The following is a 55,820-nucleotide window of genomic DNA, read 5'->3' as shown; positions in this document are numbered from 1 at the left end:
GAAAATCTCTCCGGAAACTGTTTAATGAGGCAAAGCTTTCCGCTTTCGAGCGGGAATCTGCGCTGATTTTGGAATCTGCGGGGGAAATTGTCTGGATCGAAGGCTTTGGCGTTTCCGAGCCGTTTCGGATTACAGAAAAAACGGTTTCTGCGGCGAAAATTACAGTGCACAGGCTTTGAAAATACGCAGCATGATGGGCTGCCTCGATGCCGGAAATAAGGAGAAACACGCATGCTTGAACAGATCAGTAAAGTACTCTATTCGCAGGAAGACCTTCAGAACGTCGTAGCGCGTCTTGGAAAACAGATCAGTGAAGATTACCGGGATAAGAATTTACTGATGATCAGTATTTTAAAAGGTTCCGTCGTCTTTATGGCGGATTTGATGCGGGCGGTTACCATTCCGGCGCGAATTGATTTTATGTCCGTTTCCAGTTACGGCTCCGGTGTCAAAACATCGGGTGTCGTCCGAATTTTAAAGGATCTTGACAAGCCGATCGAGGGGTACGATCTTTTGATTGTCGAAGATATTCTCGATAGCGGCATGACGCTTGACTATATTGTCGGAATTCTCAAGGCAAGAAATCCGAGAAGTATTCGAATTTGCACGCTTTTTGACAAACCGGAACGCCGGGTAACGGATATTAAGGCCGACTATGTCGGGCTGCAGGTTCCAGACGAGTTCATCGTGGGATATGGACTGGACTTTGACGAAGTTTATCGAAATCTTCCGTTTATCGGGGTGTTGAAACCGGAAGCCTATGGCGGTTGATTTTCAAAATATAGAACCAAACTGTAAAGGGGGGATTTTCCTTTGGAAAACAATAAAAAGACGATCCGAAATTTACTGATTTACCTCGGAATCCCAATTGCAATTTTAATTATTTCGATGATTATTTTCGGATCCTCAAGATCCAAGGTCCAGGGATATCTTTATTCAGATATTAAGCAGCTTTTTGCAGACCAAAAGGTTGCAGAATATAAACTGGATACCGGCTCAGGCGCTTTGGTGCTCAAGCTCAACGATGAAAAAGGAACGGTTGTAAACTTTACAATCCCGAATCTCGCGCTGTTTTATGATGCAGTGGGCGATGACATCGCGGCTTACAATGCGGCGCATCCGGATCAGATGATGAAAGAGGATGTCCAGCCGCCGCAGGAGACTTCCTGGCTGTTCAGTCTTTTGCCGACGCTGGTGCTCTTTATTATTATCGCGGTTTTCTGGTGGTTCATGTGGCGCAGGCTGAATGCGAGCATGGGAGATCCCGGAAAGCAGATGACCTTTGGGAAAGCCAAAGTCAAGCAAATGAGCGATGAAAAGCGGAAGACTACCTTTGCCGATGTTGCAGGTGCAGACGAGGAAAAAGAAGAGCTCCGCGAAATTGTGGAATTTCTAAAAAATCCGAAAAAATATAATGAACTCGGCGCAAGAATCCCGAAAGGCGTTCTGCTGGTCGGACCTCCGGGTACCGGTAAAACCCTGCTTGCCCGTGCGGTTGCCGGGGAGGCCGGTGTGCCATTTTTCTCCATTTCCGGTTCGGACTTTGTGGAGATGTTCGTCGGTGTTGGTGCGTCCCGTGTCCGGGACCTGTTTGACCAGGCGAAAAAGAATTCCCCCTGCATTATCTTTATCGATGAAATTGACGCAGTTGGACGTCAGCGCGGCGCCGGTCTCGGCGGCGGGCATGATGAGCGCGAACAGACCCTAAACCAGCTGCTGGTAGAAATGGACGGCTTCGGCGCAAACGAAGGCGTCATCATGATTGCGGCGACAAACCGTCCGGATATCCTGGATCCTGCGCTGATGCGTCCGGGTCGTTTTGACCGGCAGGTTACAGTCGGCTATCCCGATATTAAGGGCCGCGAAGAGATTCTGAAAGTGCATGCCAGAGGGAAGCCCCTGGCTCCGGACGTGGTATTGGCGACCATCGCGAAATCGACGGCCGGATTTACCGGCGCAGATTTGGAAAACCTGCTGAACGAAGCAGCGCTTCTTGCAGCCCGGAAAAACCTCAAGGCCGTGACAATGGCGGAAATTGAGGAAGCGACCATCAAGGTTGTTGTCGGCACCGAGAAAAAGAGCCGTGTCATCACGGAACGTGAGAAAACGCTGACCGCTTATCATGAAGCAGGTCATGCGGTAGTCACGTATTATTCGAAGTATCAGGATCCTGTGCATCAGATTTCCATTATTCCGCGCGGAATGGCCGGCGGATATACCATGCAGATTCCTTCAGAGGATCGCTCTTATCGCTCCAAAAAGGAAATGCTGGAAGGCCTCAACGTCATGCTTGGCGGCCGTGTTGCGGAGGCGCTTGTGCTCGATGATGTTTCGACCGGTGCGTCCAATGATATTGAGCGCGCGACCAAAACCGTGCGTTCGATGGTGACGAAATACGGCATGAGCGATAATCTCGGTCCGGTTAAATACGGCATCAGCGACGATGCACCGTTCCTCGGACGGGATATGGGACATGTTCGCGATTATTCGGAAGTAACGGCTGCGGAGATTGATACGGAAATCCGGAATATCATGGCGCATGCGTATGCGAGTGCGGAAAATATTCTCAAGACCCATCTTGACAAACTGCACGAGGTTGCCAAATATCTGTTCCTCAACGAAAAAATGAGCGATGAGGAATTTAGCAAGATGATGGCTGCACAGACGGACGCTGCGGCGGATTCTTCCTTGCCGGAAGGCACGGAATGAGGAAAATGAAGAAATCGTGAAACGGGGAATGTGGGCACATTCCCCATTTCCTTTGCAATGGAGGAGATGGCATGCCCAAAAAGGCGGCAACTTATGGGAATGAAAGCATCTCGATGCTGAAGGGCGCTGACCGCGTTCGGCTTCGGCCGGCGGTTATTTTCGGCTCTGACGGAATCGAAGGGTGCGAGCACTCGATTTTTGAAATTCTCTCAAACTCCATCGACGAGGCGCGAGAGGGGTATGGCCGAAAAATTATTGTCACGCGCTATGCCGATCATTCGGTTGAGGTTGAGGATTTCGGCCGGGGAATTCCGGTCGATTATAACCCGCGTGAACAGCGGAACAACTGGGAACTTGTATTCTGTGAAATGTATGCGGGTGGAAAATACAACAACGAGTCGGACGGCAGCTACGAGTATTCTTTGGGCCTGAATGGACTCGGCCTTTGTGCAACGCAGTATGCGTCGGCTTATATGGATGTCGATATCCGTTCGAACGGCACACATTATACACTGCATTTTGAACATGGCGAGAATGTCGGCGGGCTTTCTCAGGAGCCATATTCCAAAAAGGATACAGGAACCCGGATTCACTGGAAACCGGATCTCGAGGTATTTACGGACATTGCGGTGCCGGCGGAATACTATCTGGATACGATCAAACGGCAGGCAGTTGTCAATGAGGGGATCACGTTTCTCTTCCGTAACGAAGTGAACGGAAAATTTGAGACAACCGAGTTCTGCTATCAGAACGGAATTGCGGATCATGCCGCAGAGCTTGCCGGTGCGGATCCGCTGACGCCGGTTCAGTTTTGGCAAAGCGAAAAGAAAGTGCGCGACCGTGCGGACAAGCCGGAATATAAGACCAAAATCAACGTGGCGGTTGCATTTTCGAACCGGACGCATGCGGCGGAGTACTACCACAATTCCAGCTGGCTTGAGCACGGCGGCGCGCCGGACAAGGCTGTGCGGAATGCGTTTGTCTATCAGATCGATGCGTATTTAAAACAGAACGGGAAATACAATAAAAATGAATCCAAAATCACGTTTGCCGACGTGGAGGATTGCCTGATTATTGTAATTTCTTCGTTTTCCAACCGGACATCTTACGAAAACCAGACCAAAAAAGCAATTACAAATAAGGGAATCCAGGATGCAATGGCGGAAATGCTTCGGCATAATCTGGAGGTCTATTTCATTGAGAACCCGCTCGATGCCGATAAAATCGCCGGACAGGTGCTCATCAATAAGCGCAGCCGTGAGGATGCGGAGCGTACGCGCCTGAATATCAAAAAGAAACTCACAAGCAATATGGACATCACAAGCCGGGTCGCCAAATTTGTCGATTGCCGCAGCCGGGACGTCAGCGAACGCGAGATCTTCATCGTGGAGGGCGATTCTGCGCTAGGTGCGTGCAAACAGGCGCGCGATGCGGATTTCCAGGCGATTATGCCGATTCGCGGAAAAATCCTCAATTGCCTGAAAGCAGACTACGATAAAATTTTCAAGAGCGAAATCATTACGGATCTGATCAAAGTTTTGGGATGCGGGGTAAAGGTTCGCTCGAAGGCCAATAAGAACGTCTCTTCCTTTGATATGAATGCATTGCGCTGGAGCAAGGTGATTCTCTGCACGGATGCGGACGTCGACGGGTTTCAGATCCGCGCGCTGCTTTTGACCATGCTTTACCGTCTGACGCCGGATTTGATTACAGAAGGCAAGGTCTTTATTGCGGAATCACCGCTTTACGAGCTGACCACAAAGGACGAAACGTATTTTGCCTATACGGAGGCAGAAAAAGATGCCTTTATCCGCGAAATTGGCAATCAGAAATTTACGGTACAGCGTTCGAAAGGACTCGGCGAAAACGAACCGGATATGCTCAGCCTGACAACGATGAACCCGGAGACCAGACGGCTGATTCAGGTGCTTCCAGCCGACGCAGAGCGGACCTCTGCGCTGTTTGATCTCTTGCTTGGCGATAATCTTTCCGGTCGAAAAGAACACATTGCGGAAAACGGACATCTTTATCTCGACACCGCAGATGTCTTTTAGCCTCTAATCCGTAGGAAAATTGAGGGAGGAGGACAGGTGTACAGTCTGGCAATTGGACTGTACGCATTTTGAAAATGGCAAAAAAGAAAAAAACGACCGGTCAGCCTGCTTTACAGGCACACGGTGTGATTCGCGGCGCCGGGGAAATTGTCGAACAGCGAATTACCGATACGCTGGAACAGAACTATATGCCCTACGCAATGAGTGTGATTATGAGCCGTGCAATTCCGGAGATTGACGGTTTTAAGCCTTCACACCGGAAACTGCTTTACACTATGTATAAAATGGGGCTTTTAAATTCGGCACGAACCAAAAGCGCCAATATTGTCGGACAAACCATGAAGCTTAATCCGCACGGCGACGCCGCCATTTATGATACGATGGTGCGGCTTAGCCGCGGGTATGAAGCGCTGTTGCACCCATATGTCGATTCAAAAGGTAACTTCGGAAAGTTTTATTCCCGGGATATGGCCTGGGCTGCGTCCCGATACACGGAGGCGCGCCTGGATCGCATCGCCGAAGAGCTTTTCCGGGACATCGATAAAGATACCGTCGATTTTGTCGACAACTACGACAATTCCATGAAAGAGCCGCTGCTATTGCCCGCGACGTTTCCCTCGGTGCTTGTCAATGCCAATACGGGCATTGCAGTTGGCATGGCAAGCTCGATTTGTCCCTTTAATTTGCAGGAAGTCTGCGAGACGACCATTGCGTTGATGCGGGATCCGGAGCATGTGGTGGCGTCCACCTTGCCTGCACCGGATTTCCCCGGCGGCGGTGCGGTCATCCTCGATCCAAAAGGTATGGAGGAAATCTATCGAACCGGGCGCGGCGGAATCCGGATTCGTTCCCAATACACCTATGATAAATCGGCAAACTGCATCGATATTACAGAAATTCCGCCGACAACGACAGCAGAAGCGATCGTCGAAAAGGTGGTTGATCTTGTCAAACAGGGGAAACTGCGTGAAGTTGCCGATATCCGCGACGAAACGGGGCTTTCCGGACTGAAAATTACCATTGACCTCAAGCGCGGCGTGGATCCGGAAAAACTGATCCAACGCCTGTTTAAGATGACGCCGCTTGAGGACACGTTCTCCTGCAATTTCAATGTCCTGATTGCCGGTGTTCCGCGCGTGCTGGGCGTAAAAGAACTTATAGAAGAGTGGACGGCGTTTCGGATTGAATGTGTCCGCCGCCGCACCTATTATGATTTGCAGAAAAAGAAAGAAAAGCTGCATTTGCTTCTCGGCTTGCAGGCCATCTTGCTGGACATCGACAAAGCGGTCGCCATTGTCCGCGGAACTGCGGAAGAGAGCGAAGTGGTTCCGAATCTGATGATCGGATTTGGAATCGATGAGGTCCAGGCAGAATATGTGGCGGAAATTAAACTGCGCCATCTGAACCGAGAATATATATTAAAACGTACTGCAGAAACGGAGCAGCTGAAATCGGATATTGCTGCGCTGGAAGCGACACTTGCGAGCAAAGCGAAAATCAAAGGGATCATCATTGCGGAGCTGCAAAATGTCATCAAAAAGTATGCACAGCCGCGAAAGACGGCCATCCTTTATGCGGAAGATCTTGCCGCAGAAGCGCCGGAAGAGGAAATTCCGGATTATCCGGTCAACTATTTCTTCACAAAAGACGGATACTTTAAGAAAATTACGCCGCAGTCTCTGCGCATGAGCGGGGAACAGAAACTCAAAGATGGCGATGCGGTAGTCCAGCATTTGGAGGCCGGCAACAACTCGGATCTGCTCTTCTTTACGGATCAGTGCCAGGTCTATAAGGCGAAGGGCGCCGATTTTGCCGATTCTAAGGCAAGTGTCCTCGGCGAATATATTCCGGCAAAGCTCGGAATGGATCCGGGCGAAAGCGCCATTTACATGGTGGTTACGACGGATTATACCGGATATATGCTGTTTTCATTTGAAAACGGAAAGGCTGCCAAGGTAGAGCTTTCGGCTTACCAGACGAAAACAAACCGGAAGAAGCTCATCGGCGCTTACAGCGATAAAGCGCCGCTTTGCAGTATTTTGTATCTTGCAGAAGACCTGGAGTGTGTGTGTCAGTCCTCACACGGACGGATTCTGCTGATGCATACCGGCGCCATTTCTGCGAAGTCGACGCGCTCGACGCAGGGCGTAGCGGTGATGATGCTCAAGCGCGGACACCGTCTGGCTTCTGTTACGCCGTATCATGAGGGCGATTTCCATAACCCGAGCCGGTATCGGAAAAAAATCCCAGCAGCAGGCGCGCTGCTTGCCGCGGAAGATGTTGAGGGGGAACAACTCCGGCTTTCTTAAAATCCGGAGAAAAATCATAAGGGAGGACTAAAAATGAAAACCATTCATGCAGAGCTACTTTCCAAAGAGGCATTCCGGAAATACGGGACATTCCAGAATATGCTGGACATTTCTGACACGACGGAGCCTTGGGAGTCGACCGACGGCGGGTTTTATCCGGATCTGGTTCGGATGCAGCTTGGAAACGGCAATTGCGCCTGCGCGTCTGTCAACAAAATTTCCAAAGCAGACGGCGACGTGATCCAGTTTACGGAATATCACGGCTATACTTCCGAAGGCATTCTTCCGCTGGATGGAGACTGCATCATTCATGTCGGCAAAGCAAACGGCCCGGTGACTTCTGAAAAATTGCGCGCATTTTATGTGCCGAAGGGCACCATGGTGGCGCTCAATCCGGGTGTCCTGCACGGAACGCAGATTGCCTGCAAAGAAGACGTGGTACACGTTTTGATTCTGCTTCCGGAGCGTACATACGGAAACGACTGCGAAGTTATCCGGTTTGCGGAAGAAGATCAGGTTCGCGTAACGTTCTAAAAATTGAAGTTGCTTGGGGTTCCAAGTGGCTTTCGTTCCTGCAAAAGGACAAATGCAAAAATCTCCAGCTCGCAGTTTTGCTGCGGCTGGAGATTTTTTACCGGAATCAGGAGAAAAGGGGCAGCGGAAAACATGAGGTGAAAACCAGTTTACGAATCTTTGCTGAGCGGAATATCATAGATTTCGCTGTACGCGTCAACTTTCGCGTCGGAATCCGCAGTACCTGGAATGAGCCCGGTGCATTCCGTGCTGGAAGCAACAGAAAACAGGTTGTCAAACAGTTCTTCTTCATCTTCCGCGTCGTACGGACGAGCTGGTTTTTCGGACAGATGCTCCTTCATGATTAAGCCTCCTTTTTCGGTTTGGACTGTCTCCGGATGCAGCAGCGCTTTTTGCTGATTGCAAAGCAATCCCATACCCTGAAAAAGAGAAATGCTGTGCACGTTTATTGGCCGGAGCAGCCTTTTTTAGGATTTCCCAAAATGGATCGAACCTTTGCGCAAAAATTTGGAAATTTGCCTTTTTGCAAATAAATTGTAAATTTTTCTTGACACATCCGACGGCATGTGTTACTTTATTTATGGTATTAGATTTTATTTCATTGCAGTCGATTTGCACGTCCTGTTTGTACGAGAATGGCTGTAATCTGGTACAATAAAATTGGATAGAGGTTGCGAAACGGATGAGTATGCGCAGGCAAAACGTCAGGCCGGCGTTGCGCAGAAGGGCCTTTTCGCCGAAGCGGCGGTTTTTGCCTGAAAGAAGCCGTACGCTGGACTGCAGGAGAAAATGCTGTAGGCTGTCACAAATTTGTGGAGCGCTATCGTGATAAAAATCGTTTGAAAAGACGTCATGCATGCGGGCATTCTGCGTACATGGCTTTTTTTAATCTAATTTTGCGGGCGCTGTCCGGTATGGCCGGATGATGTCCGCTTTTTGTTTTTTCGATGCGGAATCTGGGCTCTTTTCGAAAAAACAGAAGACTGAAAATTGTTTGGAGGGTCAAAAATGAGACGAATGAGGGGTAAAAAAGTTCTGGTGCTTGCCCTGGTTGTCATGGCGGTTTTTGTGCTGTTTTCGCTGACAGCATCCGCAGAATCTGCTTCGGCAGATGCAGCCGCTGAGGAGTACCAGAGCAACATGTATGCAACCGCCTGGGCATTGGTTCCGCCGCTGGTTGCAATTGTGCTTGCACTGATTACCAAAGAGGTGTATAGCTCGCTGTTTGTGGGAATTCTCACCGGTGCGCTGTTCTATTCCAACTTCGATTTGGAAACCGCGTATGTTCAGATGCTTGACACCGGCTTTATTTCTTCGATTGCAAACAAGGGCCATGTCGGAATTCTGGTATTCCTGATTGTGCTCGGTGCTATCGTAATTCTCATTAACCGCGCAGGCGGTTCTGCCGCTTATGGCGCCTGGGCAGTTCGCAGAATCAAAACGCGCCGTGGCGCGCTGCTTGCGACAACCGGTCTTGGCTGCTTGATTTTTGTAGATGACTATTTTAACTGCCTGACAGTCGGAAGCGTCATGCGTCCGGTTACGGATACGCATAAGATTTCCCGGGCAAAGCTCGCTTACATCATCGATGCAACGGCTGCTCCGGTTTGCATGATTGCGCCGATTTCTTCCTGGGCAGCAGCAGTTGCCGGTGTGGTGAAGGGCGATGAAAACGGTCTGAATCTTTTTATTCAGGCAATTCCGTTTAACCTCTATTCACTTTTGACCATCGGAATGATGATTCTGATTGCCGTTTTAAATATTGATTTTGGACCGATGAAAAAGCATGAAGACAATGCGGCGAACGGTGACCTCTACACAACGCCGGAGCGTCCTTATGCAAACGCAAACGAAGATACGCCTTCTTCCAAAGGAAAAGTGATCGATCTTGTTCTGCCGATTGTCATTTTAATTGTCTTGTGTGTGGCTGGTATGGTCTACACCGGCGGATTTTTCAGCGGTGAAAATTTTGTTGCTGCGTTTGCAAATTGCGACGCACCGCTTGGCCTGTCGCTCGGCTCAGTTCTTGCGCTCATTGCGATTATTGTCTATATGCTCTGCCGCCGGGTACTGACCTTTAAGGATTGCATGAGTTCCATTCCGGCAGGCTTTAAGGCTATGGTTCCTGCAATTCTGATCCTGACTTTTGCCTGGACACTCAGCGGAATGACGAGCCTTTTGGGTGCAGATATTTTTGTCAGCAATGTGTTTGCAAGCAGCGCGAAAGGCTTGCAGTCCTTCCTGCCGGCAATGGTATTCCTTGTGGCTATCGGGCTTTCCTTCGCAACCGGAACTTCCTGGGGCACGTTCGGCATCCTGCTGCCGATTGTTGTCGGTATCAACATGCCTGGCAACCTGCTGATTGTTGCGGTTTCTGCGTGCCTTGCCGGTGCTGTCTGCGGCGACCACTGCTCGCCGATTTCCGACACAACCATCATGGCATCCACCGGTGCGCAGTGCGACCACGTGAACCATGTTTCCACACAGCTTCCGTACGCGCTGTTTGTGGCCGGACTTTCGTTCCTTGGATATATCCTGGCCGGATTTGTCCGCTCTGCCTTTGTGGTTCTGCCGGTTAGCTTCGTGCTTTTGGTTGGCATTTTGTTGCTCATTTGGCGCCATCAAAAGAAAAAACGTGTGGCGGCGTAAAAGCATGCTTCTGGAAAGCGGCTTCCTGCAAGGAGGCCGCTTTTTTACGCGGATATCGTATGCGGTGGATTTATTTTTATGGATATGATATAATCATTTTCACACCAGAGTGTCTGCGCAAAATAAAACTGAAATTAAAACGCGCAGACCAATCATGCAGATAGCGTCCCGCTTTTTGAAAGTCCAAAATATCGGACGTTTTTTGTTGGGATAAAAGCGCTTTGGGACGCATTTCCACAAAGAAGGAGGATCTTTATGATTCGTAACATCAGACCCGAGGATCGCGAAGCATACCTTGCAATGTCTGACGCATTTTATCATTCGGAAGCAGTGCTGCATCCGGTGCCGCTGGAAGTGCAGGCACGTGTGTTCGATGAAGCCGTTTCTTCTGATGTTTATCTGGAGGTTTTTTTCCTCGAAGAAGAAGGCAAAACTGCAGGGTATGCTGTCATTAATAAAAGTTTTTCTTCAGAAATTGGCGGCAGGATTGTTTGGATTGAAGATTTATTCATCAAACCGGAATTCCGTTCGCACGGACTGGGACGTACATTCTTTGCATATTTGGAAGACCGGTTTGCCGGCACGGTAAAACGGTTCCGCCTGGAAGCGGATTTCAGCAATACTCGCGCAATTGCGTTGTACAAACGCCTCGGGTTCGAGGAGCTGCCCTATTTGCAGATGGTAAAGGATCGCCCGTGACAATGGCTGGCAGGCGAATTTAGGCACGATGCCACATTCATGCTGAAAACCGAAGGACTTACCAAACGGAACGGCAAGCCCTTTCTGTTTGTCTGCTTTTGGTGCGCGCGGGCGAAAAGACGGCTGATTCGATTTTGCAGAACCGTGCTGTTGGAGACCGCGGGGGGAAAGCTGGCGCAATCTTGACATCTATCGCCATGGCCCCTATAATAAAAATGCCTTTACCCGAATGGAGTGGTTTTTGTGATAACCCTACAGAACACCTCGCATGACCCGTTTTATAATCAGGCATTTGAGGAATATGTCTTCACACAGTTCCCGGAGGAAGAGGTGTTTTTTCTTTGGCGAAATACGCCGTCTGTTGTGGTTGGGTGTTACCAGAATATTTGCAGGGAAGTCTCTGTACAGGCGCTTCGGAAACAACGGATTCCGGTGATCCGCAGGCCGTCCGGCGGCGGTACGGTATATCATGATCTTGGAAATGTCAATTATACTTATATCACGCGTTCAAAAGGTCTTGTCGATTACGACGCCTGCCTGCAGCCGGTGATTGCAGCGCTCAATGCAATTGGTGTTCCGGCGCAAAAAGGAAGATCCTGCGATATTTGGGTAGATGGCCGGAAAATTTCCGGAAGCGCCCAGCGGATGGCGGGTGGTCGACTTTTGCACCATGGGACGCTTCTGTTTGCATCGGATCTTGCGGTGTTGGATCAGATTACCGTGCACGGTAAAAATGACTGTTTCCAATCGGGCGGTACGCAATCGGCGATCTGTCCGGTGACCAATATTCGGGAACATCTTCGATCCCCGATGACGATTGCGGAATTTCAGGAACGGCTGCTCGGGAAAATGCTTCCGTCAGGAAGCAGAATGTACTTCCTATCGCAGGAGCAGGAACAGGCGGTCTGTCGGCTGCGGGACGAAAAATACCACAGCTGGGAATGGACCTGGGGCAGGACTCCTGCATTCACGTATGAGAAACAGGGCGCCTTTGCTGACGCGCCGATTCGGGTTCGGTATCAGGCAAAAAAAGGAATCGTTTCCGGAGTAGAGATCGAAAGTTCGCAACTTGACTGTAAGAGGGGCAAGTCGCTTTTTGACGGTACTCGGTTAGATCCCGACGCCTTTTATGCCATTTGCGAGACACTCGCAGGCGATTGCGCGGAATCCCTATTTTGCTGTCTTCTCTAGGACACGAAGTGTTATCCACCGCAGACACAAAGTGTCACCCATCGCGGACACGAAGTGTCATTCATCGCGCCGGGGGCATTCTACGTTCAGTGGCATGCTGGACGCGGGAGGAAGCTGGTGGAAATCCGCAGCAGCGTATTTTGCCGACTGAAAAGCACACGGAGTTTTAAGAGGATTGAGCTCTCGCACATACGCACACATAGTGCGTTTCACCACGGACACAAAGTGTTATCCATCGCGGACGCGAAGTGTCCCCCATCGCGCCGGGGGCATTCTACATACAGTGGCATGCTGGACGCGGGAGGAAGTTGGTGGAAATCCGCAGCAGCGTATTTTGCCGACTGAAAAGCACACGGAGTTTTAAGAGGATTGAGCTCTCGCACATACGCACACATAGTGCGTTTCACTACGGACACGAAGTGTCATTCATCGCGCCGGGGGCATTCTACGTTCAGTGGCATGCTGGACGCGGGAGGAAGCTGGTGGAAATCCGCAGCGGCGTATTTGGCCGACTGAAAAGCACACAGAGTTTTAAGAGGATTGAGCCCTCGCACACACGCACACGTAGTGCGTTTCACCACGGACACAAAGTGTTATCCATCGCGGACGCGAAGTGTCCCCCATCGCGCCGGGGGCATTCTACATACAGTGGCATGCTGGACGCGGGAGGAAGCTGGTGGAAATCCGCAGCGGCGTATTTTGCCGACTGAAAAGCACACGGAGTTTTAAGAGGATTGAGCTCTCGCACATACGCACACATAGTGCGTTTCACTACGGACACAAAGTGTCACCCATCGCGGACGCGAAGTGTCATTCATCGCGCCGGGGACATTCTACGTTCAGTGGCATGCTGGACGCGTCAGAAAGCGGAGGCGGTGCGATAGACATTGAACGCATAGACGTGGGTAAATGTTCTGTGCTTCATAAATGATTGCAGTTATGCACGGTTTTGTGCATCGGAAGATCCGAAGCCGTTTTAAGCGGCAGGAAAGGAACGAGAATACATGGAAAAAAATGTAAAAATGCCAAAACTTCGTCCGGACATGCAGGAAGGCGTTCTTTGTGCATGGCTCAAGGAAGAGGGGGACGAGGTGAAAGCCGGCGAACCGCTGTTCGAAATCGAAACGGACAAGGTGGTCAATCAGATTGAATCCACCGAAAGCGGAATTTTGAAAAAACAAGTTTTTGAAGAAGGCGATACGGTACAGGTTGAGACGCCGGTTGCTATTCTGGAAACGAAGTGAGGATTACATGGAAAGAAAACCTGAATGGCTGAAAGTCCGGTACAATCAGGAGGCTGTCCGCGAGGTGGCTGAAATGATGCAGGGGCTCCATCTCCATACGGTGTGCAAAGAGGCGAACTGCCCGAATATGGGGGAATGTTACCGCAAGCACACGGCTACTTTTATGATTTTGGGCAGCATTTGCACGCGTAACTGCCGCTTTTGCAACGTGACAACGGGCCGTCCGCTTCCGCCGGATCCGGAAGAGCCGATGAATGTCGCACAGACTGCGAAAAAACTTGGACTGCGGCATGTGGTGGTAACCTGTTCGACGCGTGACGATCTGCCGGACGGCGGCGCGGAACAGTTTGCCAAAACAGTCCGGGCGATCCGGGAAATTTGCCCGGGTACAACTGTCGAGACACTCATTTCGGATCTGAAAGGGGATCCCCGGTCACTCGATATTGTGATTGATGCACATCCTGAGGTGCTCAACCACAATGTGGAAACGGTTCGGGATCTGCAGGCAGCCGTGCGTCCTCAGGCGCGTTACGAGCGGTCGCTCGAGGTGCTGCGGTATTGCAAGAAAAAGGATCCTACGCTTCTCACGAAGACGGGCTTTATGGTCGGTCTCGGCGAAACCGAAGCGCAGATCAGCGAGTTGATGGACGATATTCTTGCGACAGGCTGCGATATTCTCACCATTGGGCAGTATCTCCAGCCGTCACCAAACCATTATCCGCTGGCGCGCTATGCAACGCCGGAAGATTTTGAGCGGTATCGCGAAATGGCCCTCTCCAAGGGCTTTCGTCACGTAGCCTCTGCGCCGCTTGCGAGAAGTTCCTATAGGGCGTGGGAGGTTCTGGAGGGCGTCCATGATCTATATTGAGTGTAATTCTTCTGACGTTTACTATAACTTTGGCGCGGAATACTATTTTGCGCTGGAAAAGCAGCTTCCGGATACGGTCTTTCTCTTTTGGCGGACCACACCGACTTTGATGGTCGGGAAATACCAGAATGTTCTCGAGGAAGTCAACAAGCCCTATGCCGATGCGCATGGAATTCGCCTTGTGCGGCGTATGAGCGGCGGCGGAACAATCTATACCGATCTCGGCGGATGGCAGTTTACCTTTATCCAGCACGATGGCGAAAAAGAGATTGCATTTCATCAATATATTGCGCCGGTAATAGATGCGCTGCAGGAATGCGGCGTCGAGGCTGCCTGGAGCGGCCGGAATGATCTGACCATCGATGGCCGAAAGTTTTCAGGCAATGCGCAGTACCGGCTGGGTGGATGCACCGTACATCACGGCTCTCTGTTATTCGATACGGATATTGCGCAAATGGTCGCATCGACAACGGTCGACAGCTATAAAATTCTTTCAAAGAGCATTAAGTCTGTCCGCGATCGGGTCACGAATATTGCGGAGCATTTGCCGCAACCGATGGATGCTGAAGCGTTTAAGGAAACGATGGTACGGTATATTTTGGGTGAAAATCCGCAGTTTTATCAGCTTACGCCGGAAGATGACGCGCGGATCCGGACGCTTGCACAGGAACAGTTTGCAAGTTGGGAGCGGATTTTTGGCGCCAATCCGAAATTCAATATCGACCGAACCGGCCGTTTTGCCGGCGGCAAGATGCAATTCCGGATTGACGTGCAAAAGGGCCGGATTCGTTCGGCCGCGGTATACGGGGATTTCTTCTCGACGCTTGACGCAGAAACCATCACTGCGGCGATTATCGGCTGCCGTTATGAACGCGGTGCAGTTCTGGAAGCGTTGCGCGTGCATGGAATTGACGGCGCGGTTTATCGGATTTCCGCAGAGGAAATGGTCAGTGTGATTGTCGATTAACGTATGATAAAAAGTCCTTAGCGCAGCTTTCGTGCTGGACTGTACCCAAGAAAACAGACAGTGAAAAAAAGCACCTCCTGTTGTAGAATAGAAGCTACAACAGGAGGTGCAGTCATGTCGAGAGGAGATGCGAAAGCAGAGGCGCTCAGTGAAGAAGTGTTCCGGCGAAAGGCCGCAGGAGAAACGAATCGAGAGATCGGTGCCCATTTCGGACTGCGCAAGGCACAAGTCAAAGGACTTGTCAATCGCCAAAACCGCAAACAGCGACTGATTGCCAACGGCTATGTTCCGCAGCCGAAAGGCCGGCCGCACAAAGCTTCGATCAGCGAAGAACAAAAGCGAAATAACGAACTGATTGAGCTGCGGATGCAGGTGGAGCTGCTGCGAAATTTTCTGTCTGAAGCTGGGAGGAGGTGAAGCTGAAATACCGGGTGATCGAGCGCTTTTGCGGGAAATATCCGATCGGCTCCATGTGCCGTATGTTTGAAGTCTCCCGCAGCGGCTGCTATGCCTGGCGAAAACGGCAAGGCAAGCCCGCCAAAGATCAGTGGCTTGTCGATCTGATCATCGACTGCCAACAGCGCAGCAAACAGACCTGCGGTTGCCGCCGCGTTCGCCGCTGGCTGGAACGACAGCATGGCAGAAAAGTCAGCATCAAAGCCATTTTGCGCATAATGCGCAAGCTCGATCTGCTCTCACAGGCACGCCGCCGCAAACCGTATCGGAACTATCAGCAGGCCGTTCACAAATATCCAAATCTGCTGCAGCGTGCGTTTGCCCAACCATTCCCCAATCGTTTTTGGGAAACCGATATCACCTATATTCCCGCAGTTAAGGGAATGGTGTATCTGTGTGCCGTACTGGATCTGTGCGGAAAAATGGTGATGGCTTACCGGATCGGCGGTGATATGACCGCTTCGCTGGTGACGGATACCGTTCGGGATGCCTGTAAAAAAGAGAAGGCCGCTGATGGACGAATCCTCCACAGCGACCAAGATTTCAATATACAGACCAAGCATACTTTGATCTAAGCCAAGAATCCCACATTCAGCCGTCGATGTCCAGCCCCGGATGCCCTTATGACAATGCGGCAATGGAAAATTTTTTCGGGACGCTGAAAACAGAGTGCCTGTATCGGAGAAAATTTTCGTGCCGGGCCGAAGTCGAACAGGCGGTGGCGGAGTATGTGCGCTTCTGCAACTATGAGCGGATCAACCTGAAAAACGGCCTCACTCCGTTTGAAATCCGGAGCAAGGCCGTGTAATTTGCCGCTATTCTGCGACTGGGCGCTTTTTTCTTTGTCTGTTCGCTGGGAAACAGTCCATGCTGTAGGCTGAGGATTTTTTGTTTTGTGGCACGAGAAATGGTTTGCGGTTTTAAGAAGTTTCGGCTTTCGCAATACCGCGCGGATATTTAGGAGAGCAGACGGTTTCAAGCAATCTGCCCAGGCGCACAAATTGTAATAAACGGAATGGGGTTCTATACGGATGTTCTATTCCGTTTTTGATCATTTAGGATTGACAAAAATTTTAAAATAAATTATACTATACTCAATAAGCAACTTATGTTGCGCAACTTAAGATTCTTTTGGAGATGATCCGATGCCGCCAAAGTTTCGTTTTACAAGAGAAGAAATGATTTGCGCTGCAGTGGACATCGTGCGGGAAAGCGGTGCCGATGCACTAACTGCGAGAGCGCTGGCAGCAAAACTCGGATGTTCTGCAAAACCGATTTTCGGTTTGTTTCAGAATATGGAAGAGGTTCGCGCCGCAGTGATCGAAGAAGCCAACCGGCTTTATCAGGATCGGCTGAAAAAGGCGGTTGTAGAAAAAGAATACCCGCCGTATAAAGCGACTGGTATGGCGTATATCCGTTTTGCAAAAGAAGAAACAGAACTGTTTAAACTGCTTTATATGCGCGATCGATCCCGGGAAGCGCCCCCTCCAACTGAGGCGGAGGAATTGGACGGGCTGCTCTCGCTGGTTCAAAAGGCGACCGGCCTGAGCAGAGAGGACGCCTTTCGATTTCATTTGGAAACCTGGATTTATGTGCACGGCATTGCGACGATGATTGCGACCGGGTATTTGGACTGGGATCCGGCGTTTGTGAGCGATGCGGTAACAGACTGCTATCTTGGACTAAAATACCGGTTTTGTGGAGAGGAGAAACGGAATGGAAGCGATTGAAGCCAAAAAACTGACCAAACAATACCGCGATGTAACAGCGGTTGATGCGCTGGACTTACATGTCCAAACCGGAGAGCTATTCGCACTGCTCGGCGTAAACGGCGCCGGAAAAACAACGACGATCAAAATGCTTTCCTGTTTAACAAAGCCGACCAGCGGAGATGCATTTTTAAACGGGCACAGTATTGTGTCGGACAGCGCGGCGGTGAAAGAACTGATCGGGGTTTTTCCGCAAGAAACCGCGGTTGCACCCAATTTGACAGTTCGGGAGAACTTGGAACTGATGTGCGGGGTACATGGATTTCCGAAGGCCAAAAAAGAAGAAAAGGTAAGGGAACTTCTCGAACAGTTCGAGCTGTCCGGAATTTCCGGAAAACGGGCCGGAAAGCTTTCCGGCGGATGGCAGCGCCGCCTGAGCATTGCAATGGCGCTGATTGGGGAACCGCAGATCCTTTTTCTCGACGAGCCGACGTTGGGACTTGATGTGCTTGCCCGCAGTGATCTCTGGGACAGCATTCGCAGCTTAAAAGGGAAGATAACCATCATTCTGACCACGCATTATATGGAAGAAGCCGAGGCGCTTTCCGATCGGGTTGGAATTCTCAAAGACGGCCATCTGCTGGCGCTTGATACCGTAGAAGCGCTTAAACAGCAAACAGGAAAGGATCGCTTTGAAGAGGCCTTTGTCGCAATTGTGAAAGGGGAAAAACAATGAAACTCTGGGCTTTTTCCGGACGCACCGCGAAGGAAATTTTGCGTGATCCGCTGAATCTTTGCTTCGGGCTGGGCTTTCCGATTGTGCTGCTCTTGCTGCTTTCAGCGATTCAGGCGAATGTTCCCATAGAGCTTTTTGCAATCGGACAGCTGACTCCGGGCATTACTGTATTTGGTCTGGCGTTTATGACGCTTTTTGCGGCGACGCTGATTGCAAAAGACCGCGAAAGCGCCTTTTTGCAGCGTCTTTATACGACGCCGCTGCGTGCTACTGATTTTATTCTCGGATACATCCTGCCGCTTTTGCCGATTGCGTTTTTACAGAGCGTGGTCTGCTATCTGACCGCTTTGCTCCTAGGGCTTCCTGCATCCTGGAAAATTCTCTATGCGCTTCTGTTTTTGATGCCGGTGTCGGTCTTTTTTGTTGCATTGGGGCTGCTTTGCGGAAGTGTTCTGAATGTGAAACAGGTCGGCGGAATCTGTGGCGCGTTGCTGACGAATCTGACCGCGTGGCTTTCCGGAACCTGGTTCGATTTAAAGTTGGTCGGCGGCGTTTTTGAAAAAATTGCGGGGTATTTGCCGTTTTGGCACGCCGTGGAATTGGAACGCGCCGTCCTAAACGGAAGTTTTGAAGGCATTTTTCCGCATCTGAATTGGGTGCTCGGCTATGCGGCCGGCACTTGCATACTTGCGGTTTGGCTTTTTTTGCGGCAAATGCGGCGAGACTAAACGGAAAGCCGATGTTCCGCGCGCCGGAGGCCGCATCGTGAACGCTCTAAGGCCTGAGCCGGTTTGGCGCGCAGGTGCGGAATGTACGCGCACCAATTTCGGCTTTTTGCACCTGTATGTATCGGTATTTCGGGATAAAAACAGCCGTGCCGGTCTATTCTCCGGCACGGCTTTTCTTTTGACGCTGTGCATGAAAAACGAAATCGCGATTGCTTGTTCCGCTCCGATGCGCATTGTCAAAATCGCGCACCGGATTTGGCAAACGCAGAGTACAGATTCCGTTACGCTTGTTTGTAGTATGGCTCTCTGCCGAGAATTTATACATCAAAATTTTGATCGTTATCGGTATAAAAATTCGTCGCTCTTCATCTGCCTTTTTCCGGACACTGGGTTGACAAACCGGCGCCTTCATGTGAAAATAGATAAGATCCAAAAGGAAGGGGCACAAAGATGGAGACGTTTCCAAAGCTGATTACGCCCGGCTTTTTCGGAAATCATGCGGCGGCCGACGTCCGTCGTATGGAATTTGACAATAAAAACAGCCAGATCTTAGTGACGCATACACCGGTATCGCTGTGTTTTATCGGAGATTCTGTGATGCAGAACTGGGAGCTGGATCTCTATTTTCAGGGATATGGCCTGATGGTCAATCGCGGAATTGAAGGCGACATTGCCGAGCACCTGCTCAAACGCTTTGAGGCGGATGTTTTACAGCTGCATCCTAGGCTGTGCATTGTCATGATCGGCCTGAACGACACCTGGAGCCTGAATGCGGCTGCAGAAAACGGGAAAGAGGCGCTGAAACAGGAAGAAGAGCGAATTTTCCATCTGCTGTCGCAGTCGTATCGCGCGCTGCTTTGCAAAGCAAAGGCAAACGCACAGCCGATTTTGATGGAATCCCTTTTGCCGGTCAGAAGCCGGACGTATCGCCAGATGTTTTTATGCAGAATCAACCGGCTGCTCCAGACGCTTTGTGCGGAATTTCAGATACCGTATCTGGATTATCATACCGCGTTTTCCGAAGCGGACGGTCTGACCCTGCGCCGGGAACTATCCTGGGATGGGGTTCATCCTTACGGCGCCGGATATCAGAAGATGGCGGAGCTGTTAAGGCCGTATTTGGATCGCTTTTTTGCAGAGATGCCGAAAGAGGAAAACGAACGGCTGCATTTGAAGTGAAAAATCCGATTTTTGCACAGTGCTTACGTGCTTTGTAGGTTATGGGTCTGAAAGCGTGTCTGCTTTCACCTGCATCTTTCCGGCAGCGAAAGATGCCGAACATGCTTGCGTATAAAATTGGTTGCTTTTGGGTTGGAGATTCGGCACATTTCGACGATTGAAATCAGAAAAGGAATTTTATGGTATGGAACAGATTGTTGCGGCGTTAGCCGCAGAGTTAAACTTAAAGCCGACGCATGTCGAAAATGTAATTTCGCTGATTGATGCGGGAAATACCATCCCGTTTATTGCCCGGTACCGCAAGGAAATGACCGGTTCTATGGACGATCAGCTTTTACGCGAACTTTCCGAACGGCTTGCATATCTGCGCGGATTGGCTGCGCGAAAAGAAGAGGTGCGCGCAGCGATTGAAGGACAGGGAAAGCTGACAGAGGAACTTGCCGCTGCAATTTTGTCTGCGCAGACGCTTGCAGAGGTCGATGACCTTTACCGGCCCTACCGTCCGAAACGCCGCACAAGAGCTTCGATTGCGCGGGAACGCGGCTTGGAGCCGCTTGCAGAGCTTTTGATGCGGCAGGATCCCAATCTGGATCCGACTTGTGAGGCCAAAACGTTCTGTTCTCCGGAGGTTGAAGATGCAGAGGCAGCGCTTGCAGGCGCACGGGATATTCTTGCAGAAGCGATTTCCGACGACGCAGAGATCCGCAAACGTTTGCGCCGGTTCCTGTTTTCAAGCGGAAGCCTGGTTTCGGCTGCTGCGAAAGAAGAGGACAGCGTCTACCGGTTGTATTATGAATTCCGCGAACGGGTAAACCGACTGCAAAGCCATCAGATTCTGGCGTTAAACCGCGGGGAACGGGAGGGCTTTTTGAAGGTCGAATTGGAGGCTTCAGAACCAGAGGCGATCAAATTGCTGCGGGAGGCCTTTTGCAAGCACAGCGGTCCCTCTACGGAGCAGGTTGCATTGGCCGTTGCAGATAGCTATGAACGGCTCTTATTTCCGTCGCTTGCCCGTGAAATCCGGAATCAGCTTACAGATGCCGCGAACGAACAGGCGATTCATACCTTCGCCTTGAATTTGAAACCGCTTCTGATGCAGCCGCCGGTCAAAAACAAGGTGACGCTGGGACTTGATCCGGCATACCGGACGGGCTGCAAAATTGCGGTGGTCGACGGAACCGGAAAGGTGTTGGATACTGCCGTTGTCTATCCGACGCCGCCGCATAACAAAAAAGAAGAGGCGGCAAAAACGCTCAATCGTTTGATCGAAAAGGACAACGTGCAGGTGATTTCCATCGGAAATGGAACCGCATCCCGGGAATCGGAGCAATTTGTTGCAGATTTGATCCGCGGCACGGATCTAAGCTATATGATTGTCAGCGAGGCAGGGGCATCGGTCTATTCCGCGTCAAAACTTGCTGCTGCAGAGTTTCCGGATTACGATGTCTCTTTGCGCAGTGCAGTTTCGATTGCGCGCCGGTTGCAGGATCCGCTCGCGGAGCTGGTGAAAATTGATCCTAAAAGCATCGGCGTCGGTCAGTATCAGCACGATATGCCGCAAAAGCAGCTTGACGAGGCGCTCAGCGGCGTTGTTGAGGATTGCGTCAATACGGTCGGTGTGGATCTCAATACGGCGTCTGCACCGCTTCTAGGTCGGGTAGCTGGTATTACGGCGGCGGTTGCTAAAAATATTGTGGCTTACCGGGAAGAACATGGCGCGTTTAAGAGCCGGAAAGAGCTTTTGGAAGTTCCAAAACTCGGAAACCGGACGTATGAACAGTGCGCCGGATTTATCCGGGTTCCGGAAAGCAGCACCGTTCTTGATCGAACCGGCGTGCATCCAGAATCCTATGCGGCGGCAGAGAAGCTGCTTTCGCTGTGCGGATATACACTTACAGATGTTGAAAAAAGCCGCATTGAGGCGCTGCGCGACCGGATTTTAAAACGCGGAGAAGCCGCAATCGCAGAGGACTGTGGAGTCGGACTTCCGACACTCCAGGACATTGTTGCAGAACTTTTGAAGCCGGGAAGAGATCCGCGCGACGAACTTCCGCCGCCGCTTCTGCGCTCGGATGTAATGGAAATAGACGATCTGGCACCTGGGATGGAACTGACCGGTACGGTGCGGAATGTCGTCGATTTTGGCGCATTTGTCGATATCGGCGTCCATCAGGATGGACTTGTGCATATTTCCCGGATGGCAGACCGCTTTATACGCCATCCTTCGGAGGTTGTCCGAACAGGTGATCTTGTAAAGGTTTGGGTGGTCGAGGTTCAAAAAGACAAAAACCGAATTTCTCTGACCATGAAACCACCCAAGAAATCAGAATAAAAAAACAGGAGGTACAACAATGGTACAAATTGAAATGGAAAACGGCGGAATCATCAAGCTGGAGCTTTACCCGGAAGCTGCTCCGAAAACTGTTGCGAATTTTCTTAAACTGGTGGGGGAGGGGTTCTATGACGGCCTGATCTTTCATCGGGTTATTTCCGGATTTATGATTCAGGGCGGCGATCCCGAGGGAACCGGCATGGGCGGTTCCAAAGAAAAAATCGTCGGTGAATTTGCAGCAAACGGCCATAAAAACCCGATTTCCCATACACGCGGTGTGATTTCAATGGCGCGTGCGCAGAACTTCAATTCTGCGAGTTCGCAGTTCTTTATCATGCATGCGGACGGCCCATTCCTGGACGGCCAGTATGCTGCGTTCGGAAAAGTTGTCGAGGGAATGGACGTTGTCGACGCGATTGCATCGGTCAAAACCGATATGCGCGACCGGCCTTGGGAAGAGCAAAAGATCAAGTCGATTACGATTGTCGAATAAATATCGGAAAAAATCCGGGTGCAGTGTCCGGCCTTGAACATTGCGCCCGGATTTTTTGTTTGCCTGGTATCGAAAATTTCCCAAATTCGGATTGACAAATTGCGCGGAAAGTGCTACTATAATTTAGCTGCATAAAAACTGAATATCCGGGTGTAGCGCAGTTTGGTAGCGCGCTTGAATGGGGTTCAAGAGGCCGCAGGTTCGACTCCTGTCACTCGGACCAGAAAAAACCGCTTAATTCCTAGAAAAATCTAGGTTTTAGGCGGTTTTTCTTTTGCTTTGAAAACCTTCAAAATGTTCGATTATTTTGAAAAATTTCTCTCTATTACACACCGTATTACACACTAAACTAGCTGCTTTGCAATCCGAATTAGCGAATCAATATCAGTATGCGTATAATGAGCCGTCATCTCAAAACTTTCATGCCCCATTAATTTTTGTTTATCAGTAATTGGAGCGTCTATATCCTTAAGCATGGTGGCGTAAGTGTGGCGGCAACTGTATGGCGGCAGTTTCCGAATTCCCATCTCATTAAGAGCGAAATAATAATATCGTTTTCGAAATTTTTCATCGGAAAATTGTTTGTGCGCGGGAGATTCAAAAATATATTCGCTCTCCGATTTATTCACTAAATCAGCAACGATTTCAGCAATTGGATCTGGTATTGGCACGATGCGATTTCTTCCGGCCTCTGTTTTTGAGCCGCCAATAAAATAGTTTTTGTGATAATCTGATTTCTTTAACGCAAACAGTTCATTCGGGCGAAATCCGGTATAAATTAAGCATAAGATGTATTCGGAATATCGAATTTTCCCGATATTATTTTTTATAATCTGAATCTCTTCGGCAGAAAACGCTTCGCGTTTGCTTTTTTCTTTTTTCCCAACATAAATGAATTGAGCATAATTTTTCTGGATAAGATCGTTTTGCATGGCGTATTTATATAGTAACGTTCCCAGCGCCTTCATATTTTCTTTTGTGCGAGAACCCGGCACGGAATCAATACAGTGCTGAAGATGCTCTGTTTTGATTTCGGAAAACGGCATGAAATATATCGGCTTATAATGGCCATATGCGGCCTTGTAGCAATCAATGGTAGATTTTCCGACTTTTTCAGAATGCTTTTCCATAAAGCGCTCATATAAATCTGTAAATGTAATTTTAGAATCCATAGTATCGATTTGCTGCTTGAGCAGGGGCAGAAAATTGATTGCATCCGATTTTTTTGCAAACTGTTTCGTTTTCTTTCGCCTTTTTCCGTTTAAATAGCCGAGCGTTACCTCTGCAACATATTTTCCGTTTGGCAGCTGATACACGGTTCCCGTCCCATTGCCGCGCGCCTTTGTCCGTTTCTGCGGCTTTTCCTGCTTTATGCCGCATACATAGCAATAGGCAGCGCCGTCCGGCAATTCAGTTTTGCATTTACGGCATTGCATGGTGAGGCCTCCTTCTAAAAAAAGCAAGGGCAAGCTTTTACACCGCCCTTGCTGTTATGATCGCGCTTAAGAGCGGCGAAACGCTCACTTATAAATTTCTTGCATAAAGGTCAAGAGAAACCTACTAAAATAAACTTCTCATTTTGTGGCTGAGATACACCAACTGTAAAAAATTCTTTCAACCCGACCACTTATATCCCGCATATCGGTCAGCGGTAAAACGAACGACGCATATTTAAACCGTGCATCCCGGTCAGGGATAGGATTCCCTTCCGCTTTTATTATATTCGTTTTCCGGGTTTGTGCAATGAAACGTGAAATTCTTTCGAATGCTTTATAGTGTTCAAAAATATCCTACAATGCTTTAATGTTTCTACTCACGCCCTGCGAGGGCGGCGTTTCGACAAAGAATCATACTTTCATTGTTTCTACTCACGCCCTGCGAGGGCGGCATTCCTGCAAAGAATCATACTTTCATTATTTCTACTCACGCCTCGTAAGAGGCGAATTGATCGGCTGCGCAAACGGCGGCAATCGCCTAAAGCTTAAAATGCACCTCCATTACATACAAATTTTGCCACCATCTGACAGCAATTAGCAAATATTGCAAATCAACCTGCTACTATATAATAAACAAATAAATTTAAAAAGTAAATAGCAAACAATCAAATTTGCTCAAAAAATACGTGAAAAAACATCTTGACAGTATCGAACGGACGTTCTATAATCAAAATACAATCTCAATTAAAGGAGGGGCAACAGTGAAAAGGGGAGGACAAGCAGCAACTTATGGGGAGCGGTTGCTCTTGGAAAAGCGTGACCGCTTAAAGAATAAGTTATTAAATTTAACCGATGAAGAATTACAAACGATTATTTGCCGCGTAATTGAATTACAGAATCAACAATGCGCTCAAGCGCATCTAATTCTTCATCGTTCATAGAGTCAATAAGGTTCATTAAATATTTTGCTTTCGGATTTAAGGGCTTATCGTTGCAAACGGTAGGCTCTTCTTTTTCACTTGTAAGATCAGAAATATATACGCCTAAAAGATCAGCAATTTTTTGCATTTTATCGGGGCGCGGATATTTTTTACCAGAAAAATAATCCGAAACGGTTGACGAGCTGCAATTTAATGCGCAAACTATATCGGCTTGCGTTACGCCTTTTTCTTTTGCCAGCCGATTTAAATTATTTGAAAAAATAATACGAACGTTAGAACCTTCCATGCAAATCACCTGCTTTCATTATTATTGTAAGCCAAAAGCGAAGGGGATGCAACAAAAAAATAAAAATAATTCGCTAAAAGCTTGACATTTCGCTTTAAGCGAGTATAATATAGCTTAAAGGAGGCGATATGATGCAAAATTATCCCAAAATTTCATTAAGCGCTGCAAGAGTAAATGCCGGATTATCGCAGAAGGCAGCAGCTAAAAAGCTAGGAATAAACGTGCGAACCCTTCAAAACTACGAAAATGGAAAAACTTCTCCAAACTGGGACATTGTGAGAAAAATTGAAAAACTATATGTATTCCCAATAGACTATATTTTTTTGCCGTAATTCTCGCTTTAAGCGATGATATGTAAAAGGAGGGAAGCGATATGAACAGACCATCTATTCCAAATGATACTACAAAACCCAAAGCGGGCAGAATTTTAAAAGAATATGGAATTGTAGGATTCTTTTGGTTGTTGTTTGACGAGCAGAACGGAAGAACGGCGTGGGCAACGATCGGTTTGCGGGCTGCAACTCTTATAGTGTGCGGATTAGCGCTATTATTGCAACGATAAGCGCAGCCAACTCTACAATTTAGGAAGGAGGGGGGAGATGTGATCTATTTCAAAATTCTTGAACTCATTCGAGAATATGAAGGAACGAATTGTATGGAAGTAATTCCTTTGATCGAACGAAAATATGGAATTTCATATGACGTTTCGTATTGGATTTTAGAAGAACTAAAAAAAGAAGGGTACATCAAAAATGAATACCCTCAATTATGCGGTTTGGTCATTACGGAAAAGGGAAAAGGCGTTCTGCATAGGGAAGAATGCGCGAGCAAAACAAACGGTGCAATGTGTCTATATAACGAAAAATCCGGTAAAAAAATGCAACGCGGGATTTTAATCCTGAATGCAATCTCGTTTTTAGTTGCTTTATTTGCACTTATTTTCAAGGTTATTTGAGCAGCAAACTGATGATGGACAAAACGAGACCGGCAAACCCTAATGCAGAGCTGATCCAAAATCGAATTGCCGTTTTCTTTTTCTCTTTTTGAGCTTCTAATTCTTTTTTATGTTCTTTTATTCCTCTTTCGTATTCATATTTACCTAAATCTGTCAGCGAGAGTGAATCATACACCGGATGACGATCAATGGATGATGAACGGATAAACCCTAGCCGTTTTAGCTGACCCAATATCCCGTTTACATCATTTATGTTATGTGTCTCGCTGATCGTATTTAATAAATCGGTAGAAGAAATTAATGGATTCTCGATAATTGTTGAAAAGATTTTAAACTCCAAGTCTGTCATCCAAACACATCCTTTTTCTTTTCATCGTAGCACAAAAGACAAGCTCATTCAACGAAAAAAGCTAGGAAAAGAGCTAAAGTTTGAGGAAGGAGGAAAGCGCATGACTTTCGAAGAAATTAAAGCCAGCAGCAAAACATGGCTATCGCCCACGGATATATCAGCCGTGCTGGAAACAAGCGCCTACAGCATTACGCTGCAGGCGCGGGAAGATCAAAACAAACTGGGGTTTCCGGTGTGCGTCGTTGGAACGCGAACAAAAATTCCGCGATATGCATTCATAGCATATTGCGAAAGCATTCTAGGATTAAGAAAGGAGCAGTAAGCGCGTTTTTCTGCTTGAACAGAATGAAATCTGTCCTTTATGGAGCGCCCGAAAACAGAAAATGGGAAGATCGCCCATCTTCCCATTCTCTTCCGCACTTTGCCCTCAATGAGGCGCACTGCTATGGTATTCACTTGCCGCACGAGCGGATACCGACTAGACGGTCATGAGCAGCCCAGGGCGAGTGGTTGCTTAACCTCATCCCGTGAGCCGACGGACGCGACCCGCTGATGGCTCTTTCCATCAGACTGGCTCACAGCTTGCGGAGGGCACAGGAAGGGTTTCATAAGAGCTTTCAGAAGTTTCTTCAAGCTATCAATCCTCCTTTCCCGTACCCGCGGGCGTTCCCTAAAGGGCAGATTCATTGTAACACAATTTCCATTATCATAAAAGGAGTGAACAGGCATGATTGCAAAAAGAAAATGCGCCCTGCGGGATGGCCGTCCCGGCAAGGCGCAAATCAAACAAGTACATCCATATAATAGCACAAATTTCAGGCAAGCACAAGCAAAAAAACAGCACCGGCGCGAAATCATTGCGGAATGGCTGGCGCTGCCGATTACACTAGTGCTGCTGGGCGGGATTTTCTGGGGATTCTGGATTTTGAGAGGAGTTATGGAACATGTATGAGTGTAGGCACAGCCATTTATTCGATGAACCGATCCGGGAGATGACGGACGAAGGGCCGCGGTATGTTTGCCCGGCGTGCGGGACGGACGATTTCGAGCTTGTAGAACAATGCGGCATCTGCGGGCTTCTCGTCCCGGCATATGAGCTGAACGAGCAAAACGAGTGTGAGGCGTGCGCGGGAAGGCCGTTGCTGCCGCTGGAGGAAATCGCATGACACTGTATGAAATGACCGAAGCTGCGCAGCGGCTGTATGAGCTGCTGCAGGAGGAAGAAATCGACGAGGATGTTGTAAACGATACACTGGAAGCCATGGACGTTGGCTCAAAGCTGGAGGATTACTGCAAGTTGATCCGGCAATTTCAATCCGATGCGGAAGCGCTGAAATCGGAAGAGGACAAGCTGCACCGGAAGCGCGAACGAGCGGAGAAAACAGCCGATCGGCTATCGAATAACATTCTGCGTTTTCTGAAATCCGCAAATCGGGAAAGAGAAAAAGCAGGGGTATTTGAGGTCGCTGTACGGAAATCGGAGGCGGTTCGAATTTTGAATCTACAGCAAATTCCGGAATCGTATCTGCGGACAAAAACCACAACAGAGCCGGACAAGGCCCGGATTAAAAAGGCGCTGAAATCCGGCGCAGAAATCACAGGCGCGGAAATCGCCATCAATGAAAAAATATCAATTCGGTAAAGGAGAATGAACATGTCGACAACTTTAATTGCAAAGGGATCCGAGGGAAGCAAGTTCCCAAAATTGGAGGCGGGGCTCTATAACGCCGTATGCTATGCGGTGGTGGATTTAGGCCTCCAGCACAACAAGGTATACGACAAGTACAGCCAGCAAATCGCAATTCTATTTGAGCTTACGGACGAGCAGATCGAAGTAAACGGCAGAAGAGAAAATCGGACGATCAGCGGAATTTACACAAACAGCATCTCTGATAAATCGAATCTCCGGAAGATCCTGGAAGGATGGCGCGGGCGTGCATTTACGCCGGAAGAACTGGAAGGATTTGATTTGGAAAAGCTGCTGGGGCTTCCCTGCATGGTAAACGTGATCGATGATACAGGCTCAAACGGGAATACATACAGCAAGATCGGGAGCGTTTCCAAGTTGCCGAAGGGGCACGGGCCAATTGAGGGTATGCAGGAGCCTTTTATCTTTGAACTGATCGACGAAAAATCCTTGATTCACATGCAGAGCCTGCCGGAGTGGATTCAGAAGAAAATCAAGGAAAGCAAAACCTATGAGGAAATCAGCGGCAGAAGCGCAGGGGAAGGATTTAGCGAGATTCCCTCGGATGATGATCTGCCTTTTTAATCAAGGCGGGCGGCAAAAATCATGATTGTAACAGGGAAAATCCTGAAATATGACGGCGTAAAGCTTACGATTTTGCCGGATGAAGAAATCAGCCGGGAAATGCTGCAGAAACAAATTGGATCGGTGGAGATCAGGCTAAATGACGGCAGGACGATCTCCGCCGATCAGCGAAAGAAGATCTTTGCGATCATCCGGGATATCTCGCTTTGGAGCGGGCACGATCCGGAATTCTTGCGGCAGTATTGTACCTGGGATTTTTGCCTAAAGGCTGATTGCGAGTGGTTCTCGCTCCACGATGCGGACGTAACCACGGCGCGGCAATATATCTCATATCTGATTGAGTTTTGTTTTCAGCACAATGTTCCGACGAAGGACAGGCTGCTCAACGAAACGGACGATATCAACCGATATCTATATTTGTGCTTGGAATATCGGAAATGCGCAATTTGCAATAAACCGGCAGAGGTGCACCACGTTGACCGCGTTGGAATGGGACGGAATCGTGAGGAGCTTTTCCATGCGGGGATGCGGGCGGTTGCCCTTTGCCGGGAACACCACAATCTCGCACACATGGACGAGAAAAAGCTTTTCTCCGATTATCATATTTATGGGATCAAACTTGATGATTATCTTTGCAAAAGGCTGCAGTTAAACGGGAGATAGTGCATGGAAAAGAAGTATTTAAAGCTCTTTGTGGACTGCCTGGAAAAGTACCGAAAATTGAACGATGCCGAGTTCGGACGCTTGATAAGAGCCGCTTTAAGCTATACAGCAACAGGGGTGGAAGTTGAGCTGATGGGCCGTGAGGAACTTCTATGGGACGGTATGAAGCTGGACATAGACAGAGCGAATAAAAAATACGACGATGTATGCGCCATAAGATCGGAGGCTGGGAAAAAAGGGGCAGAAATGCGATGGCAAACGCATAGCAAAAATAGCAAAAGCCATTTGCCATATAGCAAAAATGGCCAAGAAGAAGAAAAAGAAGAAGAAAAAGAAAAAGAGAAAGAGAAAGAAATAAAAAAGAAAGACGCTTCCGCGTCCGGCGCGATTCGCTACGATCAGTATCGGTCGGCGTTTATCGAGGAATGTCCTTCTTTGCCGAAGCCGTCAGAGGCCGGCAAATGGACCGCTGCCCGCAAACAGGCAATCCGCGCAAAAGGCATGACGCCAGAGGAAATGCGCACGGTTTTTGCGAAGGTGCAGCGGAGCGACTTCCTATCCGGGAGATCCGGAAGGTGGAGCGGCTGCTCGCTGGATTGGATCTTAAAACCCGCGAACTGGCAGAAAATCCGCGAGGGCAACTATGACAACAAGGGATCACAGCGCACCCGGAGCGCACCGACGTATGATCTGGGCGCGCTGGACGAGATGGATCTGACAAAGCTGTAGGAGGCTGAAATGAACATAAAATTCGTGGTTCCCGGCGCGCCGAAGGGGAAAGAACGGCATCGAAGCAGCCTGAATAAGAGCACCGGGAAAATGATCTTTTACACACCGGCACAAACGGCTGCATATGAGCGCCTGATCCGGCAGTGCTACCATGCGGCGGCACAAGCGGAAGCCCGCTTTGCGCCTGCGGAGAGGCCGCTGCGTGTGGAGATCGATGCGTATTTTGCGATCCCGAAAGGCGGAACGAAAACGGTGCACAGCCTGATGCACGAGAACGTACTGCGCCCGATGAAAAAACCGGATTGGGATAATATCGGGAAAATCATCTGCGATGCGCTCAACGGCATTGCGTACCGGGATGATAGCCAGATTGTGGAGGCGGTTTGCCGGAAATATTACGGCGCATTCCCGCGGGTGGAAGTGCGCATTTCGGATGCGGCGGACAAGCCGGAGGAAAAGAAGCACGCCGTTTCTCCGTATGGATTTGGGGAGGCGGAATTATGAAAGCGCTGATGCCGGGCAGCCGCTCGAAGATAAATAGGGAAGTAGAAAAGGCATTCTATTCCCTTCTGGATCGGAAAAGCCTAGATCTGGATACGGTGATGCTATTTGTGCTGCACAGCATATTCGGATTTGGCGCAGATCGTGCACGGAGATACTATGAATCCTATGTGGAGAATTTTAAAGTGTTTTACAGCAATTACGAAGAAGCCGCCTATGATCGAATGCGTAATGATCTGAAAAAGTATGGAATTGAAGTTGAAATGTGGTACCGGGAGCTTGTTACAAAATCGGAAGATTAAAAAACATTGAGGTAAGCTTTTAAAGCGCGCGCGCCTCTGTGACGACGGAGGGAAAATCAATGTACATGACTTATAAAGAGCTTGAGAAGGAACAGAAAAAACCGTTAGAAGAAAAAATAAAGGCATCCGTTCACGCAATCGCATCCGGATTTGCGGTGTGCAGCCATACGCCGGCAATTGCATTTTCCGGGGGAAAAGATTCAACGGTGTTGTGGGATTTGATCAGAAGGTATTTTCCTGAGGAGGAAAAGCGGACGCATGTTATTTTCGGAAATACAGGCGTAGAATATCCGGAATCCCTATATTTTGCCCGAAGGTTAGGGAGGGAATGGGGAGGAGCGCGCTTTCACGAAACAAAGCCGCTGCGCACAGAAAGAGATGGATTAAAATATGAGGCGCAGGCCGAAGTTCTGAAATGGCTTGTGGATCAAGGGCGTTTAGATGAAGTGCTGAAGCCGGATGGGAAACTGAAAAGAACGGATATTTTGGACGAAAAGTGCCCACCTGAACTGTGGGAAAAATTCCGAAAATCGCGGTTGATCTGGCCAAAGGGCACTCCGAAAACGTACTGGTGGTGCGTGGATCAATATGGGTGGCCGTTGCTTGGAAAGGCTTTTTCCAAATTAAAAGCGCATCGGATCAATATCGATTGCTTTTTAAAATATAGCAAAAGCCAAAGCGAAAAAGAAGAAACCCTTGCCTACTATGAAATTTTGCGGCAGGTAAAAATATCACAAGCCTGTTGTTCGATTCTCAAAAAAGAGCCTAGCGAGGCGCTGCAAGCTGATTTAGATGTTGATGTGATCTTTAAGGGCTTAATGGCGGCGGAAAGCAGAAGCAGGCAGACTAATTTTATTTCGAGGGGATATGTATTTAAATCCAGCCGGCCGCACTTGAAGGGCGATCCATTTTACCACTGCAATCCGCTATCTACGTGGACAGATGATGATATTTGGGAATATATCAAGCTATTTGATGTGCCGTACTCGGAAATCTACAAGATGGGGTGGACGGATGCAGACGGAGCCTATCACAAAATCCCGCGAAATGGGTGCATGGGCTGTGGTACAGATTTGCTTTATCCGAATAATCATATGGCAATTTTAAGGCATACGCATCCAAAAGCCTGGAAATTGTTTATGGGAAAGGGCATGGCCGAAGAAATCCGCAAATTACAAATGGCAAAGCGAAACGGGCAAATGTCTGTGCTGGATTTTATCGCGGATACTGATTTCTTGATTGAAAATCGGCCGTGTGCGTTTGATCGAATCGATCAGTTGGTACTCGGAGAAATGCGCACAGATGAAGGGCTTATGGAGTATGATCCCATGGAGGAAATGGAAGAAAGTTTATGATTCGGGGAGGCGGAAACATGAGAACATGCCCCTGCAAAGGCTGCGGAGTGGATCGGCACGTGGGATGCCACGCGAACTGCCGGAATTATCTAAGCTGGCGGGAGGAAAATCTTGCATTGCAGGAATCCGTGCGGCTCCAAAAAGAGGTAGAGAGCGCACTTTTCAGCATCAAGAGATATCGGCAAGCGCTGATGAATCCTAAAAAATACGGCAGGGGGGATGATCAATGAAAGCGCATGTGAACTCGCTGGCAGTGCGGGCTGCGGAAAAAGCCCTAGAGGAAGGATATCGCCGGGGGTTTGCACGCGGCCAGGCCGTGGGAATCGAAAAGGCAATAAAATCCCTGGTGGCAACTTCTGCAATCGTGCTGGATAAGCATGGCGCCGGCCGGGAACTGATTGCGGCATTTGAGAAAGAATTCAACGCCTACATGAATGCCGTAATTGATGGCAGAATCACATTCGATGAGATTATCGAAGCCAAAGAGGAGGAATTGCCGTGCGAGTAGGGGCATCGATTCTTTCCGGCATGCTGATCGGGATTGCGTGCATGGCGAGTATATCGGCCGGCGGCGGCGTGCTGGGCGCGCTATTCTTTCCGGTGGGGCTGATTGCGATCATTCTGCTGGGGCTGCCGCTGTACACTGGGCGCATCGGCTATATATCGGAGCCGCAGGAGGCAAAAGGGCTTGCTGCAATGCTGCTGCTGAATATGATCGGCGCCGGATGGGTAGGCCTCGCGTATCGGCTGTATCACGGAGAGATTTCCGTGATTGCGCAGAAGCTTGCAAAGCCGCTATATATCGTATTCCTGGATGCGCTGCTTTGCGGGATCCTTATCTATGCGGCGGTGGAAGGCTACAGGCGGAGCAAATCTATTCTGGCGATTCTATTTCCGATTGCGGCATTCGTGCTGATTGGCGCAGAGCACTGCGTTGCGGATGTATTCTATCTTGCCGCCGGAATCAGCGCGGAAAATATTCCATATTCGCTATTGTGGCTTGCAGCTGTGGTGGCCGGGAATACGGCTGGAGCGATTATTTTGAATGCGGTGAGTAGGGAGGAAAGCCCATGACGAACGCTGATAGAATACGGGCAATGTGTGATGAAGAATTGGCACGGTGGCTTGTATATCACAGGGTGAATGTACGGCTAACTGGAAATCGAACGATCGGAGAGCCAGCAGTAAAAGCGGCTTTGGAGTGGCTCAAGGAAGAAGTGGAGGTAAGCGCAGAATGACGGCACAGGAAGCGATCAGGATTTTGCATCCAGATACAACGAAAGAAGCAATCGCAGAAATTAAATATTATTGCGGATTTCATGGCAAAGAAGCAGCTATTAAGGCAATCGAAGAAGCGTGCTTGCTGGCGTGTGATGCGCTGGAAAAGCAAGTGCCGAAGGAGCCGAAAATGTGGCGCAATCCTCCCTGCTATCCCGATTGGGCGGATGATGATTGGGGATGGGAATGCCCGAATTGTGGGAATCAAGAGATTGATTATATCGATCACCACTGTAACTGCGGGCAGGCAATCGATTGGACGAAAGAAGAGGGCGAACGATGGAATTGAAACGCTGCCCTGAGTGCGGTGGAGTTGCAACCGTTATCCATATGTACGATGCCTACGATAGAGCAGACTTTGGGTGGGATGCCGGTTGTGGGAGATATAGGACTGGTGATGGCCTCCACACAAAGAAGATGAAAGTATCTGGGCTGCCCAGCAAAGAAAAAGCAATTGAGGCATGGAACAGGATGGCTGACAATGGATGAATACATGGGCAAGAAAGCGTTGTTCGCCGAATTTGATCGACTGGGGTTAGGCGAACACAGCATTGTTGAAAGAGTATTTTCGGACGGAGTACGTGTAATCATTGAGGGAATGCCCGCCGCCGATGTTGCGGAGGTGGTGCATGGGAAGTGGATAGATGTATTATCTCGTGAAGTTTATATCCCTGATGAAAAAACTACAATTACACTAACAGAAGAAAAATGCTCAAATTGCAATGTTGTCACAACTTTTAAGGGTGAAAAAATATATCTGCCCGATTATGTATGCCCCAACTGCGGCGCGAAAATGGATGGAGGGGAAGAAAATGCGGCTGATTGATGCGGATGCACTTAATTTTGTGTGCGTAGCACCGGCTGATGATTACGGTTGCGGCTTCCTTGATGGAATTGATTGGGCAGAAGAAGAGGTAGAGAAAGCTCCAACAATCGATGGTGTAGAAAAGGTGGTACATTGCAAGGATTGCAGATATTGGGATGGATATAATCATTCCGGCAGATGCGAAGCGCCTGTAAACGGACTTGTGCGGGAAAATACTAGCGCTAATGATTTTTGCAGCTACGGCGAGAGAAAAGGAGATGTGGAAAGCGATGGAATGGATCAGCGTGAAAGATAGGTTGCCGGAGCCGCCAGAAGCCATTTTCGGGAATAATAATTTCCTTGTAGCTATAAAATCTCGTTATCCTCTTTTAGATGATGAAGATAATATTTCAATTTGGGTGGCGTGTGCCCGTTACGATTATTTTCAAAAAATATGGTGGATTGATGAAGAAGATATAAATGCTTTGATGCCAGAGGATAAGCTATTAAATTTTATTTTGGGAGGTGGCGAAAGCCGTATTACCCACTGGATGCCGTTGCCCGAACTGCCAAAGGAGGAATAATTCATGCTTGCATACATCATTTCTTTTGCACTGGGAGCGTTCTTTGGAATGGCTGTGATGTGCTTTGTATTCTACGGAAGGAGCGACGGCGAATGATTAAAATATGCGAGTGCTGCGGGAACGAATTTACCCCATCAAAAGCATCGCAAAAATACTGCTCGCGAACTTGCTATCGCCGGGAAAGGGCTAGGCAGCGCGATCCAAACGCCGAAGCAGGAAGGATTTGGATAGATTCCCCGATGCCGAAAGGGGCGCACGGGCTGGATCTGCTTTCCGGAGATGAACTGCTGCACTATGGAAAATATCAAGCAAAGCGAACGCTGGAAGCCGCAAAGCGAAAGGAGCGATAAACTGTGGGGCAATTATCGCAGAAAGAAATTGAGCGAACTTGCAAACTATATCAATCCGGGATGCCAATAAAGGAAATGGCAAAAGTGCTGGAGATATCAATAAAAGCGCTGGATTATCGATTGAGAAAATACGATATCCGAAAAAAGGCCAAAAGAGCGCCGGGAAAATCACCAGGGCGGGAAACGCTTTGCTGGGATTGCAAGTATGCCGCAATGGGCGATCTTACGCCTTGCCCGCTGCACCAAAGAAATCCTGCTCCGCGTGAGGATTGGGAAGCAAAAAAGTGCAGAAGAAAATATATGGGAAAGCCGGAAACTACATATACGGTGATTCGCTGCCCGGGATTTGAGAAAGGATAAGGGATATGAGTATAAAAATTGAAAATGCCGAGATTTTCGGATGGGAATCCGCAATTCGCGGCATGCGGAATCCGCTTGAATCGTGGGATAAGAGCGATAGCCGCTGGGAATTTATAGAAGATCCCGGCACGATCAATCCAAATGATGAAGCAAAGTGGATGCTTGGCGAAAACGATCTGAAGCTGATGAAATCCCTCTCCAAAGCCGGCAGTGATCATGCAAAATTCTTGCGGATGATCACTGTAGTATGCGATATCACGGCGCCGCTCTATTGGTGGAAAGAGTTTGATACTTATAAGATTGGTACAGTTGCGAATTCTTGCTCCACGATGCACAAGATTCACGCAAAGGAATTTACGCTGGGCGATTTTTCCTGGGAACATTTAAAGCCTTCCGGGCTTGCAATATTAGAGAATCTTATTCATGAATTGAATTTTTGGAGAAGCCGTTACCTTGCCACGAAAGAAAAAGAAGATTGGTGGCAGCTCATCCAGCTATTGCCGGCCAGCTTCGATCAAAAGCGAACGATCCAGCTGAATTATCAAGTACTGAAATCGATGTATTTTGCCAGAAAAGATCATAAATTAGATGAATGGAGAATGCTGTGCAGGTGGATTGAGGCGCTTCCGTATTTTAAAGAAATCATATTGGAGGAATGAAAAATGAGCAGCGCTATTGATCATCCGGAATATTACGGCGGCGCGAACATCTATGAAGCGATCAACGTAATCGAAGCGTGGGGATTGGGATTTCATCTGGGAAATGCCGTGAAATATATTGCAAGAGCAGGAAAAAAGATCCGCAAACCTATGCGCAGGATCTAGAAAAGGCAATCTGGTATTTAAGAAGGGAAGTAGAAAATCATGTACATCAAGCTGGATGAAAATGCGATTATGCCCGAACGGGCGCACGAGGAGGATGCGGGATTGGATCTGAAAAGCCCAATTACCGTGCTGATCGCGAAGGGCGGCAGTGAAATTATTGATACGGGCGTACACGTGGAGCTGCCGCCAAGCACAGTTGGCATGCTCAAGAGCAAAAGCGGCCTGAATATAAAATACGGTATATTGAGCGAAGGCGTAATTGATGAGGGCTATTCTGGATCGATTCGCGTAAAACTATATAATCACGGCCCGCAGCCGTATCTTGTAAACCGTGGGGATAAGATTACGCAGCTGGTGATTTTGCCGTGCATGCGGCCCGGAATCATCGTAGTAGATGCGCTCGCGGAAACGGCGCGCGGGGAGCATGGATTCGGGAGCACGGGGAGATAAAATTGCGCGAATTTTGTAAATCAAGAAAAAACTTGAAAAAATTTTAAAAAAGGGGTTGACAAACAAGTTTTAACTTGATATACTTTAGTCATCAAGAAAAAACTTGATACAAAAAACAAAAAAGGAAGGTAAAAAATATGAAACACATTTGCAACGCTATTTTTGACGGACACCATTTCGGAATCGCGATTGATGAAAGCATTGATAATCCGGGCATGTTCCGGCTGGTTGACGAAAGCACAGGGGATGAAATTGAAGATATGTTCGAGTCGGAAAATGAAGCGATGGATGCAATTTTCGTAAAATATCCGGCTTAAACTGCGGCGGCTTTTGCTTTATTATTCAAAACAGGTGGAGCGTATGACTTCTAAAGAAATTATAAGCACGCTTATGCGGATGCAAAGTGTAACGAATGCAGAAATGGCGGCGCGGCTTGGGATAACGCAGGCCGCGCTTTGGGATAGGCTGAATCAAAGAAAAACCGATAACATGACGATTAAAAAGTTTAGTGAGATGCTTGAAATTTTGGGCTATAAAGTAGTGGTGATTCCGAAAAAAAGCTATATATCGGAAAGCGATATTGAGATTGATTGAAACGTTGGCGCAGGAAGGTGATTAAATGGGCCGTGGGACGCATAATTGGGAGCGGCAATCAATAGAAGATCTCCAAAGTTACGAAAAGAAAAAGCAATCCATTTCTAATATTACAGAGCAGATCGAAATTCTGAATATGCAGTACACGGCGCTGCGCGGGCAAGCCTTTGATTCATCTCCGATTCAGGGCGGCGGAATCCGGATGGAGGATCATCTGCTGGATAATATCGTAAAGCGCGAACGGCTCCAAATGAATCTATCCGCTGTAAAAAGAATGGTGCATTTGATAGAGCGCGGCTTGCATTCGCTCGATGCAAGGGAACGCGAAGTGCTGGAAGTTTATTATATAAATCGCCCGGATCGATACATCGATCGATTGAAAGAAAAATATCACGTGGAGCAAGCGGAAATTTACAGAATGAAAGATAAAGCAATATATAATTTTACGATTGGGATGTATGGATTTACAGATTACTAATTTGGATAATTATCAGATAAAAAGATCGCCTCGTTCTGTGATATAATAATATTGTAAAAAATCGCAAACAAGGAACGTCATTCTCCTTTTGCTCTTACTCCCTCTCATCAGCCGCATCGGTCAATCGGGCCGGTGCGGTTTTGCGTTGCAAAAAAATACAAAAGCAAACTGTTCGCGGATCGTGCATAGGAAGGTGATCAGGTGAATTTCTGGGGGACGGCGAATACAATTTGCCCGTTTTATCAGCGGGAAAGTGAATATCGAATTACATGTGAAGGGATCTCCGAGGGCACAATGCTTTCCCTCGGATTTTCGTCATCCGGCCAAAAAATGCTTTGGCAGGAGCAGTATTGCAGCCAGTTCCATTTTGCGTGCTGCCCGATTGCGCAGATGGTTGAAAAAAAGTACGAGGCGCAAAAGGCGGGTGACGGCGAGGCGCGCGATTCGATACAATAAGAACGGGAGGCGGTAACTTGGATTGGAATGAAATCAAAATAGAATATATTTCATCCGATATCAGCTATCGCGATCTGGCTGCGAAGCATGGCGTTTCAAACAGCACGCTCGGCCGGCAGGCATCAAAAGGCGGATGGAAGCGGCTGCGCGACGAATTTCGGAATGATGTTGCGATGAAATCGGTACAAAAAAACGAAGCGCATGCAGTAGAGCGGATGGAGCGGATTCAGAAGCTTGCGGATTGCCTGGTGGGGAAAATCGAACTTGCGATTGCGCAGCTCGATAGCCAGGGGGAAGTGGATCGCGCAGGGCTTCGGCAAATCACCGCGGCGATTCGGGATATTATGGAGATTCAGGGGCTGCGCGCAGAGCCCGGAGAAGAGCAGGAAACCGGCGTGGCGCTGATTCCGCCTGTTTCTGCGGAGGAAATGGCATGAAGCGCATAATTTGGCAGCCGCAGCGGCGGCAATCGGTATTCATGGCGCGCCCGGAATATGAGGCGCTCTATGGCGGTGCTGCCGGCGGCGGAAAAAGCGAGGCGCTTGTGATAGAAGCGTTGCGCCAAGTGGCGATTCCGCATTACAAAGCGCTTATTCTGCGCAAAACCTATCCGCAGCTTGCGGAATTGATCGACAAAAGCCTGAATTATTATCCGCGGATTTTTCCAAAGGCGCAATATAATGCAAGCGCGCACACCTGGATGTTTCCGAGCGGCGCAAAAATTGTATTCGGCTCGATGCAGCACACAAAGGATCGCGTGAAATATCAGGGGCAGGCGTATGATTTCATTGCGTTTGATGAACTTACGCATTTTACCTGGGAAGAATACAGCTATTTGTTTTCCCGAAACCGCCCAAACGGGCCCGGAACGCGGGTGTACGTCCGGGCGACGGCAAACCCGGGCGGAATCGGCCACGGATGGGTAAAGGAGCGCTTTATCAGCGCCGCGCCGCCGATGACGACGATTTGGCAGGATATCGCGTGGCGGGAACCGGATGGCACACAGCGGCACGAAAGGCAAAGCCGGGTGTTTATCCCTTCTACAGTGTATGATAATCCGGCGCTGATGCAGAATGATCCGGAATACATCAAGCATCTCGCAGCGCTCCCCGAAGCGGAGCGGAATGCGCTGCTGTACGGTTCCTGGGATAGCTTTGACGGGCAGGTGTTCCGCGAATGGCGCAACGATCCGGCGCACTATGCGGATCGCCGGTGGACGCATGTGATCGATCCGTTCCGGATTCCGAAGCACTGGAAGGTTTGGCGCGGATTCGATTTCGGATATGCAAGGCCCTTTGCTGTGGGCTGGTTCGCGGCCGATCCGGAGGGCAGAATTTATCATATTCGGGAATATTACGGTTGTACCGGGACGCCGAATACCGGCGTGAAGCTCAATCCTGCACAGATCGCAGCGAAGATTCGGGAAATTGAAAACGAGGATGAAAATCTGCGCGGAAGAAATATCATCGGCATTGCGGATCCCTCTATTTTTGATGAGAGCCGCGGAGAATCGGTTGCCATTATGATGGCGCGCGCTCCGAACTTCATCTATTTTTCCGGCGGGGATAATACGCGGCTTGCAGGAAAGATGCAGTATCATTATCGCCTGGCGTTCGATCCGGACGGCGCACCGATGTTTCAAGTTTTTTCAACCTGCAAGCATTTCATCCGGACGATTCCGGCGCTTGTATATGATGAAAAGAATGTGGAGGATATCGATACGGACGGAGAAGATCACATTTACGATATGTGCCGGTACATCCTGATGGAAAGCCCGATTTCGCCGCGCCAAAACGAAGCTGCGCCGCCGCTGGGAGACGATCCGCTCGATTTGCGGCGCGGACAGCACGTACCATATCGATTCTATCAGATTTAAAGGGGGATCATCAGCATGGCAGAGAAAGAGAAAAAGCAGAAAGCGCGCGCGCCCCGGCAGACATTCGGGGACGCAGACGCGCGAAAGCGTGATGCGGAAACCTTGCCGCGCGCGCCGGAAGCCCTGCAGGAAAGCGCACCCGAACGTCCGCAGATGGAAGAAAATCCAGAAGAAATGCGGCAGACGCTGCTTCCGGGAACGGCGCCGGAGACTGTGCCGGCAGGGAAGATTCTGGCAGAGCGGCAGCAAGCGGCAATCGGGCAAAAAGAAATTGCACAGGCGCAGGCCACCTTGCAGGAATACAAGCGCGGCAAGGCGAATTTGGAGCGCCGGATCATCGAAAACGAACAGTGGTACAAGATGCGGCATTGGGATCAGATTCGCGAAAATGCGGGCACGGATCCCTATCCGGCGTCGGCGTGGCTATTCAACTCCATTGCCAATAAGCATGCAGATGCAATGGATAATTATCCGGAGCCGAACGTTCTCCCGCGCGAGGAAGGGGACAAGCAGGAGGCGAAGATTCTTTCCTCGATTTTGCCGGTGATTTTGGAGCAGAACCAGTTTGAGCAGACGTATTCGGATGCCTGGTGGTACAAGCTGAAAACCGGGACCGGCGTGTACGGCGTATTCTGGAACGCCAAAAAGCACGGCGGACTGGGCGATGTGGATATCCGAAAGCTGGATTTGCTCAATCTCTTTTGGGAGCCGGGAATCAGCGATATCCAGCAGTCGCGCAATCTGTTTTCCGTGGAGCTCGCGGACAACGATCTCTTATCGGAGCAGTACCCGCAGCTGCAGAATCTCGGCGGCAGTGCGCTGGATATTTCCAAATATATCTATGATGATACCGTTGATACATCAAAGAAAACGGCGGTGATCGATTGGTACTACAAGAAGCTTGCGGGAGATCGGGAGATTCTGCACTACTGCAAGTTTGCGGGCGGAGAAGTGCTTTATGCATCGGAAAACGATCCAAACTATATGGAGCGCGGATTCTATGATCACGGGAAATACCCCTTTGTGTTCGACGTTTTGTTTTTGGAAGAGGGAACGCCGGCCGGATTCGGCTACATCGATACGATGAAGGACGTGCAGCTTTACATTGATAAGCTCAATCAGCTGATTCTCAAAAATGCGCTGATGGCATCGAAAAAGCGGTATTTCATTCGGGATGACGGCAGCGTCAACGAAAAAGAATTTGCCGATTGGAGCCGCGATTTCATCCATGTTTCCGGCGGCGGGCTCGGCGACGACAGCATCCGCGAGATGGAAACAATTCCGCTTTCCAGCATCTACGTGCAGATTTTGCAGCTGAAGATTGATGAGCTCAAGGAAACCAGCGGAAACCGGGATGTTTCGCAGGGCGGCACGAGCGCCGGCGTGACGGCGGCGTCGGCCATTGCGGCGCTGCAGGAGGCCGGAAGCAAGCTCTCCCGCGACATGATTAAGAGCGCGTACCGGGCGTTTGCGAGAATCAATTATCTGTGCTTGGAACTCATTCGCCAATTTTATGATGAGCCCCGGTTTTTCCGGATTCTCGGAGAAAAAGGCGCGCAGGAATTTGTATCGTACGACAACCGCGGGCTGCAGCCGCAGGCGCAGGGCAGTGCATTCGGGCTGGAGCTTGGATATCGCGTGCCGGAATTTGATATTCGGATCACCTCGCAAAAAGCCTCGCCGTTTTCCAAAATCTCGCAGAATGAGCTTGCAAAAGAGCTTTACAGCATGGGCTTTTTCAATCCGGAGCTTGCCGATCAGGCGCTTGTCTGCGTGGATATGATGGATTTTGAGGGGAAAGATACCGTGATGCAGAAGATCAGCCAGAACGGAACGCTGCTGCAGATGGTGCGGCAGATGCAGGAGCAAATGGCCAAAATGGCGGCGATTATCGATCAGAATTACGGCACGAATGCCTTGCAGCTGGTTGCGGAAAACGGCGCGGCGGAAATGGGCCGGGCGCCGGGCAGAGACAGCACCGGCGTCGTGGACACGGATGCGCTCGGGGCGGCGAAGAGAACATCCGAATCCAGCGTAACGGAGTCGGCGCGGCGGCGGACAGCGGAAGCGTCGTCGCCCAACTAAGAGGCGCACCATGACGCAGATTACATGGAAAGAATCCTGCGGGTGCGTGTCCGTCCGGCTGCAGGGGCATGCCGATTTTGCGAGGCAGGGGGAACGCGATCTTGTATGCGCGGGGATCTCTATGCTGGTGTGCACGCTTAGCGCATGCCTGGAAACGCAGGAGGCGCGCGGGCTTGTGCGGCTGCAGCGCCGGAAAGTAACGCCGGGAGATGTGGCGTTTCAGATTGCAGTTTTAACGCACGCCGAAGAAGTGCGCGCAATGCTCGATACGATTCTCACGGGCTTTCAGCTGCTGCAGGAAAGATATCCGGAAAATGTCGCTATTGAAATGAAAGGATAACAGAAACGGAGAGGGTTGCCGCCTCTCCGTTTTTTTGTATGCGTTTGTAACATTGCAGCATCATGATTCCCTTTTAAAATTGCAAATGATTTTGCGGAGAAAAAAACTAGGGTGACGGAATTTTTTGAATTTTCTACAATAGAAGAAGAAGCGAGGGCGGCGCACGCCTTCGGATGAATGGCACTTCGGAAAGACGATGGAAAGGAAGCAGTCACATGCAAATTACAAATTTGGATCTCCGTCTGTTTGACGGCGCAGCCGGTGCAGAGGGAGGCGCGGCGACAGCAGCCGCCGCTTCGGCGGAAACCGCAGGAAAAGACGCTGCAAATTCGGGCGAAAACAAATCCCCTTTGGACGCCGCAAAGGAACGGGCGAGAGCAAAGAATCCGCTTTCTGCCGTGCGATACGGAAAGCAGGAAGCAGAAGAAGCCGCTCCCGACGCCGGGGAGCAAAACGAGGAAACACCGAACGCGGAGGATCCGCCCGCAAAGCCGAGCTTTGAGGAACTGATTAAAGGCGAATACAAGCAGGCGTTCGACGAGCGCGTGCAGAAGATCATCAATCAGCGATTCCGGGAAAGCCGGGAGTTCAAAGCACAGGCGGAACGGTATACGCCGCTGCTGGAGACGCTGGCAGAGGTGTACCATGTGGAGGATAAGGATCCGGAAAAGCTGCTGGAAGCGATTGAATCGGATCACAAGATCTATGAAGCGGAGGCAGAAAAACGCGGCATGACTGCCGATCAGCTCCGGGAGATCCGGAAAATGGAGCGGCAGAACGCAGCGCTCAAGCGTGCGCTGGATGAACGCCAGGCGCAGGATCAGCACGAGGAGGCTTTGCGGAAATGGCAGGAAGAAAGCGAAGCGGTTAAGACGGTCTACCCGGCCTTTGAGCTCGGGCAGGAAGTGAAAAACCCGCAGTTTGTCGGCCTTTTACGGAATGGGATTGATGTCCGCACCGCATACGAGGTGCTGCACAAGGATGAAATTATCAGCGGCGCGATGCAGTATACGGCGCAAAAAGTTTCGGAGCAGGTGGCGAACAATGTAAAGGCCAAGGCTGCACGGCCGGCCGAAAACGGCGTGCACACACCTGCCGGCGTGATCACCAAGACGGATGTTTCCAAACTCACGAAAGCAGACCGCGCAGAAGTCATGCGCAGGGCAGAACGCGGGGAACGGATTGTATTTTAGCGCAATCTGTTTTCTGAAAAAAGGAAAGGAGAAAAACATGAAATTCGAAACCAAACTCAATTTACAGCTGTTTGACACGCAGACAACGCTGCTGAATGCCGCGGGAAATGATCTTTCCCCGGAGATGAAAACGTTCTATGATATGGCGCTCATCGATATGGCGGAGCCGAACCTTGTACACGATCAGTTCGGCCAAAAGCGCCCGATTCCGAAAAACGGCGGAAAATCGATTGAATTCCGGAAATTCAGCGCACTGCCGAAAGCGCTCAAGGCCATTACCGAAGGGGTTACGCCGGCGGGCAACAAGCTCAACGTCACGGCGATCACCGCGCAGGTTGCGCAGTACGGCGATTTCGTCCAGCAATCAGATGTTCTGGAGCTGACCGCGATCGACAACACGGTCGTGGAGGCGACAAAGCTTCTGGGCGCACAGGCGGGCCGCACGCTCGACACCATCACCCGCAACGAGATTGTGGGCGGCACGAACGTGCTCTATGCCAGCGGCACAACCCGCGGAGGTCTCGGCGAATCGAATCTGATTTCACTGGATCTGATCTTTAAGGCAGCGGCGATCCTCAAGGCGGCCAACGCGCCGCAGATTGACGGCTCCTATGTGGCGATTATCCATCCGCATGTGGCAAAAGATTTGATGGTTGCGGCAAAGGATGCCGGCTCCTGGGTGGATATCAACAAGTATGCAAATCCGGAGGCGATCTTTAACGGCGAGATCGGAAAGATCGGCGGCGTGCGCTTTGTGGAGACGACCGAAGCGAAAATCTGGCAGGGCGCGGATCTGGCGCAGGACGGCCGGACACTGACCGTAAACGGTGCAATCTCTTCCGGGAGCAAATCGGTCACCTTTGACGGCGGAACGGTTGCGGCAAATGCGCTGGTCGGGCGGTATGTCCTTGTAGGCGGAACCAGAGCGAAGGTCACGGCGAATACGACTTCTACGCTGACGCTGGACACGAACGTCACCGCAGAGGACAATGCGGTTATTTATCCCGGCGAGGGCGGCGCCGGCGGCATCGGCGTATATGCAACCATGGTGCTCGGTGCGAACGCGTACGGCGTTACCGAAGTAACGGGCGGCGGCCTGCAGCACATCGTCAAGCAGCTCGGCTACGGCGACGACCCGCTGAATCAGCGCAGCTCGGTCGGCTGGAAGGCGATCAAAACCGCGAAGCGCCTTGTGGAGGAATACATGGTGCGGATTGAGACCTGCTCAAGCTTCAGCAAAGACGTAGAAGCAAACTAAGAAAACAGACGGGCGGGGCGGGTGTTTCCGCCCTGCCCGCAAGAGAAAGGGGCTTTTTTATGGCGAGTAAAGAAAGCGTAAAACCGGCTGCGGCGCCGGATCCGATGGAAGAAAAGGTATACATCCACCTGCCGCGGGATCGGGAAAACAAACAGGCGGATTTGTTTGTGGGGCTCAACGGAAAAACCTATCTGATTCAGCGTGGCGTGGACGTTCTGGTCCCGCGCGCGGTTGCGGAGATTATCCAGAATTCCACGGAGCAGGACGAGGCGGCCTACTCGTTTATTGCGGGGATTGCGCAAAACTAAAGAAGGGCGGCAGGCCGGCTGAAAAGGGATGTGTGCAGGCACGTCCCTTTTTTCGAAAGGAGGAAAATCGGACGTGACGATTCAGGAGGCAATTGCGCGCTGCGACGGGCAAAAGCCAAACGCTTACAGCGAAGCGGAAAAAATTCGGTGGCTATCGGATCTGGACGGCCTTGTGCTGCAGGAAATCATCCGCACACACGAAAACAAAGACGGCATCGGCGCAGAATATGCGGGATATGATCCGGAGGAAGCCGGCATCCAGTCGCAGACGCTGCTGATTCCGGAGCCGTATTCCGATGTGTACATCAAGTATTTATTTGCACAGATTGATTTTGCAAACGCGGAGTTCGCAAGATACAACAATTCCGCCATGCTTTACAACACGGCCTATCAGGCCTACGCCAATTTTTACAATCGGACACACCTGCCTCTGCAGGAAAACCGGATTTGCGCAAAGTAGGTGAAAGGATGTATTTGCCGAATTTAGAAGAAACCGCGCGGCGGCAGACGGTGCAGCTCGATTTTAAGGGCTATAACCACACCGACGCGGCGGACGACACGCAGTTTTACAATATGGGAAATTTGTGCTCCGCGCGCTATCCGGCGCTTTCGCCGCGCGCCGCACGGAAGCTTTACAGCGGCCCGACAGAATTCACGGCGCTTTCCGGGCTTTCTGCAAAAGAGCGCCTTTGCTGGGTAGAGAACAACGTGTTCTATTACAACGGCAGTGCAGTTTCAACGCTGCCGGTGCTGCCCGCCGGCAAACGCCGTCAATTCGTATCGATGGGCGCATATTTTGTGATCTTTCCGGATAAACGGTACTACAATACCGAAACCCAGGAATGGGGAACGCTGGAAGCGTCGTTCGCCACAACCGACGACGTACATTTTGCGCTGACGACACGCACAAGCGATCCGTTCCTCAATTACGCCATCGGCAGCACTGCGCCGAAATCTCCGAAAACAGGCGAATTGTGGCTCGACACCAGCGGAAACACCCCTGTGATGAAGAAATATAACGGATCAAACTGGGAGACCACAACGGAACCATACAAAGCCTATACGGTATCGGGAATCGCACCGGAAGCGCCGAAAAACGGGGATTACTGGATGGACACCAGCGCAAACCCGCACGCGCTCAAGCAGTTTGCATCGAGCAGCGGCACGTGGACGCCGGTCCCGAGCACGTATGTGCGGATTTCTTCATCTGGGATCGGCTCTTTTTTCCAGCAGTATGAGGGCGTTACCATTTCCGGATGCAAAGAGGATGCCTTTAACGGCGAGTTTCTGATTTACGATCGGGGAGAAAACTATCTTACGGTTTCGGGAATTCTGGACCTGGGATTTTCCCAGGAGACGCCGCTGACCATTTCCCGCAAAGTGCCGGACATGGATTTTGTGTGCGAGCTCAACAACCGGATCTGGGGATGCTCTTCGGAAAAGCACGAAATCTATGCCTCGGCGCTTGGCGATCCGAAAAACTGGAATTGCTTTTTGGGAACCTCGCAGGACAGCTATGCGCTGACCGTCGGGTCGGTCGGCGATTTCACCGGCTGTATTGCGCACCTGGGGTATGTGCTCTTTTTTAAAGAGGATCTCATCCACAGAATCTACGGAACGAAACCGGCAAACTTCCAGCTTGCGAGCATCCGCGCGCGCGGTGTGGCAAAGGGAAGTGAACAGAGCCTGCAGATTGTAGGGGAAACGCTGTACTACAAGAGCCGGGACAGCGTCTGCGGGTATGACGGCGCGATGCCGTATGATATCGGCGCGCCGCTCGGCCCGATTCTGTACCGGAACGCAAGTGCAGGCGCGCTGGGCAGACGGTACTACCTTTCCATGCAGTCGCCGGATTCTGCGTGGCATCTTTTTGTGTACGACGAGGCGTACGGCTTCTGGCATCGCGAGGACGGAACGCACGCGACATATTTTGCAAGGCTTGGGGATAGCCTTTACTATCTCGACGGGGAAAGCGGCGGTATTCGCGGCATCCAGGGCGCAGCGTCCGTTTCCGGGCTGACCGGCACGGACGAAGGCGCAGTCTCGTGGTATGCGGAGAGCGGCGACCTCTGGCAGGATGTGTTCGACCGGAAATATCTTGCACGGATGCAGATTCGGATGCAGCTGGAGGCGGGCTCTTCTGCCGCGCTTTCGGTTTCCTACGATCACGGCGCGAGCTGGGAGACGGTCTTTCAGACAACGGCGGCGGTGCGGAAAACCTATGCGGTTCCGATTTTGCCGCACCGGAGCGACAGCGTTCGGATTCGGATGGCAGGGACGGGCCCTTGCCTGATCTTGGGCGCAACAAAGGAACTGGAACAAGGAAGCGAGGTGTAGCATATGTATACCCTTTCTTTGCCGCAGCTTCACACATCGGCAGGAAGCGCAGAGCAGGCGCGGCAGCTGCGCAGCTATCTCTATCAGCTTACGGAGCAGCTGCAGTATGCGCTCTCAAATATCGGGGAGGAAAATCTTTCCGAAGAGCTGCGGCAGCAGTACGCAGGTGCAAAAGGGCTTTCTGAAAAGGTGAACGCCATTGCACAGCGCACGGACGCCAACAGCATAAAAGGCGAGACGCTGACAAACGGGCTTGCGGACACGGAAAAAACCCTGCGGGAACAATACGAGGAACTGCTGACCGAAATGCAGACCCGGGCGGATGCGATTGAAAAGGCGTATCAAAGCGAAATTGAAACGGCTGCGGATCAGATTACTTCGACGGTTTCGGAAACCTACACGCTGAAAACCGAAACAGAGACGCTCGCCGGGGTTGTGGAATCCAACCTCAAACAAACCGCGGAGGCGCTCATGGCGGTATTTGAAAGCGCATACGACTTTCAGGATGCGGACGACTTACATGCATTCAGCCAGGCGTTCCGGACCTATATCCGGTTTTCTGCGGATGGGATCGAGATCGGAAAGGATGACAGCCGGATTGTCGCAAAGCTTCAAAACGACCGGCTTTCGTTTGTTCAGCCGGGAAGCACCGACTATGAGGTAGCCTATATCAGCGAGAAAAAACTGTATATCACAGAAGCACAGATTTTAAAGCTGCTCACCTTCGGGACGGACGCGCACAACCGGCTGTTCGATTTAAAGACAGATCTTGAAACCGGGCTGACGCTGACAAGCCGGGTTTCGGCAGGATGAAGGGACATGAGCGGAAAAGGAGGAACACATGGCGGCATCCGGTTCTTTTAAAGTAACAACCAGCAACCAGTATATTTCCGGGACAGTGGCCTGGAGCGAGAGCGCCGTCAGCGAGGCGGACAACACCTCAAAGGTTACGGCAAAGCTGCGGTTGAGCCGGACGAACACCGGCTATGAGACCTGGGGACAGGGATCTTTTACGATCACGATCAACGGATCGTCCAAAACAAACAGCGGTTCGTTTTCGTTTACCTATGATTCCAACACCTTGTGCGTCGAGCATACGGTTACGGTTGCGCACAGCGCGGACGGCTCTAAAAGCGTCACCATAAAGGTCAGCGGCGAGCACATGTTCACGCTTTCGACGCAGAGCGGAACGGCAAAGCTCACCACCATTCCGCGCGCTTCGACGCTGACCGCTTCCAATGGAACGATCGGCATCAAACAGACGCTCAAGATCGCGAGGGCATCGAGTTCCTTTACCCATACAATCACCTACAGCGCCGGTGCATCCGGTACGATTGTGACCAAAACGAGCGGAACCAGCGTTTCGTGGACGCCGCCGGCATCCATTGCAGGCAGCAGCGCGAACATTGCCAAAACGCGCATTTCCTGCACCCTGACGCTCAAAACCTACTCCGGCAGCACCGAAATCGGAAGTAAAACCAAAACCATTACCCTTGCGGTTCCGAACAGCGCCGCCTTTTGCCCGACGTTTACGCTAAGTTCCCCGATCCATAGCGGCGATATTGTCCCGGACAGCTGGGGCATCTATGTGCAGTCGCTGTCAAAGGTCAGCGTTGCGATTACGGGCGCTGCAGATGCAAACGGCAGCCTTCCGCTGACCTACTCCATTACAGACGGACGCACATCATCCAAAAGCGTTCTGTTTACCTCCGGCCTTCTGCCGAATGCGGGCACTGTGACGCTAACGGCGGTTGTTAAAAACGCAAGGGGCTACCAAACCAAAAAGACGCAGAAAATCACGGTTGCGGCATACAAGCCGCCGGTCATCAGCAGCGTGGATATGCAGCGCTGCCTTGCACCGGCAGAGGACGGAACGCTCGGCGGCGACAGTCCGGTCGGCACATATATCCGGGTGCGGGCGATCTTCGGGTATACCAGCTTGTCAGGAAAAAACAGTCTGACGGCAAGCAGGGTACAGTATCGGGTGGCGGGGAGCAGCAGCTGGAACACGGTGCCGCAGGCGCTTGTCAGCGGACAGGATCTCGTCTTTGGGGATGGAGCTATCAGCATTGCCAATTCCTATGAGGTGCAGATCACCGTAACGGATGCGCTCTCGCAGTCGGACGTTTACAAGGGAACCGTTCCGACGTCAGAGGCAATTCTCAATATTCGCCCGTCCGGACTCGGAATCGGGATCGGCAAATATGCGGAGCAGGACAATCTTCTGGACGTGAAGTGGCCGGCGCGGTTCCGGGACGCGATTTCTGCGGGCGGAAACCTGAATCTTCCGAACAATGCCGGCGTGCGCAGTCTGCTTTCCGGCGGAACGGATGCGAATCTGATTGCCCGCAATGCTTCCAACAACATCTGGATCGGCGAGGCCGTCGGAGAAACACAGGGAAACGTGTATCTTAGCACCAAAACCGGCGGATATGCAATGGTCTGCCGGAATGATGCGCGGCGAAAAGTACTCGATTACAGCTTCGTGTTTGAGCTGTTGTTTTCCGGAACGATCGGCAGCAGCAGCGGCGCGACAGCGGTTCCCGGAATCTCCAGATATCACATTTTCCTGCTCTATCTCGACGACAATTCACCGGTGCTGGGCCTGCGGAAGGGGGACAATATCCGCGGTGTCGGCGGGTATTTTTCGAGCACAAACCCCTGGGTCGTGACCTTCGGTTTGACGCTTTCCGGAGACAATGTTACCTATGGCAACGCGGGAAACTTCTATGTGAGCGCGTCGAGCAAAACCATCGGCGGCGTCAACGCTGCGAAGGCGGTCACGAAGATCTGGGGACTGCTGGGCGCAGAAAGCGACGTATAAGGGGGCGTGCAAAGATGAAACTGAAACTGGACACAGAGGGATATGTGACCGGCTACACGGAATATTGCCTGGACTATGAGGCGGCGCCGGGCGTGGAATATACCGGGCCTGTGCCGGAAGATTTTGCGATATCGTGTTCCAATTACCGGTATCAGGACGGGCAGCTTATCGCGGATGCAGACCGGTGTGCGCGGGCGCTGCAAAAAGAGAACGCCGCGATCGAGTGGCAGGAAATCAGCAGCTGGTTTTCCTGGTATGACAACCAATGTATGCAGTATCAGCGCAGCTTGCGGCTGGGGGAAGCCTTTGACCAGGATATTGCGGCGCTTGACCAGGAGGCAAAACAGAAACAGGCCCGGGCGCGGGAACTTCAAATTTTGTTAGGAGGCAGTGAACATGGCAACGTATAAGATTCGAAACGGCGATACGCTGTACGGCATTGCGCAGAAATACGGGACAACCGTCAGCGCGCTTGCAAAAGAAAACAACATTTCAAATCCCAATCTGATTTATGCCGGCAATACCCTGAAGATTCCCGGGACAAGCAGCAGCAAAAGCACCGGGAACTCGACTTCTGCTGCAAAAAAGCAGTCCCTGACGCCGCTGCAAAAGGTAGAGGCAAAAAAACCGAACGCCTATCGGCCGTCGAAAACGCTTACTTCGGTAAAAAAGACGCTTACAGGCTATGAAAAGAAGAAGCCCGGCGCATACAAAAGCGCCTATGCGGATCAGATTGACGAGATTCTGGACAATATTCTGAATCGAAAAGATTTTACCTATGATTTCAATGCGGATCCACTTTACCAACAATACAAAGATCAGTATACCAAACTCGGCCAGCAAGCCATGATCGACACGATGGGCGAGGCGGCTTCCCTGACCGGCGGGTACGGCTCGTCCTATGCGACGACGGCGGGAAACCAGGCGTACCAGAATTATCTTGGCGAACTGAACAACGTAATTCCGGAGCTGTACAGCGCAGCCTATGACCGCTATCGCACAGAGGGCGAGGATCTTTACAACAAGGCGGGGCTGCTGCAGGGCCTGGATGAGAGCGACTACGGGCGGTATCGCGACAAGGTTTCCGACTATTACAACGACCTGACCTATTACTACACGAAATACAACGACATGTCCCAGCAGGAATATGAGCGGTATTTAAACAATCTCTCTGCGTGGCAGGCTGACCGGGACTATTATTACGGCAAGCAGAAGGACGCGCAGGATCAGGCCAACTGGCAGGCGGAGCAGGACTTTGCAAGAGAGCAGTGGGAATGGCAGAAGGCACAGGCGGCAGCTTCGGGGTCCGGCGGCGGAGGCGGCGGACGTTCGTCGGGCGGAGGGTCGTCGAGCGGAGGGTCGTCGCGCGGTGGGAGCGAGTGGCATCCTTCTGATAACAATATCAACAAGAAGGAGGCTGGGTTTGACGAATACGATGCGAACGGCTATCGTCCGCTCTATAAAAACCGGGCGATTACGCTCATGAACAGAAACGGGAAAAAGGCTGCAAGCAATTATGTGAGCCAGAAGGTGTCAGAAGGAATGCTTTCACCGGCACAGGGCGCACAGATCCTGAAAGAGATCGGTCTTGGATGAGGAAAGGGGCAAGTGTATGGCAGCGATCTACAAACGAGAAAAAGTAATTTCCAAATCAATGGCAGAGGCTTTGATTCAAAACGAACTGGACCAGATAGACCGTCAGGAGGAAGAATATTATTCTTCCGGCGGAAGTTCCGGAAAGCTCAATTCTCATACCATTGCGCAGGCGGCACACGACGCGGAGCTTGGCGACTGGCGGAAAAACCGCAGACTCGAACGGGTTTCCTCTGTGATCGAACGGCAGAAAGAGATCGACCGCTATCGGGCAAATCCTTCTCCCGGGGCGACTTCCGGACGAAACAACAAATACACCACGGCGGTTTCCGAGCAGCGAAAAGAAATTACGGGGCTTCTCGATGATATCCAGTCGAATTACAAAGCATACAAGGCGTATTATGGAAGCAGCGCGCTCTCGGAGCTGGAAAGCAATCTTTCGTCCCTTCTGGATGGGCTGGACAAAAAAAAGAACAGCGCCGCCGGCAAGAAAGAAAATCAGGCGCGCGGGGCGTTTCCGCAGCAGTTTCAGCCGGAGAAACAGATGCCGGATGTGTATCAGAAGGTTGAGGGTGAAGCGCAGGAACAGGCGATGCGGATTCAGCGGCTGTTGCAGGACAATCCGGGACTTGACACGCTGTATCAGATGGTGCAGGACAAGGGCAGACGCAGCGAGAAATACAAAGAGCGCTACGGCATTACGGAGGATGACCTGCGAAAAGCCTATCAGACGGTTTACGGAGAACAGGTGCGGACGGGCAATTCGGACACTTTGCAGAAACAGGCGGAGTCTGCGCGGGAAAACGCCGGGAACACATGGAAGGAATATGAACGCATTCGCGCGCTGACAAGCTTGCCTTATTGGGACTATTCCGGAGACCAGATTGCGCTTAGCCGGGAATTCCGGGAGCAGTCCCTTCCGGAGCTGGAAACCTATGCCAAAAAGTACGGCGTCTTGCTCAATGCGGAAAACCCGGAACTGTTCAGCGGGCAGCTGGAAACCCTGCAAAAACGCGTTTATGAGGCCTATACCCGGGATCATGAGGCGGATGAAACGTTCTCTTCTGCTTCGACGGACGCAGGGGTTTACCAAAAGGAGCAGGAACGTCTGCGGAAGCTGCAGGAAGAGCTGCAGCCGTATGAAGATCTTCGGCGCAATGCGGATTTTGCGGAAAAGTCCAGCGTAAACGAGGGCTACGCAAGCAAAGAAACGCAGTCCGGCAGCCATATGTACAACTCCGGCGATGATTTTCAATATGATTTGGTCAATGATCTTGGAGAAGCCAGACAAATGGTAGAACTCGGACTTGCCGGCAGGCGGGAAGAAGATGCGCCGATTGCAGAAATGACACCGGAAGAGGTGCAGATTTACAACTATCTGTATCAGCCGGAGGATCAAACGGCAGCAAAAGAGTATTTGCAAAAGCTGATGCCTCTTTTAAACAAGCGATATTCCGAAAATCTGGCGGAAGGAACGGCGGGATTTGCTTCCAAAAACACGGGGACGGCAATTTTGTCAAATGCCTATTCCGTGCTGAATAGCGTGAATAAAGGCAAAGCAATGGGGTATGTTCTGCGTCAAACGCTATCCGGAGAAGATGCCGACCCATACAGCCCCTATTTCGACGCAACTGTGATGAACCAGGCAATCCGCGGCACAACCGGGGAAGGGATTCAGAACAGTGTCGGCGGGTTTGGAGGGGAAGCGCTTTCGTTCCTCTATGACACCGGAATGTCGTTTGTAGATTCCGTGGGATCTGCTGCGGCGTTCGGCCCGGGCGGACTTGCGGTAATCGGACTTTCGGCTGCTTCGGACACTTCATACGACGTGCTGCAGCGGGGCGGAGACACGGATCAGGCGCTTGTTGCGGGCGGGCTCGCGGGTGTTGCCGAGGCGGCGTTTGAAAAAATCGGACTGGACAACCTGTTCGGTGCAGCAACCCCCGGTGCGCGCCGGTCTCTGCTTTTGACCGGACTAAAGCAGGCCGGAATTGAAGGAAGTGAAGAGGCGCTCACCGAAGTGGCAAACTTTATCTCCGACACGGCGGTGCTGGGAGAGCTTTCTAATTATCAGCTTGAAGTCCGACAGGGAATTGCGCAGGGGCTGACGCGGCAGCAGGCGGAAGAGCAGGCGACGAAAACATTTGCGCAGAACGTCGGGCTTGCCGCGCTTGGCGGCGGACTGATGGGCGGCGTCGGCGGTACGGTCTCTGGCGGAATTGGAAATTTGCGCAGCCAAAATGAACCCTTTACAAATCCCGGAAACGGGAATATGATAGAGACAGAGGGGCGCACTGCGCCCGGCCCGCAGGAGCGGACGGTCGGGGACGCTACATATCGGTATACGGAGACGGCGCCGGAAGCATATACGCCGCGGTCGCAGGAGATCAAGTCGGGCTTTGACGAGTTGGGGATTGCAAGCACGATCACGGACGGGGCGGCAGAGAGCGAGCGGAACGGACGTGTTGTGACGCAGAGAGGACAGGCCTCTACGCTGAAGGACGGCAGCATTCTTGTCCGGAACGACGCAGACAGCACGCTCTCGACCGGTCAGATTGTCGGGCATGAAATGTACCATGTCGGCAAAGAGCGCCACGCCGCAGAGTCCCAGGCGTTCTATGACAGCATTGCGGAGAGCGGAAACATCAATTTTCAGAGTGAAGCGTTTCAGGATATTGCGGATAAAATTAGCGATGCATATTTTAATGGCGAACTCGATATTACAAAAGATTACAGGAAGTTTTTTGAAGAGTTCACAGGATATGTCAGTGGGGACCTGAAAGCAAATGATGGTTCATTAAGTGAAGATTTTGCATCCATGTTCTATGATTCGAACGCAATTACAGAATCGTGGAGTATGCTGCATGACATGTTTTTACAAGACGGAAAGGTGCGTGCAAACAATGGACAAAGCAGAGAAAGAGGCTATGCAGAAACGGATGAAACAACTGGTCGAGGGCTATTCCGGAGTGAAACTCCCGGATCTAATACCGGAAGAGAAGAAGCGCAAGAATCGGGAAATGTGGGCCAAATTCGCAGCGGAGCAGGAGCGCAAGCGCAAGGCTACGGAGAAATAGGCAATTTTGCCGTCCAGGACGGGCAAACCGGCGGCGTTTCGGCACAGCGGGGAAACAACCCCTATGGAACAGAAACCGGCGCAGAAGGGCGCACAGGGGCATTT

At 50.6% G+C, this 55,820-nt stretch carries 67 protein-coding genes, 1 tRNA gene and 1 riboswitch (1 of these 69 running past the window's edge); of the genes, 64 read left to right on the top strand and 4 right to left on the bottom strand.

All coding sequences use genetic code 11. From position 1 onward, the window contains the following. The 6 genes from tilS to IAG03_RS11555 form a co-directional block, all read left to right on the top strand. Nucleotides 1-179, top strand: the final stretch of a protein-coding gene (tilS, locus tag IAG03_RS11580) for a tRNA lysidine(34) synthetase TilS (protein ID WP_249320191.1). 1,213 nt of this gene lie to the left of the window's left edge; 179 of the gene's 1,392 nt are visible here — the last part of the coding sequence; the start codon falls outside the window, past its left edge; it ends in the stop codon at nt 177-179. Nucleotides 180-231: 52 nt separating this feature from the next. Further along, on the top strand, nt 232-771 hold the full coding sequence (hpt, locus tag IAG03_RS11575) for a hypoxanthine phosphoribosyltransferase (RefSeq protein ID WP_249320190.1): 540 nt from the start codon (nt 232-234) through the stop codon (nt 769-771). 42 nt (nt 772-813) lie between these two features. Then, nucleotides 814-2,709, top strand: a complete 1,896-nt coding sequence (ftsH, locus tag IAG03_RS11570) for an ATP-dependent zinc metalloprotease FtsH (RefSeq protein WP_283243140.1) — start codon at nt 814-816, stop codon at nt 2,707-2,709. Nucleotides 2,710-2,780: 71 nt separating this feature from the next. Next, nucleotides 2,781-4,763: a DNA gyrase/topoisomerase IV subunit B gene (locus IAG03_RS11565; protein ID WP_249320189.1), complete on the top strand. Its 1,983-nt coding sequence runs from the start codon at nt 2,781-2,783 to the stop codon at nt 4,761-4,763. Between the two features lie 74 nt (nt 4,764-4,837). After that, entirely contained in the window at nt 4,838-7,072 is a 2,235-nt protein-coding gene (locus tag IAG03_RS11560; RefSeq protein WP_249320188.1) for a DNA gyrase subunit A, read from the top strand. Between the two features lie 33 nt (nt 7,073-7,105). Next, complete coding sequence (locus tag IAG03_RS11555; RefSeq protein WP_249320187.1) at nt 7,106-7,606, top strand: ureidoglycolate lyase; 501 nt, start codon at nt 7,106-7,108, stop codon at nt 7,604-7,606. 149 nt (nt 7,607-7,755) lie between these two features. Here IAG03_RS11555 and IAG03_RS11550 read toward each other — a convergent pair whose 3' ends face one another. Next, on the bottom strand, nt 7,756-7,947 hold the full coding sequence (locus tag IAG03_RS11550; RefSeq protein WP_249320186.1) for a hypothetical protein: 192 nt from the start codon (nt 7,945-7,947) through the stop codon (nt 7,756-7,758). Nucleotides 7,948-8,263: 316 nt separating this feature from the next. After that, nucleotides 8,264-8,437, top strand: a riboswitch (Lysine riboswitch). 177 nt (nt 8,438-8,614) lie between these two features. On the opposite strand from IAG03_RS11550, the gene IAG03_RS11545 reads away from it, so the two are divergent. The 16 genes from IAG03_RS11545 to IAG03_RS11470 all read left to right on the top strand — a co-directional run bounded on the left by IAG03_RS11545 (nt 8,615) and on the right by IAG03_RS11470 (nt 23,080). Further along, nucleotides 8,615-10,255 carry a Na+/H+ antiporter NhaC family protein gene (locus IAG03_RS11545; RefSeq protein ID WP_249320185.1) on the top strand — a complete coding sequence of 547 codons (1,641 nt, stop codon included), beginning with the start codon at nt 8,615-8,617 and terminating at the stop codon, nt 10,253-10,255. A 255-nt stretch (nt 10,256-10,510) separates the two neighbouring features. Next, nucleotides 10,511-10,954, top strand: coding sequence for a GNAT family N-acetyltransferase (locus tag IAG03_RS11540; protein WP_249320184.1), 444 nt, complete (start codon nt 10,511-10,513; stop codon nt 10,952-10,954). 243 nt (nt 10,955-11,197) lie between these two features. Next, nucleotides 11,198-12,145 carry a lipoyl protein ligase domain-containing protein gene (locus IAG03_RS11535; protein ID WP_249320183.1) on the top strand — a complete coding sequence of 316 codons (948 nt, stop codon included), beginning with the start codon at nt 11,198-11,200 and terminating at the stop codon, nt 12,143-12,145. A 1,004-nt stretch (nt 12,146-13,149) separates the two neighbouring features. Beyond that, the gene (locus IAG03_RS11530; protein ID WP_249320182.1) at nt 13,150-13,389 is read left to right on the top strand and encodes a biotin/lipoyl-containing protein; all 240 of its coding nucleotides are present in this window, start codon (nt 13,150-13,152) and stop codon (nt 13,387-13,389) included. A gap of 7 nt (nt 13,390-13,396) precedes the next feature. Beyond that, nucleotides 13,397-14,257 (top strand): lipoyl synthase, encoded by an 861-nt coding sequence (lipA, locus tag IAG03_RS11525; RefSeq protein WP_249320181.1) that lies wholly within the window; start codon nt 13,397-13,399, stop codon nt 14,255-14,257. Continuing rightward, a complete protein-coding gene (gene lplA, locus IAG03_RS11520) occupies nt 14,244-15,224 on the top strand; it encodes a lipoate--protein ligase (RefSeq protein ID WP_249320180.1) in 981 nt (326 codons plus the stop codon). The genes lipA and lplA overlap by 14 nt, the downstream gene beginning before the upstream one ends. Before the next feature lie 114 nt (nt 15,225-15,338). Next, complete coding sequence (locus IAG03_RS11515; RefSeq protein ID WP_249320179.1) at nt 15,339-15,641, top strand: hypothetical protein; 303 nt, start codon at nt 15,339-15,341, stop codon at nt 15,639-15,641. Beyond that, nucleotides 15,638-16,255 carry an IS3 family transposase gene (locus IAG03_RS11510; RefSeq protein ID WP_249320178.1) on the top strand — a complete coding sequence of 206 codons (618 nt, stop codon included), beginning with the start codon at nt 15,638-15,640 and terminating at the stop codon, nt 16,253-16,255. Before IAG03_RS11515 ends, IAG03_RS11510 begins: the two co-directional genes overlap by 4 nt. Nucleotides 16,256-16,269: 14 nt before the next feature. Beyond that, the gene (locus IAG03_RS11505; RefSeq protein ID WP_346726140.1) at nt 16,270-16,488 is read left to right on the top strand and encodes an IS3 family transposase; all 219 of its coding nucleotides are present in this window, start codon (nt 16,270-16,272) and stop codon (nt 16,486-16,488) included. 337 nt (nt 16,489-16,825) lie between these two features. Continuing rightward, nucleotides 16,826-17,410, top strand: a complete 585-nt coding sequence (locus IAG03_RS11500) for a TetR/AcrR family transcriptional regulator (protein ID WP_249320176.1) — start codon at nt 16,826-16,828, stop codon at nt 17,408-17,410. Further along, a complete protein-coding gene (locus IAG03_RS11495; RefSeq protein WP_249320175.1) occupies nt 17,397-18,125 on the top strand; it encodes an ABC transporter ATP-binding protein in 729 nt (242 codons plus the stop codon). Before IAG03_RS11500 ends, IAG03_RS11495 begins: the two co-directional genes overlap by 14 nt. After that, entirely contained in the window at nt 18,122-18,853 is a 732-nt protein-coding gene (locus IAG03_RS11490) for an ABC transporter permease (protein WP_249320174.1), read from the top strand. The genes IAG03_RS11495 and IAG03_RS11490 overlap by 4 nt, the downstream gene beginning before the upstream one ends. Nucleotides 18,854-19,303: 450 nt before the next feature. Continuing rightward, complete coding sequence (locus IAG03_RS11485; protein WP_249320173.1) at nt 19,304-20,032, top strand: SGNH/GDSL hydrolase family protein; 729 nt, start codon at nt 19,304-19,306, stop codon at nt 20,030-20,032. Between the two features lie 184 nt (nt 20,033-20,216). Beyond that, nucleotides 20,217-22,364, top strand: a complete 2,148-nt coding sequence (locus IAG03_RS11480) for a Tex family protein (protein WP_249320172.1) — start codon at nt 20,217-20,219, stop codon at nt 22,362-22,364. A 19-nt stretch (nt 22,365-22,383) separates the two neighbouring features. Further along, on the top strand, nt 22,384-22,857 hold the full coding sequence (locus IAG03_RS11475; protein WP_249320171.1) for a peptidylprolyl isomerase: 474 nt from the start codon (nt 22,384-22,386) through the stop codon (nt 22,855-22,857). Nucleotides 22,858-23,003: 146 nt separating this feature from the next. Continuing rightward, nucleotides 23,004-23,080 (top strand) — tRNA-Pro (locus tag IAG03_RS11470). Nucleotides 23,081-23,201: 121 nt separating this feature from the next. On the opposite strand, the gene IAG03_RS11465 is transcribed toward IAG03_RS11470, so the two are convergent. Next, nucleotides 23,202-24,293, bottom strand: a complete 1,092-nt coding sequence (locus IAG03_RS11465; RefSeq protein WP_249320170.1) for a tyrosine-type recombinase/integrase — start codon at nt 24,291-24,293, stop codon at nt 23,202-23,204. A gap of 870 nt (nt 24,294-25,163) precedes the next feature. Then, complete coding sequence (locus IAG03_RS11460; RefSeq protein WP_249320169.1) at nt 25,164-25,520, bottom strand: helix-turn-helix domain-containing protein; 357 nt, start codon at nt 25,518-25,520, stop codon at nt 25,164-25,166. 128 nt (nt 25,521-25,648) lie between these two features. Here IAG03_RS11460 and IAG03_RS11455 point away from each other — a divergent pair, with 128 nt between their 5' ends. From IAG03_RS11455 to IAG03_RS11445, 3 genes are read left to right on the top strand one after another with little or no spacing between them, the layout of a single operon-like run. Then, nucleotides 25,649-25,852 (top strand): helix-turn-helix transcriptional regulator, encoded by a 204-nt coding sequence (locus tag IAG03_RS11455; RefSeq protein WP_249320168.1) that lies wholly within the window; start codon nt 25,649-25,651, stop codon nt 25,850-25,852. 41 nt (nt 25,853-25,893) lie between these two features. Then, entirely contained in the window at nt 25,894-26,082 is a 189-nt protein-coding gene (locus IAG03_RS11450) for a hypothetical protein (protein ID WP_249320167.1), read from the top strand. A 39-nt stretch (nt 26,083-26,121) separates the two neighbouring features. Then, nucleotides 26,122-26,475 (top strand): hypothetical protein, encoded by a 354-nt coding sequence (locus IAG03_RS11445; protein WP_249320166.1) that lies wholly within the window; start codon nt 26,122-26,124, stop codon nt 26,473-26,475. Here the strand turns inward: IAG03_RS11445 and IAG03_RS11440 are convergent. After that, nucleotides 26,468-26,824: a hypothetical protein gene (locus IAG03_RS11440; RefSeq protein WP_249320165.1), complete on the bottom strand. Its 357-nt coding sequence runs from the start codon at nt 26,822-26,824 to the stop codon at nt 26,468-26,470. The genes IAG03_RS11445 and IAG03_RS11440 overlap by 8 nt on opposite strands. Nucleotides 26,825-27,551: 727 nt before the next feature. Between IAG03_RS11440 and IAG03_RS11435 the strand changes: the two genes are divergently transcribed. The 39 genes from IAG03_RS11435 to IAG03_RS11245 all read left to right on the top strand — a co-directional run. Beyond that, nucleotides 27,552-27,776, top strand: coding sequence for a hypothetical protein (locus IAG03_RS11435; RefSeq protein ID WP_249320164.1), 225 nt, complete (start codon nt 27,552-27,554; stop codon nt 27,774-27,776). Further along, the gene (locus tag IAG03_RS11430; protein WP_249320163.1) at nt 27,769-27,990 is read left to right on the top strand and encodes a hypothetical protein; all 222 of its coding nucleotides are present in this window, start codon (nt 27,769-27,771) and stop codon (nt 27,988-27,990) included. Before IAG03_RS11435 ends, IAG03_RS11430 begins: the two co-directional genes overlap by 8 nt. Beyond that, on the top strand, nt 27,987-28,466 hold the full coding sequence (locus IAG03_RS11425; RefSeq protein WP_249320162.1) for a siphovirus Gp157 family protein: 480 nt from the start codon (nt 27,987-27,989) through the stop codon (nt 28,464-28,466). Before IAG03_RS11430 ends, IAG03_RS11425 begins: the two co-directional genes overlap by 4 nt. 12 nt (nt 28,467-28,478) lie before the next feature. Further along, on the top strand, nt 28,479-29,096 hold the full coding sequence (locus IAG03_RS11420) for a phage replication initiation protein, NGO0469 family (RefSeq protein WP_249320161.1): 618 nt from the start codon (nt 28,479-28,481) through the stop codon (nt 29,094-29,096). Between the two features lie 21 nt (nt 29,097-29,117). Beyond that, entirely contained in the window at nt 29,118-29,759 is a 642-nt protein-coding gene (locus tag IAG03_RS11415; protein WP_249320160.1) for a putative HNHc nuclease, read from the top strand. A 3-nt stretch (nt 29,760-29,762) separates the two neighbouring features. Then, nucleotides 29,763-30,488 (top strand): DUF6291 domain-containing protein, encoded by a 726-nt coding sequence (locus tag IAG03_RS11410; RefSeq protein WP_249320159.1) that lies wholly within the window; start codon nt 29,763-29,765, stop codon nt 30,486-30,488. Between the two features lie 9 nt (nt 30,489-30,497). After that, on the top strand, nt 30,498-30,992 hold the full coding sequence (locus tag IAG03_RS11405; RefSeq protein ID WP_249320158.1) for a RusA family crossover junction endodeoxyribonuclease: 495 nt from the start codon (nt 30,498-30,500) through the stop codon (nt 30,990-30,992). Continuing rightward, nucleotides 30,989-31,291 (top strand): hypothetical protein, encoded by a 303-nt coding sequence (locus IAG03_RS11400; protein ID WP_249320157.1) that lies wholly within the window; start codon nt 30,989-30,991, stop codon nt 31,289-31,291. Before IAG03_RS11405 ends, IAG03_RS11400 begins: the two co-directional genes overlap by 4 nt. Nucleotides 31,292-31,350: 59 nt before the next feature. Then, a complete protein-coding gene (locus IAG03_RS11395; protein WP_249320156.1) occupies nt 31,351-32,646 on the top strand; it encodes a phosphoadenosine phosphosulfate reductase family protein in 1,296 nt (431 codons plus the stop codon). 17 nt (nt 32,647-32,663) lie between these two features. Further along, entirely contained in the window at nt 32,664-32,876 is a 213-nt protein-coding gene (locus IAG03_RS11390; RefSeq protein WP_249320155.1) for a hypothetical protein, read from the top strand. Then, complete coding sequence (locus IAG03_RS11385) at nt 32,873-33,154, top strand: hypothetical protein (RefSeq protein ID WP_249320154.1); 282 nt, start codon at nt 32,873-32,875, stop codon at nt 33,152-33,154. The genes IAG03_RS11390 and IAG03_RS11385 overlap by 4 nt, the downstream gene beginning before the upstream one ends. Beyond that, a complete protein-coding gene (locus IAG03_RS11380; RefSeq protein WP_249320153.1) occupies nt 33,145-33,720 on the top strand; it encodes a formate/nitrite transporter family protein in 576 nt (191 codons plus the stop codon). The genes IAG03_RS11385 and IAG03_RS11380 overlap by 10 nt, the downstream gene beginning before the upstream one ends. A 160-nt stretch (nt 33,721-33,880) precedes the next feature. Beyond that, nucleotides 33,881-34,213, top strand: coding sequence for a hypothetical protein (locus IAG03_RS11375; RefSeq protein WP_249320152.1), 333 nt, complete (start codon nt 33,881-33,883; stop codon nt 34,211-34,213). Then, nucleotides 34,204-34,413, top strand: a complete 210-nt coding sequence (locus IAG03_RS11370; RefSeq protein ID WP_249320151.1) for a Lar family restriction alleviation protein — start codon at nt 34,204-34,206, stop codon at nt 34,411-34,413. Before IAG03_RS11375 ends, IAG03_RS11370 begins: the two co-directional genes overlap by 10 nt. After that, entirely contained in the window at nt 34,406-34,750 is a 345-nt protein-coding gene (locus tag IAG03_RS11365; RefSeq protein ID WP_249320150.1) for a hypothetical protein, read from the top strand. The genes IAG03_RS11370 and IAG03_RS11365 overlap by 8 nt, the downstream gene beginning before the upstream one ends. Then, the gene (locus IAG03_RS11360) at nt 34,737-35,045 is read left to right on the top strand and encodes a hypothetical protein (protein WP_249320149.1); all 309 of its coding nucleotides are present in this window, start codon (nt 34,737-34,739) and stop codon (nt 35,043-35,045) included. Before IAG03_RS11365 ends, IAG03_RS11360 begins: the two co-directional genes overlap by 14 nt. After that, a complete protein-coding gene (locus tag IAG03_RS11355; protein WP_249320148.1) occupies nt 35,020-35,313 on the top strand; it encodes a DUF551 domain-containing protein in 294 nt (97 codons plus the stop codon). Before IAG03_RS11360 ends, IAG03_RS11355 begins: the two co-directional genes overlap by 26 nt. A gap of 434 nt (nt 35,314-35,747) precedes the next feature. Beyond that, the gene (locus IAG03_RS11350) at nt 35,748-36,023 is read left to right on the top strand and encodes a hypothetical protein (RefSeq protein WP_249320147.1); all 276 of its coding nucleotides are present in this window, start codon (nt 35,748-35,750) and stop codon (nt 36,021-36,023) included. A gap of 5 nt (nt 36,024-36,028) precedes the next feature. Continuing rightward, nucleotides 36,029-36,682, top strand: coding sequence for a hypothetical protein (locus tag IAG03_RS11345; protein WP_249320146.1), 654 nt, complete (start codon nt 36,029-36,031; stop codon nt 36,680-36,682). Nucleotides 36,683-36,685: 3 nt separating this feature from the next. Continuing rightward, nucleotides 36,686-36,847: a DUF3310 domain-containing protein gene (locus tag IAG03_RS11340; protein WP_249320145.1), complete on the top strand. Its 162-nt coding sequence runs from the start codon at nt 36,686-36,688 to the stop codon at nt 36,845-36,847. A 39-nt stretch (nt 36,848-36,886) separates the two neighbouring features. Next, complete coding sequence (gene dut, locus IAG03_RS11335; RefSeq protein ID WP_249320144.1) at nt 36,887-37,297, top strand: dUTP diphosphatase; 411 nt, start codon at nt 36,887-36,889, stop codon at nt 37,295-37,297. A 137-nt stretch (nt 37,298-37,434) separates the two neighbouring features. Beyond that, nucleotides 37,435-37,614, top strand: coding sequence for a hypothetical protein (locus tag IAG03_RS11330; RefSeq protein ID WP_249320143.1), 180 nt, complete (start codon nt 37,435-37,437; stop codon nt 37,612-37,614). A gap of 43 nt (nt 37,615-37,657) precedes the next feature. Continuing rightward, nucleotides 37,658-37,891, top strand: a complete 234-nt coding sequence (locus tag IAG03_RS11325; protein WP_249320142.1) for a helix-turn-helix domain-containing protein — start codon at nt 37,658-37,660, stop codon at nt 37,889-37,891. Between the two features lie 25 nt (nt 37,892-37,916). Then, the gene (locus IAG03_RS11320) at nt 37,917-38,369 is read left to right on the top strand and encodes a hypothetical protein (RefSeq protein WP_249320141.1); all 453 of its coding nucleotides are present in this window, start codon (nt 37,917-37,919) and stop codon (nt 38,367-38,369) included. 201 nt (nt 38,370-38,570) lie between these two features. Beyond that, nucleotides 38,571-38,825, top strand: a complete 255-nt coding sequence (locus tag IAG03_RS11315) for a hypothetical protein (protein WP_249320140.1) — start codon at nt 38,571-38,573, stop codon at nt 38,823-38,825. 17 nt (nt 38,826-38,842) lie between these two features. Then, nucleotides 38,843-39,262 carry a hypothetical protein gene (locus tag IAG03_RS11310; RefSeq protein WP_249320139.1) on the top strand — a complete coding sequence of 140 codons (420 nt, stop codon included), beginning with the start codon at nt 38,843-38,845 and terminating at the stop codon, nt 39,260-39,262. Further along, complete coding sequence (locus tag IAG03_RS11305) at nt 39,259-40,701, top strand: phage terminase large subunit (RefSeq protein ID WP_249320138.1); 1,443 nt, start codon at nt 39,259-39,261, stop codon at nt 40,699-40,701. The genes IAG03_RS11310 and IAG03_RS11305 overlap by 4 nt, the downstream gene beginning before the upstream one ends. A 15-nt stretch (nt 40,702-40,716) precedes the next feature. Next, nucleotides 40,717-42,786, top strand: coding sequence for a portal protein (locus IAG03_RS11300; RefSeq protein ID WP_249320137.1), 2,070 nt, complete (start codon nt 40,717-40,719; stop codon nt 42,784-42,786). 10 nt (nt 42,787-42,796) lie between these two features. Continuing rightward, the gene (locus IAG03_RS11295; RefSeq protein ID WP_249320136.1) at nt 42,797-43,126 is read left to right on the top strand and encodes a ribosomal-processing cysteine protease Prp; all 330 of its coding nucleotides are present in this window, start codon (nt 42,797-42,799) and stop codon (nt 43,124-43,126) included. Nucleotides 43,127-43,341: 215 nt separating this feature from the next. After that, on the top strand, nt 43,342-44,319 hold the full coding sequence (locus IAG03_RS11290; protein ID WP_249320135.1) for a hypothetical protein: 978 nt from the start codon (nt 43,342-43,344) through the stop codon (nt 44,317-44,319). A 37-nt stretch (nt 44,320-44,356) separates the two neighbouring features. Then, a complete protein-coding gene (locus IAG03_RS11285; RefSeq protein ID WP_249320134.1) occupies nt 44,357-45,577 on the top strand; it encodes a N4-gp56 family major capsid protein in 1,221 nt (406 codons plus the stop codon). A gap of 59 nt (nt 45,578-45,636) precedes the next feature. Continuing rightward, the gene (locus IAG03_RS11280) at nt 45,637-45,885 is read left to right on the top strand and encodes a hypothetical protein (protein ID WP_249320133.1); all 249 of its coding nucleotides are present in this window, start codon (nt 45,637-45,639) and stop codon (nt 45,883-45,885) included. Between the two features lie 73 nt (nt 45,886-45,958). Next, the gene (locus tag IAG03_RS11275; protein WP_249320132.1) at nt 45,959-46,345 is read left to right on the top strand and encodes a hypothetical protein; all 387 of its coding nucleotides are present in this window, start codon (nt 45,959-45,961) and stop codon (nt 46,343-46,345) included. Then, nucleotides 46,333-48,222: a hypothetical protein gene (locus IAG03_RS11270; RefSeq protein ID WP_249320131.1), complete on the top strand. Its 1,890-nt coding sequence runs from the start codon at nt 46,333-46,335 to the stop codon at nt 48,220-48,222. The genes IAG03_RS11275 and IAG03_RS11270 overlap by 13 nt, the downstream gene beginning before the upstream one ends. A gap of 3 nt (nt 48,223-48,225) precedes the next feature. After that, a complete protein-coding gene (locus IAG03_RS11265) occupies nt 48,226-49,035 on the top strand; it encodes a hypothetical protein (RefSeq protein WP_249320130.1) in 810 nt (269 codons plus the stop codon). Nucleotides 49,036-49,063: 28 nt separating this feature from the next. Further along, complete coding sequence (locus IAG03_RS11260; RefSeq protein ID WP_249320129.1) at nt 49,064-51,046, top strand: DUF859 family phage minor structural protein; 1,983 nt, start codon at nt 49,064-49,066, stop codon at nt 51,044-51,046. Between the two features lie 14 nt (nt 51,047-51,060). Further along, nucleotides 51,061-51,456, top strand: coding sequence for a hypothetical protein (locus IAG03_RS11255; protein WP_249320128.1), 396 nt, complete (start codon nt 51,061-51,063; stop codon nt 51,454-51,456). Further along, the gene (locus tag IAG03_RS11250; protein ID WP_249320127.1) at nt 51,443-52,642 is read left to right on the top strand and encodes a LysM peptidoglycan-binding domain-containing protein; all 1,200 of its coding nucleotides are present in this window, start codon (nt 51,443-51,445) and stop codon (nt 52,640-52,642) included. The genes IAG03_RS11255 and IAG03_RS11250 overlap by 14 nt, the downstream gene beginning before the upstream one ends. A 16-nt stretch (nt 52,643-52,658) precedes the next feature. Continuing rightward, nucleotides 52,659-55,820: hypothetical protein (locus tag IAG03_RS11245; protein WP_249320126.1), on the top strand; the 3,162-nt coding region annotated here is incomplete at its 3' end.

The sequence above is a fragment of the Yeguia hominis genome (assembly GCF_014384705.1).
In the GTDB taxonomy this organism is placed as follows: Bacteria; Bacillota; Clostridia; order Oscillospirales; family Acutalibacteraceae; genus Yeguia; species Yeguia hominis.
Note: the sequence above shows the minus strand (reverse complement) of the source record. Positions and strands in the feature narration are given on the sequence as shown.

What these genes read in the sequence shown, in the direction of transcription:
- lipA (WP_249320181.1), top strand. Translation starts at nt 13,397, where the DNA reads ATGGAAAGAAAACCTGAATGGCTGAAAGTCCGGTACAATCAGGAGGCT.
- IAG03_RS11555 (WP_249320187.1), top strand. Translation starts at nt 7,106, where the DNA reads ATGAAAACCATTCATGCAGAGCTACTTTCCAAAGAGGCATTCCGGAAA.
- IAG03_RS11330 (WP_249320143.1), top strand. Translation starts at nt 37,435, where the DNA reads ATGAAACACATTTGCAACGCTATTTTTGACGGACACCATTTCGGAATC.
- IAG03_RS11550 (WP_249320186.1), bottom strand. Translation starts at nt 7,947, where the DNA reads ATGAAGGAGCATCTGTCCGAAAAACCAGCTCGTCCGTACGACGCGGAA.
- IAG03_RS11290 (WP_249320135.1), top strand. Translation starts at nt 43,342, where the DNA reads ATGCAAATTACAAATTTGGATCTCCGTCTGTTTGACGGCGCAGCCGGT.
- IAG03_RS11480 (WP_249320172.1), top strand. Translation starts at nt 20,217, where the DNA reads ATGGAACAGATTGTTGCGGCGTTAGCCGCAGAGTTAAACTTAAAGCCG.
- IAG03_RS11295 (WP_249320136.1), top strand. Translation starts at nt 42,797, where the DNA reads ATGACGCAGATTACATGGAAAGAATCCTGCGGGTGCGTGTCCGTCCGG.
- hpt (WP_249320190.1), top strand. Translation starts at nt 232, where the DNA reads ATGCTTGAACAGATCAGTAAAGTACTCTATTCGCAGGAAGACCTTCAG.
- IAG03_RS11365 (WP_249320150.1), top strand. Translation starts at nt 34,406, where the DNA reads ATGGATGAATACATGGGCAAGAAAGCGTTGTTCGCCGAATTTGATCGA.
- IAG03_RS11400 (WP_249320157.1), top strand. Translation starts at nt 30,989, where the DNA reads ATGAAAGCGCTGATGCCGGGCAGCCGCTCGAAGATAAATAGGGAAGTA.
- IAG03_RS11485 (WP_249320173.1), top strand. Translation starts at nt 19,304, where the DNA reads ATGGAGACGTTTCCAAAGCTGATTACGCCCGGCTTTTTCGGAAATCAT.
- IAG03_RS11370 (WP_249320151.1), top strand. Translation starts at nt 34,204, where the DNA reads ATGGAATTGAAACGCTGCCCTGAGTGCGGTGGAGTTGCAACCGTTATC.
- IAG03_RS11430 (WP_249320163.1), top strand. Translation starts at nt 27,769, where the DNA reads ATGTATGAGTGTAGGCACAGCCATTTATTCGATGAACCGATCCGGGAG.
- IAG03_RS11460 (WP_249320169.1), bottom strand. Translation starts at nt 25,520, where the DNA reads ATGGAAGGTTCTAACGTTCGTATTATTTTTTCAAATAATTTAAATCGG.
- IAG03_RS11340 (WP_249320145.1), top strand. Translation starts at nt 36,686, where the DNA reads ATGAGCAGCGCTATTGATCATCCGGAATATTACGGCGGCGCGAACATC.
- IAG03_RS11495 (WP_249320175.1), top strand. Translation starts at nt 17,397, where the DNA reads ATGGAAGCGATTGAAGCCAAAAAACTGACCAAACAATACCGCGATGTA.
- IAG03_RS11345 (WP_249320146.1), top strand. Translation starts at nt 36,029, where the DNA reads ATGAGTATAAAAATTGAAAATGCCGAGATTTTCGGATGGGAATCCGCA.
- IAG03_RS11250 (WP_249320127.1), top strand. Translation starts at nt 51,443, where the DNA reads ATGGCAACGTATAAGATTCGAAACGGCGATACGCTGTACGGCATTGCG.
- IAG03_RS11285 (WP_249320134.1), top strand. Translation starts at nt 44,357, where the DNA reads ATGAAATTCGAAACCAAACTCAATTTACAGCTGTTTGACACGCAGACA.
- IAG03_RS11500 (WP_249320176.1), top strand. Translation starts at nt 16,826, where the DNA reads ATGCCGCCAAAGTTTCGTTTTACAAGAGAAGAAATGATTTGCGCTGCA.
- IAG03_RS11260 (WP_249320129.1), top strand. Translation starts at nt 49,064, where the DNA reads ATGGCGGCATCCGGTTCTTTTAAAGTAACAACCAGCAACCAGTATATT.
- IAG03_RS11395 (WP_249320156.1), top strand. Translation starts at nt 31,351, where the DNA reads ATGTACATGACTTATAAAGAGCTTGAGAAGGAACAGAAAAAACCGTTA.
- IAG03_RS11560 (WP_249320188.1), top strand. Translation starts at nt 4,838, where the DNA reads ATGGCAAAAAAGAAAAAAACGACCGGTCAGCCTGCTTTACAGGCACAC.
- IAG03_RS11420 (WP_249320161.1), top strand. Translation starts at nt 28,479, where the DNA reads ATGTCGACAACTTTAATTGCAAAGGGATCCGAGGGAAGCAAGTTCCCA.
- IAG03_RS11545 (WP_249320185.1), top strand. Translation starts at nt 8,615, where the DNA reads ATGAGACGAATGAGGGGTAAAAAAGTTCTGGTGCTTGCCCTGGTTGTC.
- IAG03_RS11325 (WP_249320142.1), top strand. Translation starts at nt 37,658, where the DNA reads ATGACTTCTAAAGAAATTATAAGCACGCTTATGCGGATGCAAAGTGTA.
- IAG03_RS11440 (WP_249320165.1), bottom strand. Translation starts at nt 26,824, where the DNA reads ATGACAGACTTGGAGTTTAAAATCTTTTCAACAATTATCGAGAATCCA.
- IAG03_RS11450 (WP_249320167.1), top strand. Translation starts at nt 25,894, where the DNA reads ATGAACAGACCATCTATTCCAAATGATACTACAAAACCCAAAGCGGGC.
- IAG03_RS11360 (WP_249320149.1), top strand. Translation starts at nt 34,737, where the DNA reads ATGCGGCTGATTGATGCGGATGCACTTAATTTTGTGTGCGTAGCACCG.
- IAG03_RS11515 (WP_249320179.1), top strand. Translation starts at nt 15,339, where the DNA reads ATGTCGAGAGGAGATGCGAAAGCAGAGGCGCTCAGTGAAGAAGTGTTC.
- IAG03_RS11475 (WP_249320171.1), top strand. Translation starts at nt 22,384, where the DNA reads ATGGTACAAATTGAAATGGAAAACGGCGGAATCATCAAGCTGGAGCTT.
- IAG03_RS11305 (WP_249320138.1), top strand. Translation starts at nt 39,259, where the DNA reads ATGAAGCGCATAATTTGGCAGCCGCAGCGGCGGCAATCGGTATTCATG.
- IAG03_RS11435 (WP_249320164.1), top strand. Translation starts at nt 27,552, where the DNA reads ATGATTGCAAAAAGAAAATGCGCCCTGCGGGATGGCCGTCCCGGCAAG.
- dut (WP_249320144.1), top strand. Translation starts at nt 36,887, where the DNA reads ATGTACATCAAGCTGGATGAAAATGCGATTATGCCCGAACGGGCGCAC.
- IAG03_RS11565 (WP_249320189.1), top strand. Translation starts at nt 2,781, where the DNA reads ATGCCCAAAAAGGCGGCAACTTATGGGAATGAAAGCATCTCGATGCTG.
- IAG03_RS11265 (WP_249320130.1), top strand. Translation starts at nt 48,226, where the DNA reads ATGTATACCCTTTCTTTGCCGCAGCTTCACACATCGGCAGGAAGCGCA.
- IAG03_RS11415 (WP_249320160.1), top strand. Translation starts at nt 29,118, where the DNA reads ATGATTGTAACAGGGAAAATCCTGAAATATGACGGCGTAAAGCTTACG.
- IAG03_RS11425 (WP_249320162.1), top strand. Translation starts at nt 27,987, where the DNA reads ATGACACTGTATGAAATGACCGAAGCTGCGCAGCGGCTGTATGAGCTG.
- IAG03_RS11405 (WP_249320158.1), top strand. Translation starts at nt 30,498, where the DNA reads ATGAACATAAAATTCGTGGTTCCCGGCGCGCCGAAGGGGAAAGAACGG.
- IAG03_RS11375 (WP_249320152.1), top strand. Translation starts at nt 33,881, where the DNA reads ATGACGGCACAGGAAGCGATCAGGATTTTGCATCCAGATACAACGAAA.
- IAG03_RS11280 (WP_249320133.1), top strand. Translation starts at nt 45,637, where the DNA reads ATGGCGAGTAAAGAAAGCGTAAAACCGGCTGCGGCGCCGGATCCGATG.
- IAG03_RS11390 (WP_249320155.1), top strand. Translation starts at nt 32,664, where the DNA reads ATGAGAACATGCCCCTGCAAAGGCTGCGGAGTGGATCGGCACGTGGGA.
- IAG03_RS11255 (WP_249320128.1), top strand. Translation starts at nt 51,061, where the DNA reads ATGAAACTGAAACTGGACACAGAGGGATATGTGACCGGCTACACGGAA.
- IAG03_RS11385 (WP_249320154.1), top strand. Translation starts at nt 32,873, where the DNA reads ATGAAAGCGCATGTGAACTCGCTGGCAGTGCGGGCTGCGGAAAAAGCC.
- lplA (WP_249320180.1), top strand. Translation starts at nt 14,244, where the DNA reads ATGATCTATATTGAGTGTAATTCTTCTGACGTTTACTATAACTTTGGC.
- IAG03_RS11410 (WP_249320159.1), top strand. Translation starts at nt 29,763, where the DNA reads ATGGAAAAGAAGTATTTAAAGCTCTTTGTGGACTGCCTGGAAAAGTAC.
- IAG03_RS11320 (WP_249320141.1), top strand. Translation starts at nt 37,917, where the DNA reads ATGGGCCGTGGGACGCATAATTGGGAGCGGCAATCAATAGAAGATCTC.
- IAG03_RS11455 (WP_249320168.1), top strand. Translation starts at nt 25,649, where the DNA reads ATGATGCAAAATTATCCCAAAATTTCATTAAGCGCTGCAAGAGTAAAT.
- IAG03_RS11355 (WP_249320148.1), top strand. Translation starts at nt 35,020, where the DNA reads ATGGAATGGATCAGCGTGAAAGATAGGTTGCCGGAGCCGCCAGAAGCC.
- IAG03_RS11540 (WP_249320184.1), top strand. Translation starts at nt 10,511, where the DNA reads ATGATTCGTAACATCAGACCCGAGGATCGCGAAGCATACCTTGCAATG.
- IAG03_RS11530 (WP_249320182.1), top strand. Translation starts at nt 13,150, where the DNA reads ATGGAAAAAAATGTAAAAATGCCAAAACTTCGTCCGGACATGCAGGAA.
- IAG03_RS11300 (WP_249320137.1), top strand. Translation starts at nt 40,717, where the DNA reads ATGGCAGAGAAAGAGAAAAAGCAGAAAGCGCGCGCGCCCCGGCAGACA.
- IAG03_RS11490 (WP_249320174.1), top strand. Translation starts at nt 18,122, where the DNA reads ATGAAACTCTGGGCTTTTTCCGGACGCACCGCGAAGGAAATTTTGCGT.
- IAG03_RS11465 (WP_249320170.1), bottom strand. Translation starts at nt 24,293, where the DNA reads ATGCAATGCCGTAAATGCAAAACTGAATTGCCGGACGGCGCTGCCTAT.